The 44,123-nt window shown below is 73.1% G+C and carries 23 protein-coding genes, 1 tRNA gene and 4 pseudogenes; 19 read left to right on the top strand and 9 right to left on the bottom strand.

Going from position 1 to position 44,123, the window contains the following annotated elements:
- Positions 1 to 26: 26 nt before the first annotated feature.
- The 4 genes and pseudogenes from tmk to ACWD4B_RS22810 form a co-directional block, all read left to right on the top strand.
- Positions 27 to 2,537 (top strand): annotated as a pseudogene (gene tmk, locus ACWD4B_RS22825) (dTMP kinase); the annotation flags it as partial.
- Between the two features lie 83 nt (positions 2,538 to 2,620).
- Positions 2,621 to 3,829, top strand: a complete 1,209-nt coding sequence (locus ACWD4B_RS22820; protein ID WP_414170743.1) for a DNA polymerase III subunit delta' — start codon at positions 2,621 to 2,623, stop codon at positions 3,827 to 3,829.
- A gap of 214 nt (positions 3,830 to 4,043) precedes the next feature.
- Entirely contained in the window at positions 4,044 to 5,684 is a 1,641-nt protein-coding gene (locus ACWD4B_RS22815) for an alpha/beta hydrolase (RefSeq protein ID WP_451422462.1), read from the top strand.
- A gap of 97 nt (positions 5,685 to 5,781) precedes the next feature.
- Positions 5,782 to 5,855, top strand: a tRNA-Thr gene (locus ACWD4B_RS22810).
- 333 nt (positions 5,856 to 6,188) lie between these two features.
- Here ACWD4B_RS22810 and ACWD4B_RS22805 read toward each other — a convergent pair.
- Positions 6,189 to 6,699, bottom strand: a pseudogene (locus ACWD4B_RS22805) (site-specific integrase); the annotation flags it as partial.
- Positions 6,700 to 7,057: 358 nt separating this feature from the next.
- On the opposite strand from ACWD4B_RS22805, the gene ACWD4B_RS22800 reads away from it, so the two are divergent.
- The 4 genes from ACWD4B_RS22800 (at position 7,058) to ACWD4B_RS22785 (ending at position 9,627) form a co-directional block, all read left to right on the top strand.
- Entirely contained in the window at positions 7,058 to 7,363 is a 306-nt protein-coding gene (locus tag ACWD4B_RS22800; RefSeq protein ID WP_451422461.1) for a hypothetical protein, read from the top strand.
- Positions 7,364 to 7,442: 79 nt separating this feature from the next.
- Positions 7,443 to 8,102 (top strand): hypothetical protein, encoded by a 660-nt coding sequence (locus ACWD4B_RS22795; protein ID WP_451422460.1) that lies wholly within the window; start codon positions 7,443 to 7,445, stop codon positions 8,100 to 8,102.
- A 3-nt stretch (positions 8,103 to 8,105) separates the two neighbouring features.
- Positions 8,106 to 8,438: a hypothetical protein gene (locus ACWD4B_RS22790; protein WP_451422459.1), complete on the top strand. Its 333-nt coding sequence runs from the start codon at positions 8,106 to 8,108 to the stop codon at positions 8,436 to 8,438.
- 229 nt (positions 8,439 to 8,667) lie between these two features.
- Positions 8,668 to 9,627: a LysR family transcriptional regulator gene (locus tag ACWD4B_RS22785; RefSeq protein ID WP_451422458.1), complete on the top strand. Its 960-nt coding sequence runs from the start codon at positions 8,668 to 8,670 to the stop codon at positions 9,625 to 9,627.
- 130 nt (positions 9,628 to 9,757) lie between these two features.
- Here ACWD4B_RS22785 and ACWD4B_RS22780 read toward each other — a convergent pair whose 3' ends face one another.
- From ACWD4B_RS22780 to ACWD4B_RS22770, 3 genes and pseudogenes are all read right to left on the bottom strand, one after another.
- Positions 9,758 to 11,146, bottom strand: a complete 1,389-nt coding sequence (locus ACWD4B_RS22780) for an aminotransferase class V-fold PLP-dependent enzyme (protein WP_451422457.1) — start codon at positions 11,144 to 11,146, stop codon at positions 9,758 to 9,760.
- Positions 11,147 to 11,200: 54 nt separating this feature from the next.
- Positions 11,201 to 11,503: a MoaD/ThiS family protein gene (locus ACWD4B_RS22775; protein ID WP_451422456.1), complete on the bottom strand. Its 303-nt coding sequence runs from the start codon at positions 11,501 to 11,503 to the stop codon at positions 11,201 to 11,203.
- 88 nt (positions 11,504 to 11,591) lie between these two features.
- A pseudogene (locus tag ACWD4B_RS22770) lies at positions 11,592 to 11,796 on the bottom strand (hypothetical protein); the annotation flags it as partial.
- Positions 11,797 to 11,845: 49 nt separating this feature from the next.
- Between ACWD4B_RS22770 and ACWD4B_RS22765 the strand changes: the two are divergent.
- Positions 11,846 to 12,178, top strand: a pseudogene (locus ACWD4B_RS22765) (transcriptional regulator CynR); the annotation flags it as partial.
- Between the two features lie 64 nt (positions 12,179 to 12,242).
- On the opposite strand, the gene ACWD4B_RS22760 reads toward ACWD4B_RS22765, so the two are convergent.
- The 5 genes from ACWD4B_RS22760 to ACWD4B_RS22740 all read right to left on the bottom strand — a co-directional run bounded on the left by ACWD4B_RS22760 (position 12,243) and on the right by ACWD4B_RS22740 (position 16,639).
- Positions 12,243 to 13,091 carry a hypothetical protein gene (locus tag ACWD4B_RS22760; protein ID WP_451422455.1) on the bottom strand — a complete coding sequence of 283 codons (849 nt, stop codon included), beginning with the start codon at positions 13,089 to 13,091 and terminating at the stop codon, positions 12,243 to 12,245.
- Position 13,092: 1 nt separating this feature from the next.
- Positions 13,093 to 13,359: a MoaD/ThiS family protein gene (locus ACWD4B_RS22755; RefSeq protein ID WP_451422454.1), complete on the bottom strand. Its 267-nt coding sequence runs from the start codon at positions 13,357 to 13,359 to the stop codon at positions 13,093 to 13,095.
- Positions 13,356 to 14,492 carry an acyl-CoA dehydrogenase family protein gene (locus ACWD4B_RS22750; protein ID WP_451422453.1) on the bottom strand — a complete coding sequence of 379 codons (1,137 nt, stop codon included), beginning with the start codon at positions 14,490 to 14,492 and terminating at the stop codon, positions 13,356 to 13,358. The genes ACWD4B_RS22755 and ACWD4B_RS22750 overlap by 4 nt, the downstream gene beginning before the upstream one ends.
- Positions 14,493 to 14,702: 210 nt before the next feature.
- A complete protein-coding gene (locus ACWD4B_RS22745) occupies positions 14,703 to 15,368 on the bottom strand; it encodes a LuxR C-terminal-related transcriptional regulator (RefSeq protein ID WP_451422452.1) in 666 nt (221 codons plus the stop codon).
- Positions 15,356 to 16,639, bottom strand: a complete 1,284-nt coding sequence (locus ACWD4B_RS22740) for a sensor histidine kinase (protein ID WP_451422451.1) — start codon at positions 16,637 to 16,639, stop codon at positions 15,356 to 15,358. Before ACWD4B_RS22740 ends, ACWD4B_RS22745 begins: the two co-directional genes overlap by 13 nt.
- Positions 16,640 to 16,780: 141 nt before the next feature.
- Between ACWD4B_RS22740 and ACWD4B_RS22735 the strand changes: the two genes are divergently transcribed.
- The 10 genes from ACWD4B_RS22735 to ACWD4B_RS22690 all read left to right on the top strand — a co-directional run.
- A complete protein-coding gene (locus tag ACWD4B_RS22735) occupies positions 16,781 to 18,076 on the top strand; it encodes a glycosyltransferase 87 family protein (RefSeq protein WP_451422450.1) in 1,296 nt (431 codons plus the stop codon).
- Between the two features lie 298 nt (positions 18,077 to 18,374).
- Positions 18,375 to 19,547 (top strand): glycosyltransferase family 4 protein, encoded by a 1,173-nt coding sequence (locus ACWD4B_RS22730; RefSeq protein ID WP_451422449.1) that lies wholly within the window; start codon positions 18,375 to 18,377, stop codon positions 19,545 to 19,547.
- Positions 19,548 to 19,603: 56 nt separating this feature from the next.
- Entirely contained in the window at positions 19,604 to 20,350 is a 747-nt protein-coding gene (locus tag ACWD4B_RS22725) for an ABC transporter ATP-binding protein (RefSeq protein WP_451422448.1), read from the top strand.
- Positions 20,351 to 20,355: 5 nt separating this feature from the next.
- Complete coding sequence (locus tag ACWD4B_RS22720; protein WP_451422463.1) at positions 20,356 to 22,356, top strand: FtsX-like permease family protein; 2,001 nt, start codon at positions 20,356 to 20,358, stop codon at positions 22,354 to 22,356.
- Positions 22,357 to 22,474: 118 nt separating this feature from the next.
- Positions 22,475 to 23,122, top strand: a complete 648-nt coding sequence (locus tag ACWD4B_RS22715; protein WP_451422447.1) for a response regulator transcription factor — start codon at positions 22,475 to 22,477, stop codon at positions 23,120 to 23,122.
- 3 nt (positions 23,123 to 23,125) lie between these two features.
- Positions 23,126 to 24,550, top strand: a complete 1,425-nt coding sequence (locus ACWD4B_RS22710; RefSeq protein ID WP_451422446.1) for a sensor histidine kinase — start codon at positions 23,126 to 23,128, stop codon at positions 24,548 to 24,550.
- 317 nt (positions 24,551 to 24,867) lie between these two features.
- Entirely contained in the window at positions 24,868 to 26,211 is a 1,344-nt protein-coding gene (locus tag ACWD4B_RS22705; RefSeq protein ID WP_451422445.1) for a serine hydrolase domain-containing protein, read from the top strand.
- 140 nt (positions 26,212 to 26,351) lie between these two features.
- The gene (locus ACWD4B_RS22700; protein ID WP_451422444.1) at positions 26,352 to 36,557 is read left to right on the top strand and encodes an amino acid adenylation domain-containing protein; all 10,206 of its coding nucleotides are present in this window, start codon (positions 26,352 to 26,354) and stop codon (positions 36,555 to 36,557) included.
- Between the two features lie 75 nt (positions 36,558 to 36,632).
- The gene (locus ACWD4B_RS22695; RefSeq protein ID WP_451422443.1) at positions 36,633 to 36,833 is read left to right on the top strand and encodes an MbtH family protein; all 201 of its coding nucleotides are present in this window, start codon (positions 36,633 to 36,635) and stop codon (positions 36,831 to 36,833) included.
- Between the two features lie 244 nt (positions 36,834 to 37,077).
- The coding region (locus ACWD4B_RS22690; protein ID WP_451422442.1) for an amino acid adenylation domain-containing protein at positions 37,078 to 44,123 on the top strand (7,046 nt) is incomplete at its 3' end.

Below are 44,123 nucleotides of genomic sequence, written 5' to 3'. Positions count from 1 at the left end.
TATGGTGCTGCCGCGCCCCGTAAGGGGCAGGCGCGGCCGCGGCCGTCGGCGTCGCCGCGCTCCAGGCGGCCGACCTCGGCGGCGGCCCGGTGGGCTTCGGGCTGCTCGTCCTCGCGCTCAGCGGCGGGCCCGTCCTCGGGATCCGCTCCGCACGGCGCATCCTGCCCGGCTTCTCCCGGCGCAGGCTGCTGGTGCTCGCGCTGGCCCTGATGGGCGTGGCGCTGCTGGCGGCCGGCCTGGTGCCGGACCCGACGACCGTGCTGCTGCTCCTGCTGTTCGCGGGGTTCTGCGCGGGCATCGTCGCGAGCACCGGGCACGCCCAGCTCGACCAGGAGACCGAGGAGGACCGCAGGGCCCGGACGACCGAGCACCTGCACGCGGTCGTCCGCGTCGCCGTCGCCGTGGGCGCCGTCGCGGCGCCGCTGCTGGCCGCCGTCATCGGGCCGCACCGCATCGAGCGCGGCAGCTTCGTCTTCGCGCACGGCGGCGCGGCGTTCACGCTGATGCTCGTGGGCGCCCTGCTGCTGCCGGTCGCCGCCGTCGTCCTCGGCAAGACCGACGACCGGCACGGCGTACCGTTCCGGCGCGACCTGATGGAGGTGCTGCGGGGCGGCGACCCCGAGCAGGCTCCGGCGAGCACCGGTTTCTTCATCGCCTTCGAGGGCGGTGACGGCGCGGGCAAGTCCACCCAGGTCCAGGCCATCGCCGACTGGATCCGTGCCAAGGGCCACGAGGTCGTCGTCACGCGCGAGCCGGGTGCGACGGCCGTCGGCAAGCGGCTGCGGGCGATCCTGCTCGACGTCGCGTCGGCCGGTCTGTCCGACCGGGCCGAGGCCCTGCTGTACGCAGCCGACCGCGCCGAGCACGTCGCCTCCGTCGTCCGTCCGGCGCTGGAGCGCGGCGCGGTCGTCATCTCCGACCGCTACATCGACTCGTCGGTGGCGTACCAGGGCGCCGGGCGCGACCTCGCGCCCACCGAGATCGCCCGGATCTCGCGCTGGGCCACGGACGGCCTCGTCCCGAACCTGACGGTGCTGCTCGACGTCTCGCCCGAGACCGCGCGCGAACGTTTCACCGAGGCGCCCGACCGGCTGGAGTCCGAGCCGGCGGAGTTCCACCGGCGCGTCCGGACCGGGTTCCTGACCCTGGCCGCCGCCGACCCCGCGCGCTACCTCGTCGTGGACGCGGGCCAGGAGCCGGAGTCCGTCACCACGGTCGTGCGGCACCGGCTCGACCGGCTGCTCCCGCTCTCCGAAGCCGAGGTCAAGGCCCAGGAGGAGGCGCGGAAGGCGGCCGAGGAGGAGGCACGGCGCAAGGCCGAGGAGGAGGCCCGGCGCAAGGCGGAGGAAGCCGCCCGCAAGGCCGAGGAGGAGCGGCTGGAGCGCGAGCGCCAGGAGCAGCTCGCGAAGCAGCGCGCCGAGGCGGAGGAGCGGCTGCGCCGCGAGCGCGAGGAGGCGGAGCGGCGCGAGGCCGAGCGCCTGGCCGCGGAGGCCGCCCGCAAGGCGGAGGAGGAGCGCAAGCGCCGCGAGGCGGAGGAGCGCGCCCATGCCGCGGAGCAGGAGCGCCTGCGCAAGCAGGCGGCGGAGGAGGCCAGGCTGCGCGCCGAGGCCGAGGAGCGTCGCCTGGAGAAGCAGCGCAGGGCCGAGGAGGCGCTGCTGCGCGCGGAGCGCGCGCGGCTGGCGGAGGAGGCCGGGGCGGTCGCCGACACGGACGCGCCTGTGGGCGACGTGCCGTCCCTGCAGAAGCCCGCGGCCCCCGCGGCCCCCGCGGCCCCCGCGGCCCCCGTGGCCGTTGATGCGCCGACCGTCGAGACGCCGGTGCCTGGTGCGAGTGAGGTGCGCGATGCGGACGAGACGCGGCAGCTGCGCGTGCCGTCCGGGGACGCGGTGACGGTGGAGACGCCGGCGCCGGGCGGTGCCGTCGACGCGCCCACCGTGGAGACCCGGACCGCCGCTCCCGACGCGGACGAGACCCGGGTGCTCCCCACGGCGGGTGACGCACCGACGGGTGATGCGCCGACCGTCGAGACGCCCGCCCCGTCCGGGCCGCGTGACGCCGAGACCGTCCAGGCGCCCGTCGTGCACAAGCACGACCCGCACACCGCGCTCTCCGCCGCCGAGGACGAGACCGCCGTTTTGCCGCCGGTGCCCCCCGTGGTGGCCCCGCCGGTGCAGCAGCAGCGCGTCACCTGGGGCATGCAGCAGACGCCCGAGACCCCTGCCGAGGCGCCCGCCCCCCGGAAGATGCCCGAGCGGCCGGAGGACCCGGCCGATCGCGTGCCGTCCTGGCTGTTCCGGCCGGAGGACGAGGAGCGGCGCGAGCCCGCCGCCCCGGCCATGGACCCGGACGGCGAGCGCACGCGCGAGCTGCCGCCGGTCGATGCCGACGGGCAGCAGTCCGGCCGGCCGTCGCGCCGTCGGCCGGAGTGGGCGGACGGCCGTTCCCTTGCGGACGACCTGCTCGGCCCGCGGGACGGGAAGCGGGACAAGAAGCGGGACGAGAAGGACGACGACGGGCGTCGCCGCGGCCGTCGCTGACGCTCCGTGACGGCCGGCGACCCCGCGTTGTCAGTGCCGTGTCCCACAATGGGAAGCCGCAGGACGACAGCGCGGAGGAAGCCATGGCGGTGTGGGACGACCTGGTCGGCCAGGACCGGGTGACGGAGCAGCTCGCCGCTGCCGCGCGCGATGCGGACGCGCTGGTCACGGCGGTGGAGGGGGCGCCCTCTCCGGCCGCCTCGAAGATGACGCACGCGTGGCTGTTCACGGGCCCGCCCGGTTCCGGGCGGGCCACCGCCGCCCGCGCGTTCGCGGCCGCGCTGCAGTGCGTCAGCCCGGATCGCGCGCTGGGCGGCGCGCCGGGCTGCGGCTTCTGCGAGGGCTGCCACACCACCCTCGTGGGGACGCACGCCGATGTCGAGATCGTCCGTACGGACCTGCTGTCCATCGGCGTGAAGGAGACGCGCGACCTCGTGCGCCGCGCCCAGCTGTCGCCCGCCGGCGGCCGCTGGCAGGTGATCGTGCTGGAGGACGCCGACCGGCTCACCGAGGGCGCGGGCAACGTCCTGCTGAAGGCCGTGGAGGAGCCCGCCCCGCGGACGGTCTGGCTGCTGTGCGCGCCGTCCCTGGAGGACGTGCTGCCGACGATCCGCTCCCGCTGCCGCTCCCTCACGCTGCGCACGCCGCCCGTGGCGGCGGTCGCCGACCTGCTGGCCCGCCGCGACGGCATCGACCCCGCGCTCGCCGCCCAGGCGGCCCGCGCCACGCAGGGGCACATCGGCCGGGCCCGCCGCCTGGCCACCGACGAGCGCGCCCGCGCCCGCCGCGAGGCCGTTCTCCGGCTGCCGCTCCGCGTCGACGACATGGGCGGCTGCCTCAAGGCGGCGCAGGAGCTGATCGACGCGGCGGCCGAGGACGCCAAGCAGGTGGCCGAGGAGGTCGACACGAAGGAGACCGAGGAGCTGCGCGCCGCGCTGGGTGCCGCGGCCGGCACCGGCGGCCGTCTTCCGCGCGGCACCGCGGGCGCGATGAAGGAGCTGCAGGACCGTCAGAAGCGCCGCGCGACGCGCACCCAGCGCGACAGCCTGGACCTCGCCCTCACCGACCTGACCGGGTTCTACCGCGACGTCCTTGCGATACAGCTGGGTTCGCGGACGGAGCTCGCCAACGCCGAGGCGCGCGATTCCCTGGAGCGGATCGCCCGCGCCTCGGGCCCGGAGGGGACGTTGCGCCGCATCGAGGCGATCCTGGACTGCCGCCGCGCGCTCGACCGGAACGTGGCCCCGCTGCTGGCGGTCGAGGCGATGACGGTGGCGCTGCGGGCCGGTTGACCCCGGTGCCCGAGGGGCGGGTGAGTAGTACGAGGAGGAGTGGGCACACCGCAGGTTGGGTGATTCCTCACTCGTACGAGGCCGTGTGAGCTTCAAGGCTGGCCAAGTCCGGTATCCGTCCGGATACGCTCCGTATGCGCGCGTAGTCCTACGCATGTCCGCATGTCCTACATATGCCTTACGCCCACCTGTCTCCACACAGAGGGACCAGCCGATGGACACCAGCCGTCTCCTCCGCACCTCCGGCACCCTGATCGCGGCCGCGGCCCTGCTGCTCTCCGGCGTCGCGGCCCAGGCCACGGTGAGACCGCAGGGCGAGGGCGACGGCCGCTCCGCGGGCCTGCCGCCGGACCCCGCCGCGGGGGCGCAGCGCCCCGTCCTCTCGGGCATCCCCGCGGCCGCGCCCCTGCTGGCCCCGCTGCCCGCGCGGGTGCCCGCGGCCCTGCGGCGCTATTACGGACAGAAGCCCTCCTGGCACGCCTGCACCGGCGCCAAGGGTGCGGGCTTCGAATGCGCCACCCTCAAGGCCCCGCTGGACTACGGCAGGGCGCGCTCCGGCGGCGACGTCCGCCTCGCGGTTGCCCGCAAGCGGGCCACCGGGCCCGGCCAGCGCCTCGGCTCGCTGATGGTCAACCCCGGGGGCCCCGGCGGCTCGGCCGTCGGCTTCCTCCAGCAGTACGCGGGCGGCGGCTACCCCGCCGCCGTCCGCGCCCGGTACGACATCGTCGCCATGGACCCGCGCGGCGTGGCCGGCAGCGAGCCCGTCTCCTGCCTCACCGACGCGGAGATGGACGCCTACGCCCAGGTCGACCAGACCCCGGACAACGACACCGAGGTCCGGCAACTGGTCGCGTCCTACAAGAAGTTCTCCCACGGCTGCGCGGCCCGTTCGGCCCGGATCCTCCCGCACGTCTCGACCATCGACGCCGCCCGCGACATGGACATCTTCCGCGCCGCCCTCGGCGACGAGAAGGTGCACTACATCGGCGCCTCCTACGGCACCTTCCTCGGTGCCACCTACGCCGGGCTCTACCCGTCCCGCGTCGGCCGGCTCGTGCTCGACGGGGCGCTCGACCCCTCCCTCGACGCCGAGCAGGTCAACCGCGACCAGACAACCGGCTTCCAGACCGCCTTCGCCTCCTTCGCGAAGGACTGCTCCGCCCACGAGGAGTGCCCGCTCGGCTCCGACAACGTCACCGACGCGGGCAACACCCTCAAACGCTTCTTCCGTGACCTCGATCACCACCCCCTCGCCACCGGCACCTCCCGGCAGCTCACCGAGAGCCTCGCCACCACCGGCGTGATCGCCGCCATGTACGACGAGGCCGCCTGGCCGGTGCTGCGCAAGGCCCTGCGGGACGCCCAGACCGGCGACGGGGCCCTGCTGCTCAAGCTGTCGGACATCTACTACGAGCGCGACCAGCACGGCCACTACGCCAACCTCATGGCGGCGAACTCGGCCGTGAACTGCCTCGACCTGCCCCCGGCCTACCGCAGCCCCTCGGCCGTCCGCCGCGCCCTCCCGGAGTTCGAGAAGGCCTCCCCGGCCTTCGGCGAGAGCTTCGCCTGGGGCTCCCTGAGCTGCGCCTACTGGCCCGTCCACTCGACCGGCACCCCCCACCGCATCCCGGCCCGGGGCGCCGCCCCCATCCTCGTCATCGGCACCACCCGCGACCCGGCCACCCCCTACCCCTGGGCCCGCTCCCTGGCGTCCCAGCTGTCCTCGGGCCGCCTGCTGACCTACGACGGCGACGGCCACACCGCCTACACCCGCGGCAGCACCTGCATCGACACCGCGGTGAACGACTACCTCCTCACCACCACCCCGCCGCCCGCCTCCCGGCGCTGCTCCTGACCGGCCAACCCCCTCCGGACCACCGTGGTCGGAGCACCCCCGGAGACTGTGTAGACTTGGGCGCGTTGCTGATGACGACCTCTGGTTGCGTCAGCTTGCCGCCTTAGCTCAGTTGGCCAGAGCAACGCACTCGTAATGCGTAGGTCTCGGGTTCGAATCCCGAAGGCGGCTCCGAGAAACCCCAGGTCAGATAGCCGCTGACCTGGGGTTTTGTGTTGCTCGGGGCATGGCGCGTCACACGGTCGGGGTTCCGTGGATGGCTTGCGTGAGCGATGCGTGAGCGGAGCGGCTCGGTGCCCTGCTTCTCGGACTTCTTCCGCTTGGCCTTCTCCTGGGCCTGGGCTTTCGCTTTGTCCTTCGCCTTCCTGGCGGCCTTGCATGCCTTCTTCGCCTCGGACTTGCGCTGGAGGGGAACGAAGAGGTCGGTCACCTTGCCGGGATGCAGCCAGGAGCCGTCCTCCTGGGTGAAGACGAGGCCTGTGGCAACGGCTTCTCGCCCGTCTGCGAGGCCCGCAGAGTCGCCTTGATGTGCAGGCGTGTGGCGGGGCCGGTGACGCGGCGGGCGGCATCGCATCGATCGCTGCCTTCATCGCCTTGCGGAGGCTGCGGTTTCCCTGCCTCCTCCAAGGGGCGGTCGCCAACTCGGCGATCACGGCCCGCCGTTGGGCACTCTGCTCCAGGAGTCGAAGTGCGCGCCGGAGATGGCCGTGCGCATGCGCCTGCCCGCGTGCCACTGATCGAGCCATTCGCCGACGGTGAGCCTCCTGATGAGATCCTGGCCGGACTCGAGGCGGCGCCTCATCTCTTCGGCGTCCGGCAACGGAGCCTTCTCGATGCCGACTTGCGTCAGCATCGCGGCAATCGGCTCCGTACCCTCGGGGCCGTCGGTGTCGGCGAGCCCAAGGAGGGCGCGTATGTGGTCGAGGTCGGCCTGGGCCACCTTGAGGCTGGTGTACCCGCCGCGCGAGAAGGGCTGCCTGCCGCCGCCCTCACGGGGCCGCAGCTCTTGGCGCATGGAGTACGTGCAGTGGTTCCAGGCGGCGGTGGAGCGGGCCGGGATCGCCCCCGGCGAGGTGGGCCGCGCGCGTGTGTGGCGTACGGCAGGGGGCGACGCATGCGCACCGGGCGCCGATTCGTACCCGTCCGGTAATTAATCCATCCTGTTCCGGTCTTTTACTGCGCCCGAGAGCCCGACCTAGAGTCGTGGCATCGGGAATGACGGCCAACTATGCACGGTGCTGCGATAAATCGGCCCGCAATTGGTCTTTCTCTTCCGGCGTGCGGCGCGATTATCGTCGATTCGTCGATTCGGCTTGGTGCTTTCCGCAGTCCGTAGGGAGAGCATCCGCCACATGGAATACCTGGGAGCATTCGTGACGACCAAGCAGGAAGATCAGCAGATCTCGCGGCATCGTGCGGAACCGGCCCGCCCGACACCGCCCGGGCGCCCGCCGCGCTGGAAGCAGACCATACTCACCTTCGTCGGCATCTACCCGATGCTGACGATCTTCCAGCTGGCCTTCGGGAAGTACCTGGCCGCCCTTGCCCTCCCGGTCCGCGTCCTGATCATCGTCGCGGTCATCGCGCCGCTCGCCACCTATGTCGTCTTCCCGGCCCTGACCAGGCTGGCCGGACCGCTGATGAAGCCGGCGGCGCCGCGATCGGGGCCCATCAGCTGAATCAACACCGAAACGGGGGAATTTCCGCATGTCTCAACTCCTGCCCGAAAACGATCGGGCCGGGGGTGCCCTCCTTGCTATGGAGGGCACCCGTACGCGTACGGTGCTCATGGATTTACGCGCGCTGGATAAATTCCTGGAGCTGTGCACCGAGGAATATCTGAGCTGCACTCCGCAGGATCCGCCGGGCTTTTTCGCCGTACTCGTCGGTTCATTGTTCGGCGATATCGCTCATATCAACCGGCTTGAGTTCGCGCGGAACGTAAGGGCGTCCGACCTTGCCGCGGAGGCGGAATTCGCGGCCAATATCGTGCCCTGCTTCGGCGCCGCGTACCGCAACAAGCGTCGCGGCTACTGGTGCGATGCGCGGGACCTCCTGCGCATCGACCGGGAGGCGCAGCGTGACGGTCTGGACATCGTCGGCTCCGTCCATCTGCACCCCGACTGGCACCGGATCGGCCCCGAAAACGAGCGTGGGCTGCGGATCAGTGAGCAGCCGACGCCGATGGACCGCCACATGTTCGCCAACACCGGCTGGCCGATCAACATGATCTGCTACCTGGAGAGCCGGGAGTCGGTCGTGCAGCCGACCCTCGGCGCCTGGGCACCGCCGCCCGGCGTCCCCGGCGAGGGCGTACCGGGCGCCTGCGCGCCGCTCGCACTGCGGTTGCGCGACGGCGCGGGAGAACTCCTGGAAGGGGACTCGCTGCGGCTTCCCCCGATCGAAAGGGTGAGGTGAACCATGCACCTCGTCATCGCCTGGTGGGATCTGGCCGAGTCGTCCCAGACCATCGATTCGCTGCGCGCCTATCTTCGCGACGAGGCCGTGAACGCCTTCGCAGAGGTACCGGGGCTGCGTCTGAAGACCTGGCTCTCCGACAGGGCCGCCAACCGTTGGGGGGCGATGCTCCTGTGGGAGTCGCGGGAGGCCGCGGCCCAGCCGCTGCCCGGCCGCGCGCCGGCGCTGATCGGCTTTCCGCCCACCGCCTATTGGGCGTTCGACGTGGAGGCGACGGTCGAGGGCCGGTATGCCCAGGAGGCGCTTGCCGGGCTGGGGCTCGCCTTCGAGCGGTGAGCGCCGCGTAGACGGCCCTTCCGGACCCTCCGGTCCGTCGAGCAACGTCCTTTCTGTACTGCAAAGTTCAACCATTGCCTGATTTCAGGGGTGGTTTACAGTGTGGGCGTCGCTTGAGCTGTAGGGGGATCTGGTGGCAACGAATCTTTCCACCTGGAAAAAGGGACTGCTGAAGTCGGCCGCCCGTCCCTGGGCGGCCGACCTTCCCTTCCTCACCTGTGGTGGACCCATGAACATCGAACTGCGTCACTTCCGTTATGCCATAGCCGTCGCCGAAGAGCTCAGTTTCACCCGCGCCGCCCAGCGCCTGCACGTCGCCCAGTCGGCGCTCTCGGCCCGGATCAAGGAGATGGAGGCGGAGCTCGGCGTCGCGCTCTTCCACCGGACCACTCGACGCGTGGAGCTGACGGAGGCCGGCAAGAGATTCGTCGCAGAGGCCGAACACGCCCTGCGCCACCACGAAGAGGCGTTGCGCCAGGCCCGTGAGGCCGCGAGCAGCATAAGAGCCAGACTCAAGGTCGGGTTCCAGGGTGTGGGGGCGTTGGAGCTGACGCCCCTGATACTTGAGGTGTTCGAGGGTCGATGTCCCGGCGTGGAAGTCGAAATGTGCCGCTATGACTGGGACGACCCCTCAGCCGGCGTCAACACCCAAGAGGTCGATGCGGCGTTCGTACGCCCGCCGTTCCAGGCCCGCGACCTGAACATGGAGCCGCTGTTCGCGGAGCCCCGGGTCGCGGCGCTGCCGCATCGCCACCGTTTCGCGACCCGGCCGCACGTCCATATCGCCGAACTGCTCGACGAGCCCTTCGTCCTGCGTCGCAGTCCCGACCGGATCTGGGCGGACTACTGGATGTGTGCCGAGTACCGGCGGCGGCTGGACATGCCGCGGCTGGTCGAGGTCTCCAGTGCGGACGACGAGTTGCAGGCGGTCGCGGCCGGCCGGGCCATCAGCATCACACCGGCCGCCGCCGCCCGCTTCTACCCGCGCTCCGGCATCGTCTACGTACCGGTGGAGGGCGTGAGCCCCAGCACCGTCGCGCTCGCCTGGCCGCAAAATGCCATGAATCCGGCAGTGGTGGCCTTCGCCAAGGCGGTCCGGCAGGTCTGCCGCGCCAAGCCCCACGTCCTGCGCACGATCACCGACCCGATGGGCACGTTCACCCAGGGCCTGAAGGGGCGCGCGGGATAACCGTCCCCGGCACGGCAGGCGGGCGGGCCAGCCGACCGCGGAGGGCGAGCACGGTGCCGGGCGCGGCATGCCTCCCGGCCGCCGGCCCGCCCGGCCCCCCCCTCTTACGTGGCTGCCCGCCGCCTGTCTCTCAGCCGCCGCAGCCCGCCCCGACGGGGACGCGAGGCGCCTCCGCCCGCCGTTCCACGGCCCGCAGCCGCACCTGCGCACCGTGGTTCAGCGTCGGCATCGGCCGGGGGTCGGGGTCCGGCACGAACCGCTCCCCGTCCGCCCGGTAGGTCCATGCGGGGCCGCGTTCGACGAGACGGGCCAGCGCCCAGGCGAAATCGCTGATGCTCTGCTCGGTGATCCCGGCACCGATACTGGCCCGGAGCGCGCTGCCGCTGCCATGGCTGTTGCCCAGAAGGTGCTTGACCAGCGGGTGGGCGCAAAAACGCCCGGTGCGTACGGCGATGCCGTATTCCGCGGACAGTGCCGCCGACAACAGGCCGGGCTCCCACCCCTGCACACTGAACGTCACGGTACCGACCTTCGGATGCCGTTCGTCCCACATGCGGTAGAGGTGCAGGCCGGGAATGCGGGCGAGCTCCCGCTCCAGCAGAGCGGTGAGCCGCTGCTCCTCTTCGACGAGACCGGAGCGGAGCGGGTCGTACAGCAGCTCGCACGCCGTCGCCAGCGCGTAGTTGCCCAGGAAGTTCGGCGATCCGGCCTCGTGCCGCTGGGGGGAAGGCGCCCAGGCCACCGTCGGCAGATCGACGTGCCGGGTGGCCCCGCCGCCCGCGAGGTAGGGAGCCGCGCTGTCCAACCAGTCGGAGCGGCCGACCAGCACGCCGGCGCCGTATGGGGCATAGAGCTTGTGCCCGGAGAAGGCCACATAGTCGACGTCCCAGCCGGACATGTCCACTGGCCGGTGCGGCGCAAGCTGTGCGGCGTCCACCACGGTCCGTGCGCCGTATCGGCGTGCCACACGGGCGAGTTCGGCGACCGGCCACAGCTCACCGGTCACGTTGGAGGCCCCGGCGATGGCCACCAGGCGGGAGCCGCCGGCCCGGCCGCCGCTCCGCGTCGCTGCGGCCAGCGCCGCGTCCAGGAGCGCCAGGGCATGCTCCGGGCTGTCGGGTACCGGCAGCCGGTGCACGGTGCGCCGCTCCCACGGCAGGAGATTGGCGTGGTGCTCGGTGGCGAAACCGAACACCTCGCACTCCTCCGGCAGGGCGTGGGCCAGCAGGTTGAGCGAGTCGGTGGTGTTGCGGGTGAAGATCACCGTGTCATCGGGCCGGGCGCCGGTGAAGGCGCGCACCGATTCCCGGCAGGCTTCCTGCAGTTCCGTACAGACAGTGGAGGGGAAGCCGTCCCCCCGGTGCACACTGCCGTACCAGGGCAGTATTTCGTCCACCGCAGCGCGCACACGCGTGGCGCACGGCGCGGTCGCAGCGTAGTCCAGATCGAGTCGGCGGACTTCTCCGCCGGTCACCAGGGGCACCCATTGCCGGTCCCCCACCATTGCCAGCTTTCCCATCGATTCAGCCCCCGTCATGTTTCCCCCGATATCCCCCGATGCCCTACGCACCGTTCACCGACACGGCAGCAGCGCGGTCTCCTGGCCCCCGGCCACAGCCGGGATGACCGACATGACCGCCCCTGCCGCGACATCGGTACGGACACCGTCGGCGAAGCGGATGTCCTCGTCGCCCACGTAGACGTTGACGAACCGACGGATCTCGCCGGCCTCGTCGGTGACCCGGTCGCGGATCCCCGGGAATCGGTCTTCCAGGGACGTGAGGACCTCCGCCACGGTGGTGCCGGACGCAGTCACCTCGACTGCGCCTGCCGTGTAGCTGCGCAGGATGGTCGGTATACGCACGGTTACGGACATGGTTATCCGTTCTCCCCTCGGTCCAGTGTGGTGTCGACCGTACGGCGGGGGAGCAGAGCAGGGGAAAGTCCATTGCGGGCGTGATTTATCACCCCGTCGGCCACAATTGCCGCGCGTCGGCCAGCGCTTCTCTGCGGCGGTCTCGGGCGGCCATGTCGGCGACCAGTTCCCGGACGGCGGATGTCCTGGGCCGCGCAGCTCCCGGCGATGCGCAGAGCCTGGTAGCCCTCGGCGAGGCGGCCCTGTCGGCTGTAGGCGCGGGCGGATTCACCCCACAGGGCGGCACGGCGCTCGGCCTCGGCCATGGCCCGGCCGACCGCGAGCCATGCGTTGCCGTGATCGCTCGGCATCGCCTTCACCGGGACCCACCTTCCCGGCATCACACCGGCCCCGCTGTTCACCGAGACCCTCGGCCTCGTCACCGGCACCCACCACTCCCGGACACGACCGGAACCCCTACCGGTGCGGGCTCTCAAGGACGAGCAACTGGCCCTGCTCAGCGGAGACTTCGCGACCCGCGGCCACATCGACGCCCCCGTCCCCCTCGAACCGCCCCTGCCAACCCGCACCGTCACCCTCCTGCACCGTGAAGGCGCCTACCAAAGCTCCGCCTCCCGCGCCTTCGCCCGGCTCACCCACGACCTTGTCCGCACCCGCGGATACACCCCCGCCCCTGTGAACCGCCGGCCCGGCGCCGACCTGCACGGACAGGCGCCGGGCCGGCGGTGCGTGCCCCGCCTCACCCCGCGTCGAGCAGTTCCCACACCCGCAGAGTGGCCGCCGCCGTCCGGGACGGGTCCGCGTGGGCGATGTCGTGCCGGAAGACGGTCCTGCCCGGCTGGGGTGTGTGGTGGGTGTGGGTGACGGTGCGGCAGGTGTCGAAGACGAACATGGGGCGCCGGAAGAAGGCGACGAGGCTGCGGATCGGGGCGCGGACGGCGGGGAGCACGGTGGGGCCGGGGGTGGTGAAGAGGCGTTCGCGGGCGGTCGTCGCGAGTTCGATCATCTCGATGAACGACCACTGGTCGGCCACTTCGCACTGGCTGCGCAGGAGGGTGGTCTCCCATTCCCGCGGGGCGAGGAGCTCCGGGCCGAGGGCGAACGGCTGCCGGGTGCGGGCCTGTTCGCGGAAGGTGTGCGGTGACAGGCGCTCGGCCGCGGTGAATCCCGCGAGGAGGTCCGGGGGGAGAGCGCCGGGCTCGGCGGACAGGGTCCCGGGTTCGGCGACGCCGAGCACGCGCAGGACGAGGCGGACCCGGGCGGCGGTGCGGCCCCCGGCCTCGTAGTCCATGGTCAGTACGAGCCACTCGCCCGGGCCGTCGGTGGCCAGCCGGGCCCGGACGTCGAGCCAGGGGGTGTCCGCGAACCGCAGGTCGGGGGTGGTGTAGTCGAGGCGGGCGGTGCGGACGACGACCGCGGTGCGGTGTTTGTGCACGAGGTGCGGGAACGGCGTGAGGTGTTCGGCGAACCAGCGGGCGAGGCCGTTGGCGGCCAGGTCGAAGAGGGCCCGCGGCCGGAGTTGGAGCGGGCTGAACCGGGTGGGGTACAGGGGTTCGCGGAAGGTGGTGTCGCGGGCGTCGGCGGTCACGTCAGCCTCCCGCGATGGCGGTGAGGAACTCCACCTGGTCGGCCTCCGCCAGCGGCATGCCGAGATCCGGGGCGGCGACCCGTTCGCCGTTGAGGAAGAGCTGGTGGCTCCGGCGGATCTGCCCGTTCGCGTCGCGCAGGACCTGGCGTAACTGCGGGTGCCGTCCTTCGAGTTGGTCCAGGGCCGCGCCGAGGGTGCCGGCCTCGACCTGTACGGTGCGCTCGTAGTTCACCAGGCGCAGCATGATGCCGCTGAATCGGATGATCATGTGGGGTTCCTGCCTTTCTGCTCAGCACACATGCCGAGGTTGATTTCCAGGAGGTCCTGGGTGCCCGCGCCCGCGAGCAGTCCGTGGACCTCGCGCAGGAACATGCCGTAGCGGGGGTCCCCGAAATAGGCGTGCCCGCCCAGGACTCTGAACGCCTCGTTCACGGCGGCCAGCGCCTGTTCGGTGACGTGGTGCTTGGCGGCGGAGATCACCGGGTCGAAGACGGGGTCAGCGTCCCCCGCATCGAGCCGGGCGAGGGCCCGGTGGACGATGGCGCGGGAGGCCTCGACGGCGATGTACATCCGGCCGACGGCCGCCTGCACGTTGGGCAGGTCCATGAGCGTCTGCCCGTAGCGGACGCTCTCCCGGAGCCGGGCCGCCGTGTCCTCCAGCAGTCTCCGTATCTGGCCGGTCGTGAACGACGCGATGACGATGCGGCGGGCGTTGAGGTACTGCTGCGCATGGCTCAGCCCGTCGGCCGGGGCGAGGACGTGACCGGTCGGGATCCGTACGTCCTTGAACGTCACCGACGCCGCGCCCGCCGTCCGGAAGCCGGTGGCGTGGGCCGGTTCGACCTCGACGCCGTCGGCGTCCGCCGCCACCAGGCAGGCTGCCAAGTCGCCGTGTCCGGTGGCGGCGTAGGTGAGGAAGACGTCCGCGAGCAGCCCGCCGGTGATGAAGCCCTTCCTGCCGGAGAGCCGGAAGTCCGGCCCGTCCGGGGTGAGTTCCGTGCGCAGGGAGAGCAGGTCGGTGCCCTCGGAGAAGGCCAGTGCGGGCAGGCACTCCCCGCGGCTGATCGGCACCGCGTAGGCGTCGACGAGGTACTCGTCCCCCGTTGCGCACAGCAGACTTGCGATGGCCGCGTGGATGCTGACCACGGTCGGGAATGCCGGGTCGGCGCACAGGTACCCGATCTCCTCCAGCGCCCGCCCCCAGGTCACCGCGTCGGCGCCCTCGCCGGACACGGCGGCGGGCAGCGGGAAGGCCTGTAACCCCAGGGCGCCGGCGGCGGCGAAGGCCTGTCTGGGGACGGGGACGCCCTCGGCGTACCGGTCGGCCGCCCCGGCGCCGATCTCCGCCAGGAGGTCCCCCCACCGCGACCGGACCAGTCCGGCGACTTCACCCTCGCTCATCCGCATGGCGGACTCATCTCCCCGTGCACACACGCCCGTTGGCGCGAACTGCTGGCCTACGGCTTTCAGTGTGTATTCGTGTCACGGGTGTGCACAGGGCGAACGGCCGGGCGCCCGAGGTGCCGGTGTGGGAGCGGTCGGGCTCGTGCGCCGAGAGCGCATCAGGGGGGCGCGCGGTGACGTGTGGGCGCTTCCGGGGACGGGGACCCCTTACGAAGAAGCCCCCTCCCGGAGGTGGGCGAGGACGGCGAGGACGCGGCGGTTGCCGTCGGTGGGGCCGAGGCCGAGCTTGGCGAAGATGTTGCTGGCGTGCTTGACCACCGCGGCCTCGGTGACGACGAGCCGCTGTGCGATCGCCTGGTTGTTGAGGCCCTCGGCCATGAGCGCGAGGACCTCCCGCTCGCGGGGGGTCAGCCGCTGCAGGGGCCGGTCCGCCGTCTGCCGGCTGAGCAGGACCCGGACCACCTCCGGGTCGATGACGGTCTCGCCGGCCGCCACGCGGCGCAGCCCGGTGAGGAACTCGGACACCTCGCCGACCCGGTCCTTGAGGAGGTAGCCGAGCCCGGCCGTGCCCGAACCGCTGCTGCCGAGCAGCTGGGTGGCGTAGGCGGTGGCGACGTACTGGGAGAGGACGAGCACGGCCAGCCCGGGGTACCGGGCACGCAGCTCCAGGGCGGCTTCGAGGCCCTCGTTGGCGAAGCCGGGGGGCATCCGGACGTCGGTGACGACGATGTCGGGGCAGTCGTCCTCCACGGCGCGGGCCAGGGCCTCGGCGTCACCGACGGCGGCGATGACGTCGTGCCCGCCGCGGGTGAGCAGCTCGACCAGGCCGGCGCGCAGCAGGACGGAGTCCTCGGCCAGGACTATGCGGAGCACGGGACCTCCACGCGGAGCTGGGTCGGGCCACCGACGGGGCTGGACAGCACGAGCCTGCCTTTCAGAATCGCTACGCGGTCCGCCAATCCTTGCAGACCGGTGCCGCCCTCGGGGTCGGCGCCCCCGTGCCCGTCGTCGGTGACGAGCAGGGTGAGCCTGTCGTTCGCGTAGGTGCCGACGACGGCGATGCGCGAAGCGCCGCTGTACTTCGCGGCGTTGGTGAGCGCCTCGGTGACGGTGAAGTACGCCATCGTCTCCACGGCGGAGGGCAGCCGGTGCGGCAGGTCGATGTCGACGGTGACGGGAACGGGGTGGTGCAGGGCGAGTTCGTCGACCGCGGCGGCGAGGCCGTGGTCGGTCAGCACCTGCGGGTGGATGCCGCGGACGAGGTCCCGCAGCTGGTCGAGCGCCCGGCGGGCCTCGCCGCGGGCCCGGCGGACCAGTTCGGCCGCCGCGGAGTCGCCGTCCTGCAGCTCCATTTCGGCCAGGCCCAGCGTCATGGTGAGGGCGACCAGCTGCTGTTGGGCGCCGTCGTGCAGGTCCCGCTCGATGCGGCGCCGCTCGGCCTGGAAGGCGTCCACCAACCGGGCCCGGGAGCGGGTGAGTTCGACGACCCGGCTGCCGAGGTCCTCGTCGCGGGCCGCCAGCAGGAACCACGCCGTCCGTGCCTGCACGCCGGCCAGCAGGGCTCCCGCGTACGCGCACACGGCCAGCCCCAGGAGGCCGGCGGCCGCGCCCGGCAGGGCGGCGACCGGGCCGGACAGCGCCTGCCCCGGGACGAGCATCACCGTGTCGGGGGCCACCGCCCACACGATCACGGGCGCGGCGAGCAGCAGACCCGACAGGCCGAGCAGCATGGCGAAGCAGATGCCGGTGCCGGTGAAGACGACGGCGAAGGCGGCGGCGTAGCCCAGTTCGCGCCAGGTCGCGCGCTCGCGCAGGCGGGTGCGCAGCCAGAACCAGGGGCCGGACCGGGTGAGCGTGCCGTGCGGGTCGGGCACGTGGTCCGGCCCGATCAGCCGCAGCCGGCGGCGCTCCACGGCGGCGACGGGGATGCCGAGGACCGCGGCCGCCGCCAGGACGGGCAGGCCGATGCCGACGACCGACAGCCCCACTCCGGCGACGACCAGCACGGCCAGGACGAGCAGGGTGAGCACGCCGAGCACCGCGCCGCTGAGCAGATATGCCCAGCAGCGCCAGGGCCAGGCCGAGACGAGAAAGCGCAGGGGGCGGCGTCTGACCGCGTCCCACACGGCGATACGCGGGTCCACGCCACGACCCTAACCCGTGCTCAGAAGGCCGGGGAGGTAGGGAAAACCCGACCCCGGATCTTCGATACAAGGCCAGTGACCTGCGGTGTTGCCAACAGATGGAATACCGGGGTGAGCGCATTTCGAGTGAGGGACCGAGTCGTGGAACTCCCGGCCGCCGTCTCGTCGGCCGCCGGCCGCCGCCGGTGGAACCGGCGCGCGGTCCTGGCCCTGGGCTGGCTGGTCGCCGCCGTCTGGGCGGGGGCCTTCCCGGTCGTGTCCACGCTCCCCACGCACCGCACGTGGGGACTGTGCGCCGCGGTCGGCTACGTCCTCGCGGCGCTGGCCGCGTGGTGGCTCCCGGGCCGCCGGGCGGGCTCGGTCTCGGCGGCGCTCGCCCTGACCGGTGCCGTCGCGGTGCCGCTGCTGTTCCTGCTCCACAGCGGGGCGCAGCAGGCCGAGGTCGGCGTCATCGAGCGGTCGACGGCCCAGCTGCTGGGGACGGGCAGCCCCTACTCCCCGGACCCGCAGAGCGTCGCCGACTACAACCCCTACCTGCCCGGGATGGCCCTGCTCGGCCTGCCCCGGGCGGTGCTGGGCGACGGCTCCCCGGTCGCCCAGGCCCTCGGGGACGCCCGGCTGTGGTGCGCGGTGGCCTTCCTGGGCTGCCTCGCCGCCGGGCGCGCAGTGCTCCGTCCCGCCGGTGGCCCCCGCGCCGGCGGGACGGACGGGGTGTCGTACGGGACCGCGGTGACCTGGCTCGTCGCCTCGCCGGTCGTCGCGCTGCCGCTGTGCGTCAGCGGCGTGGACCTGCCGCTCACCGGGGTCTGCTGCCTGGCGCTGGCGCTCGCGGTGCGCGGCCGGGCCGTCGGGGCGGGCGTGGCGCTCGCGCTGGCCTGCTCGTTCAAGTGGACGGCCTGGCCCGCCCTGCCCGTGGCGCTGGCGGCGCTGGTCTGTCTGTACGGCGGCCGGGCCGCGGTGCGCTGCCTGGTGGTGGCCGGGGCCGGTGCGGCCGCGCTGATCGTGCCGAGCGCCCTGCTCACCCCCGGTGCGATGGCCGAGCATGTGCTGGCCTTCCCCACGGGCCGGGGTGCGGTGCCGACGCCGGCGGGCAGCCCGCTCCCGGGGCACCTGCTCGCCGGACTGGGCACGGCAGGCTGGCTGGCCGCGGTGGTCCTGCTGGGCGGCGCGGCGGTGGCCGTGGCGGTCTCGCTCGTCGTCCGGCCCCCGGCCGGGGTGGCGGCCTGCGCGGACCGGCTGGCGCTCGGGCTGACGGCGGCGTTCCTGCTGGCGCCCGCGGGGCGGTTCGGGTACCTGGCCCTGCCCGTCGTGCTGGTGGTGTGGACGCGGCTGGCCTCCGGACCGCGTCCCCGGGCGGCGTACGGCTCGCGGACCGTTGCGCGGAGCGTGCCGCTGCAGCGCGGCGCCGGGCGGGTGTTGTCGGCGGCCGGACGATGACCGTCCGTCACGAACGCTGCCCCCGTGCAGCGGTGAAAAGGCGGTGTAGCACCATAGGGGCCAAGGTCACCACCACCCTCGCCGGTGGTGGAGGGGATCCTGCCGCGGCTCTGGCCGGCACGCGGCCCGCCCCGCGGCACTGCCCGCCCGCCTGTTCGCCGGCCCGCCGATCTCGGCTCTTCCCCCATGGCCGGCGCACCTCCCGCCGGGTGCGCACCGCTGCCGTCGCCTCCTTCCGTACCGCAGGTTTCCGACGCGTGGCCCGGCCGCGCCGACCGAAAGGCACATGAGGCCAGTCATGGGATCCACTCTCGTCATCACCAACGACTTTCCGCCCCGGCAGGGCGGGATAGAGACCTTCGTCCATGCGATGGCCACGCGGATGCCCGAGGACGAGGTGGTCGTCTACACCTCGGACGAGCCGGGCGCGCAGGCGTACGACGCGACGCTCCGGTTCCCCGTCGTCCGGGACGGCTCCCGCACCCTGCTGCCCACCCGGCGGACCGCCCGGCGGGCCGTCGAGATCGCGCGGGCGCACGGCTGCGACCGGGTGTGGTTCGGGGCGGCGGCGCCGCTCGGCCTGATGGCGCCCGCGCTGCGGCGCGCCGGGGTGCGGCGGATGGTCGCGACCACCCACGGCCACGAGATCTGGTGGGCCAGGACGCCCGGTGCACGGCAGCTCATGCGGCGGATCGGCGCGGGCGTCGACGTGGTGACGTACCTGGGGGAGTACACCCGCTCCCGCATCGAGCCCGCTCTCGGCCCGCGGGCGCGGACGAGCCGGCTGGTGCCGGGCGTCGACGCCGCCGCCTTCGCGCCCGGCGGTGCGGACGGGCAGGCGGTGCGGGACCGGTTCGGGCTGCACGGCAAGCGCGTGCTCGTGTGCGTCTCCCGCCTGGTGCAGCGCAAGGGCCAGGACACCCTGATCAGGGCGCTGCCGCTGATCAGGCGTCAGGTGCCCGAGGCGGCACTGCTCATCGTCGGCCAGGGGCCGGACGAGCGGCGGCTGCGCGGGCTCGCCCGGCAGTGCGGCGTCGAGGGGTCGGTGCACTTCGCGGGCGGGGTCTCGCACGCCGACACCCCGGCCTACTACGCGGCGGCGGACGTCTTCGCGATGCCCTGCCGCACCCGCAAGAAGGGCCTGGAGGCCGAGGGCCTCGGCATCGTCTTCCTGGAGGCCGCCGCGAGCGGCCTGCCGGTCGTCGTGGGCGACTCCGGCGGTGCCCCGGACACCGTCCTGGACGGGCGCACGGGCCGCGTCGTGGACGGCTGCGACCCGACGGCCGTCGCCGGGGCGCTGACGGAGACCCTGCTCGACCCCGGGCGCGCCGCGGAGATGGGCGGTGCCGGACGCCGCTGGGTGGCGCAGGAGTGGTCCTGGGACGGCTCGGCCCGGCACCTCATGGAGCTCCTGGAGCCCGAGGGCGCCCACGGCTCCCGGCCGCCCCGCCCGCTGTCCGCCCGCCCCTGACGCCCCGCAGTCACGCCGCCCGCCGCCCTGACGCTCCGACAAGGAACCGCCGCCCGATGGCAATCTTCACCGAAATCCGTATCCCGGCCACCCAGTTGGTCGCCGTGTCCAAGACCTACGCATCCGCCTCGGGGCCGGTGCCGGTGCTGCGCGACGTCACGCTCGGCTTTCCGCAGGGCGCCATGACCGCGGTCATGGGCCCCTCGGGGTCCGGCAAGACGACGCTGCTGCACTGCGCCGCCGGGCTCGACCGGCCGACCAGCGGCCAGGTGCTGCTGGGCGAGACCGATCTGGGCGCCTGCGACGAGCGGCAGCTGACGCGCATCCGGCGGGACCGGGTCGGGTTCGTCTTCCAGCAGTTCAACCTGCTGCCGATGCTCACCGCCTACGAGAACGTCGCGCTGCCGCTGCGGCTGAACGGCCGTGCCCCCAAGCGCGCCGTCGTGCTGGAGGCGCTGCGCCGGGTGGGCCTGGAGGGCAAGGAGCGCCGCCGCCCGGCGGAGCTGTCCGGGGGCCAGCAGCAGCGGGTGGCGATCGCCCGCACCCTGGTCGCCGAGCCCGAGATCGTCTTCGCCGACGAGCCGACCGGTGCGCTCGACACGGCGACCGGCCGTCAGGTCATGGGCCTGCTGCGCGAGGTCGTGGACCGGGCCGGCCGGACGGTGGTGATGGTCACCCACGACCCGGCGGCCGCCGCCTGGGCGGACCGCGTGGTCTTCCTCGTCGACGGGCAGGTCATCGGCAAGATCGACGACCCGACGGCCGAGCAGGTCGCCGCCCACCTCGCCCGCTGGGAGCGGTGACCGCGATGTGGCAGCTCTCCCTGCGCTCCGTACGCCATCACTGGGCGCTGTTCGCCGGCACGTTCGTCGCGCTGGCGCTGGGCGTGGCCCTGATCGGGGTGACCGCGACGGCCATGGCCGCCACCTGGGCCGCGGAGCCGTCCGGTGACGGCGGCCCCGCCGTCACGCTGAAGGACGGTACGGGCGCGAGCCACACGCTCCACGGCGGCGACGTGGACATGGGCGGGGTGCAGAGCGTCCTGGCCATGGCCGGGGTCGTCTCCGCGTTCGTGACGGTCTTCGTGATCGCCGGGACCTTCGCGTTCAGCGTCGCGCTGCGCCGCCGGGACATGGGCCTGCTGCGCCTGGTCGGGGCCGGCGGCCCGCAGGTGCGCCGCATGGTGCTGGGCGAGGCCCTGGCGGTGGCGGTGCCCGCGGCCGCCGTGGGATGCGTGGTGGCCGCCCTGGCCGCGCCGTGGGCGGTGCACGCGCTGAACGGGACGGGACTGTCGCCGGTCGTGCTGCACCCGGGACCGGCGGGCGGGCCGCTGCTGTTCGCCGCGGGCAGCGGGCTGGTCATCGCCGTGCTGGGCGCGCTGGCCGCCTCCCGGCGGGCCGCCCGGGTGGGGCCCACGGAGTCGCTGCGCGAGGCCGACCTGGACTCCCAGGCCATGACGGCCGGGCGGTGGACGACGGGGAGCCTGCTGCTCGTCGCCGGTGCGGTGATGGTCGCGCTGGCCCCGAACGCGGGGGCCGAGGCGGCGACGCCGCTGGCGCTCTTCGGGTCGATGGCGCTGACGCTCGCCGCCTCGTCGCTGGGGCCGGTGTACCTGCCGCGCCTGGTGCGGATGCTGATGGCGCCGCTGAAGTGGTCGGGTTCGGTGTCCGGGCGGCTGGCGGCGGAGGCGGTGAGCACCGCCAGGCGCCGGACGGCCGCGCTGGTGGGGCCCGTTCTGGCCATCGTCGCCGTCGTGGGCGTCTTCACCTCGGTGATGGCGACGACCGGTGCGGCCGCGGACGCGGACGAGCGGGCCCGCACGCTGGGGCAGTTGGTGGTCGAGCCCGCTGACCCTGACGGGACGTCCCGCGGGCTGGGCGAGGGCGCGCTGGCCGCGCTGCGCAAGGACCCGCGGGTGCGGGCCGTGTCGGCACCCGCGCCCGTCGAACTCGCCGTGGCGGGCCCGGACTCGGTGTGGCGCGACCAGGCCGCGGTGGCCGACCTCCCGGCGCTGGCCCGCACCCACCGGATCACCGCGGTCGAGGGGGACCTCAAGGCACTGGCACCGCAAACCGTGGCGGTCTCCAAGGAGTTCGCCGACTGGTACGGGTACCACGAGGGCAGCCGCGTCACCTACGGGTACTTCGGCGGCCGTCCGGTCACCGCGCGCGTCGCGGCGGTGCTCGACGGCGGGGCGGCCGTGCCGCACCTGCTGCTGCCGGAGTCGGAGCGCGGCCGGGCCTCGGCCCCCGAGCGGGCGACGGTGCTGCTGGCGGACTCCGACGCCGCACCCTCCGCCCTGGACGCCGCTGCCGAGGAGCTCTCCCGCGCTGTCGGCGGCGAGCGCGTCACGGTGACACCGGCCGCCCGGTGGTACGAAAGTTCCGCCACCGACCAGGACCGGCTCAACACGCTGGTGCTGCTGGTGCTGACCGCCCCCGCGTCCGCCTATGCGCTGATCGCCATCGCAAACACTCTGGTGATGTCCTACAGCAGGCGCGGCCGGGAGGTCGCGTCGATGCGGATGCTCGGCGTCAGCCCGGGGCAGGTCCGCCGGATGGCGCTCTGGGAGACGCTCGCGACCACCCTCGTCGGCGTGGGGCTCTCGGCGTCGGTCGTCGCCCTCGGGCTCTGGGCCTACCGCGCTGCGCTGCGCATATCCTATGGAGCGGCTCCGCTCAGCGTGCCGTGGGGACCGCTTCTCGCCCTCGTCTGCGCCTGTCTGGCCGTGGCCGTGTCCGTGGGGCTGTTTGCCACGCGTCGCTTGCTGCGGCAAAGTTCCGTCGCGGCTGTCACGGCCCGTCAGTAGCCGGGGCCGGCGGCCGGATATGTATGTCTTTGCGTCCGGCCGCCGCCTATGCTGAGCAACCCTGATGACAAAGGCGTTGTCTTGAGAACGGGAACTTCACTGACAGGCAGGGGTCGCCGTGCGCGTCGCAATCGCTGAGGATTCTGCGCTCCTGCGCATGGGGATGGAGCGGCTGCTGGCCGACGAGGGCATCGACGTGGTGGCTTCGCTCAGCGACGCCGAAAACATATGCGCGGTCGTCCGGGAGTCGACGCCACAAGTAGTGATCATGGACGTGCGGATGCCGCCGACCTTCACCGACGAAGGAATCCGGGCGGCCCGCCGTATCCAGGAGAACAACCCCGACACCGCGGTCCTCGTCCTGTCCCAGTACGTCGAGCAGACCTATGCCGAGGAGTTGGTCCGGTACGCCCGGGGCGGAGTCGGCTACCTGCTCAAGCAGCGGGTCTCGGATTTCGACGAATTCCTCTCCGCGCTGCAGCGGGTGTCCCGCGGGGAGACCGTCCTGGACTCCGACATCTTCAAGCAGTTCGTGGGCCGGCCGCGGGAACAGCGCGCCACGGATCTGCTCACCGCACGCGAGCGACAGGTTCTCGAACTCATCGCCACCGGCCTGACGAATTCCGGGATATCGAGCCGGCTCGACATCTCGCAGCGTGCGGTGGAAAAGCATGTGACGTCCATTCTGGGCAAGTTGAGGATTCCCAGCTCCGGTGAGGACCACCGGCGCGTGCTGGCGGTCCTCGACTATCTGCGCGGCCGTTGAGCCGTGGACGTCAGTGAAGAACGGGCGGCCGATCCGGTGCGGCGCGAACCCGACCGCCTGCCGACCGCGTTCCGGATCGCCGCAGGGCTCATCTATCTGTCCGTCGGCAGCCTGGTCGGCCTGCTGCTCGTCCCGCTCGTCGTCGTCTCCGTGGCGCTGCGGGCGGTGACGCTCTTCCTGCTCACCGGTGTACCGCTGCTGGTGACGCTCGGCGTGCACGCCACCACCTCGGTGGTGCGGCGGGCCCTGCACTGCGTCGCGCACGGCGCCGAACGGCCGCCGCCGGAACCGGGGTCGGGCGTGCGCCCGACGGCGCGCGAGGCGTGGAAGCGGGTGGCCGACCCGAGGGCGTGGTTCGTGCCCAGTCTTCCGCTGCTGCGCGCGGTCGCCGACCTCGAACGGCTGCTGGCCGCCTCCGTGGTGCAGGAGCCGGTGTCCGCGCCGTGGCGGCCGCGCCGCGGGGACGAGGGGGCCGCCCGGGACGTGGGCGACACGGGCTGGGACGACCTCGGCTATCTCGGCCTGCTGCTGCTCGGGACCGTCTGGCTGGTCCCGCTCTTCGCACTCGTGATTCCCACCGCCGCGTTCGTGGTGAGCCTGCCGTTCGGCCGGCCCGAGCAACTGGCGTTCGGCCCCGGCATCACCTTCGTCGTCCAAGGGGCCTGGCTGCGCACGCTGGTGGCCGTGGGCTCCGTGGTGGTCTTCGTCCTGCTGGTCGCGCTGCTCTTCTGGCTGGGCAAGGCGCGCGCCCGGCTCGTGCGCAGGGTGCTGAGCCGGTTCGACGAGGCCGACCGGCGCAGAGAACGGGAGCTGGCCGAGCGGCGGCGCTCGGCCGCGCTGCGGGTCAACGACGCCGACTACCGGCGGCTGGAACGCGATCTGCACGACGGGGCACAGGCCCGGCTGGCCGTTCTGCTGATGCGGCTCTCGTACGCGAAACGCCGGACGGCCGACGATCCTCAGGCATTTCACCGGCTGCTCGACGACACCCACCAGGAAATCAGCAAGGCGCTCGACGAACTCCGTGATCTGGTCCGGGGGATCCAGCCGCCGATTCTCAGCGATCGCGGTCTCGACGCCGCCGTCACCGTGCTGACCGAGAAATTCCATGTCCCGGTCACCGTGCACAGCGAATTGCCGGGACGGCCGGCCGCCAGTGTGGAATCGGCGGCCTACTACATCATTGCCGAGTCGCTGACGAACGCGGTCAAGCATGCCTCGGCGACCGAAATGCGCGTGGAAATGCAGCGGGTGGCCGGCTGTCTGGACGTCGCCGTCACGGACAACGGCTCCGGCGGCGCCACCGCGACGGCGGGATCCGGCCTGCGCGGGCTCATGGACCGCGCGACCGCGCTCAACGGGGAGCTCTCCTTCACCAGTCCGCCCGGTGGCCCGACCACCGTCCGGGCCGTGCTGCCCTGGGCCTGACGGGATCGCCCGCACTCTCCCGGTGCATCTTCCAGAAACCGCCTCTGACCTGCTGTTTTTCGTCAGGGCGAAACTCCTTGCCCCGCGAGAGTGCTTGATCAACAATGGCGGGGTACGGGTAGCCGCACCCCCCGGGGTACGGCTACCCGTACCAGCGGGAGGTCCGGCCGGACCCAGGCGTCGTCGAGCCCCTGGCCGTATCTTCCGGGCCGCACGGCCGAACGGTACGCCGAGGGTCCGCCGATCCGTCCTGGCCAGAGGACGGGCCGGCGGACCGGCGGCGGACAGGGTCTGATCCAGCACGCTCGGGGGAGGGCATGGAAGTGCAGCACGTGGGGGACCGGTTGCGGGAACTCGCCGCGGAATCGGGAGTTCCGGGGGCTCAACTCGCCGTGTACGCCGAGGGGGAAATCCTTTCGGTCGCCACCGGAGTCCGGCGCGCGGACACGGCCGAAACCGTGGACACCGGCACCGCATTCGCCTACGGATCGGTGAGCAAGGCATTCACCGCGACCGTGGTCATGCAACTCGTGTCCGACGGCGATGTGGAACTCGACGAACCGCTGGGCGAGCACCTTCCGGAATTCCGGAGCGCCGCCGACGCGGAAATGGTCGCGATCACCCCGCGGCAGCTGCTGAGCCACACCGGCGGCCTGCTCGCCGATCACGAACCGGATCTCCCCGACGAGTCCTCCCTGCGCCGCTACGCGGCGAGTGCCGCGGCCACCGCGCTGCTGCACCGGCCCGGCCGGGTCTTCTCGTACTCGAACACCGGCTACAACGTCCTGGGCCGGCTCATCGAGGCCGTCACCGACATGAAGTGGCAGGCGGCGGTGGAGAGTTTCCTGCTGCGGCCGCTGGGCATCGACCCGCTGTTCCTGCACGGGGCGGACGCCTCCGGGCGCAGCACGGCCGTCGGACACGCCGTCCGCCTCGACGGGCGCAGCGCCCGCCCCGTCGACCTGTTCCTGCCGCCCACCTGGGCGCCGGCCAGCGGTCTGGGAGGCAGCGCCGAGGACCTGATCGCCTTCGCACGCCTGCACTTCGGCGACGACCCCGGGTCCGCCGGGCTCCTGGACGAGGAGGCCCGCGCCGAGATGCACACACCGGTGCCGGCCGCCGACGCCTTCGGCATGGCGGACGGCTGGGCCCTGGGCCTGGCCCGGTACGGCGGCCCGGACGGCGGCTGGCTCGGCCACGACGGAACGGTCGACGGCGGAACCTGCCACCTGCGCCTCCACCCCGGGGCCCGGCTGGCCGTGGCCCTGACGACCAACGCCACCACCGGCACCTACCTGTGGCCCCGCATCGTCGCCGAGCTGCGGGAGGCCGGCATCGGCGTGGCGGACCACGAACCCGCCGTGCCCCCGGCCGAGTCCGCCGCGGGCCACGATCCGGAGCGGTTCACCGGTGATTACTTCAACGGCGACACCCGCTTCCGCGTCGAGCGCCACCAGGGCGGGCTGCGGCTGAGCGACCGCACCGGGCTCGTCGCCGACATGACCCTGCGCGGCCCCGACGGGCTGGTCTTCACCGCCCGCCGCGTCGACGCCGACGAGGCGCCCTACACCGGGCGGTTCGTCCTGGACGGCGGCACGGGCCGAGCCGTCCTCATGCAGCTCGGCGGCCGCTCGGCCCGGCGCGACTGTCCGGCGGCCTAACCGCCTTCCCTCCCCGCACCCGCCCCAACTCTTCTTACGCATCACGGCTTTCCCGCCCTTTTCGCCCCCGCCGACGGCCGACGCCCGGCCGCAGGCGGTGTCCGGGCTGCCCGGAAGCCGCCCAATCCTGGAGGTACAACGTGGCTCGCGCCAACGCGTCGACCGACCGAGAGTCCCACCGCCAAGTGGAGTTCTGGCGAGGCCGGTTGGCCGGGATCGCCCCCCTGGAGCTGCCGGCCGACCGGCCGCGCCCGGTGGTGCGGTCGGCGGAGACCGCGTCGTACGCGTACGCCGTCCCGGCCGGCACCGTCGCCGGCCTGCGCGAGCTGGCGCGGCGCCACGACGCCACGCTGCCGGAGGTCCTGACCGCGGCCGCGCAGGCGCTGTTCGCCCGCTACTCCGGCCAGGAGGACATCGCGGTCGGCACCGTCTCCGGGCGGAGCGGCAACACCGTGGTGCTGCGGACAGAGGTCGACGTGCGCGAGCCCTTCGCCGCGCTGCTGGGCCGGGCCAAGGAGACCGTGCGCGAGGCGCTCGACCACGACGGCGTCCCGCTCGCCGAACTGGTCGAGGCGCTGCGGCCGGAGCGCGACACCAGCACCACCCCGTTCGTGCAGGCCATGGTCGCCCTGCACCGCGACGCCGACGCGGTGATCGATCCGCTGGACCTCTCCCTGGAGTTCACCGAGGCGGGCGAGGAGCTGGCGGCCCGCATCGGCTACAGCACCGCGCTGTTCGACGAGGCGACGGTCGCCCGGCTGGCCGGGCACGTGAACGTGCTGCTCGCGGGTGCGGCGGCCGACCCCGAGCGGGCGGTGTCGGCGCTGCCGATGCTGACGGACGGCGAGTTCGATCAGGTCGTCCGCGAGTGGAACGCCACGGACACCGACGTCCCGACCGGGACCTTCCCCGAGCTGTTCGCCGCCCGGGCCGCCGAACTCCCGGACGCCGTCGCGGTCCTGGACGAGCACGGTTCGCTCACCTACCGCGAGCTGGACGAGCGCGCCAACCGCCTCGCCCACCACCTGCGCGATCTGGGTGCCGGGCGCGATGCGCTGGTCGGCCTGTGCGTGGAGCGCAGCAGCGAGATGGTCGTCGGCCTGCTCGGCATCATGAAGGCGGGCGCGGCCTACCTGCCGCTGGACCCCTCCTATCCCGCCGACCGCCTGGCCTACATGCTCCAGGACTCCGGCGCCCGCCTGATCGTCACCCAGGACCGCCTGCGCGACGGACTCCCGCAGACCGACGCGGTGTTCGTCGACCTCGTGGCGGACCGGGAGCGGATCGCGGAGCGGCCCGGCACCGCACCCGAGGTGCAGGCCTCCCCGCAGGACCTGGCGTACGTCATCTACACCTCCGGCTCCACCGGCCGCCCCAAGGGCGTCCTCGTCTCGCACGCGGGCATCGGCAACCTCGCCGCCGTGCAGATCGAGCACTTCGACGTCACGCCCGGCAGCCGCGTCCTGCAGTTCGCCTCCGCCAGCTTCGACGCGGCGTTCTGGGAGATCTGCATGGGCATCCTCACCGGCGCCGCGCTGGTGATGGGCGCCAAGGACACCATGCTGCCCGGCGAGCCGCTGGCCGCCTACGCCGCCGAACACGGCGTCACCCACGCCACGTTGACACCCGCCACCGTCGCCGTCCTCCCCGAGGGCCGGGGCCTGCCGGAGGCGGCCACGCTCGTCGTCGCCGGCGAGGCCAGCACGGGCGACCTGGTGGCGCGCTGGTCCGCGGGCCGCCGCATGATCAACGCGTACGGCCCGACCGAGAGCACCGTGTGCGCCACGATGAGCGCCCCGCTCAGCGGTGCCGCCGTGCCGCCGATCGGCACCCCGATCGCCAACACCCGCATCCACATCCTCGACGACGCGCTCCAGCCGGTCCCGGCAGGCGTGCGCGGCGAGCTCTACATCGCCGGCGCCGGACTGGCCCGCGGCTACCACGGCCGTCCCGGGCTGACCGCCGAGCGCTTCGTCGCCAACCCCTTCGGCGCGCCGGGGGAGCGGATGTACCGCTCGGGCGACGTGGCCCGCTGGCGTGCGGACGGCACGCTGGAGTACCTGGGCCGTGCCGACGACCAGGTCAAGATCCGCGGCTTCCGCATCGAACTCGGCGAGATCGAGGAGGCGCTCACCCGCCACCCCGGCGTCGCCCAGGCCGTGGTGATCACCCACAACACCAACCTGCTCGCGTACGCCGCGGCCGCCGGGCAGCGCCCCACCGCCGAGGAGCTCAAGGCCCACCTCGCCGGGAGCCTGCCGGAGTACATGGTCCCGGCCGCCGTCGTCGTCCTGGACGCCCTCCCGCTGACCCCCAACGGCAAGGTCGACCGCCGGGCGCTCCCCGAGCCGGGCGCCGCCCCGGAGCAGGGCGCCGACGACGCCTTCGCCGCGCCCCGCAACGCCGTCGAGGAGACCCTGGCCGGCGTGTGGGCCGACGTCCTGGGCGTCGCCCGCGTCGGCATCCACGACAACTTCTTCGACACGCTCGGCGGCAACTCCATCCTCTCCGTCCGCGCCGTCTCCCGGATGCGGCAGGCGCTGGGCATCCAGCTCTCCCCCCGGGTGCTCTTCGACGCGCCGACGGTCGCGGAGCTCGCGGCGCGGGTCGCGCCGGAGGAGTCCGTCGAGGACGCCCCGATCCCGTCCGTACCGCGCACCGGCCCGCTGCCGATGTCCTTCGGCCAGCAACGCCTGTGGTTCCTGGAGGACTTCGACCCCGGCAGCGCGGAGTACCACACCGCCCTGGGCCTGCGCCTGACCGGTGAGCTCCGGGCGGACGCGCTGCGCGCCGCCGTGGGCGACCTGGTGGCCCGGCACGAGTCGCTGCGCACGACCTTCGGCGTCGTCGAGGGCAAGGGCGTCCAGGTCGTGCACGGGGAACTGGCGCCCGAGTGGTCCACGGCCGACGTCTCCGGCGTCGCGGCGGACCTGCGCGAGGAGCGGCTGCGCGAGCTGGTGCGCGCGGAGGTGGCGCGCCCGTACGACCTCCAGGCGGGCCCGCTGGTGCGGGTGCTGCTGGTGCGGGTCTCCGGGAACGAGCACGTGTGCGTGCTGGGGATGCACCACATCGTCACCGACGGCTGGTCGACGGGCGTGGTCTCCGCGGAGCTGGGCGCGTTCTACGCGGCCCGGGTCCAGGGGCGGGACGCGGACCTGCCCGAAGTCACCGTCCAGTACCCGGACTTCGCCGCCTGGCAGCGCGGCCGCCTGGAGGGCGGCGGGCTGCTGGACAAGCAGCTGGAGTGGTGGCGCGAGCGGCTGGCGGGCATCGCCCCGCTGGAGCTGCCCACCGACCGGCCGCGTCCCGCGGTCCGTTCGACGGCCGGTGCCGTGTACGCGTTCGAGGTGCCCGCGGCGACCGTCGCAGGCGTCCGGAACCTGGCCAGGGGCCGGGGCGCCACGCTCTTCATGGCGCTGACCGCGGCCGTCAAGACGGTCTTCGCCCGCTACACGGGCCAGGAGGACATCGCGGTCGGCACGGCCTCCTCCGGGCGCGGCCACAAGGACCTGGAGCAGCTCGTCGGCTTCCTGGTGAACACCGTCGTGCTGCGCTCGCATGTCGACCCGCAGGCGTCGTTCGGCGAGCTGCTGGGCCAGGTCAAGGAGACCGTCCTGGAGGCCTTCGCGCACGAGGAGGTCCCGTTCGAGCGCCTCGTCGAGGCGCTGCAGACCGAGCGCGACACCAGCCGCACCCCGCTGATCCAGGCCATGGTCGTCCTCCAGAACGCCCCCGACGGGGGCGTGACGTTCCCCGGCATCGAGGTCGCCGACCACCCGGTGCACCGCGACGCGGCCCCCTTCGACCTCACCGTCGAGTTCTTCGAAGCGGGCGAGGCGCTGCAGGCGCGCATCGGCTACAGCACCGCCCTGTTCGACGAGGCGACGGTCGCCCGGCTGGCCGGGCACGTGAACGTGCTGCTCGCGTCCGCCGCGGCCGACCCGGAGCGGGCGGTGTCGGCGCTGCCGATGCTGACGGACGGAGAGTTCGAGCAGGTCGTCCGCGAGTGGAACGAGGCCGCGCAGGAGCCGCTGCCGGGCACGTTCCCCGAACTGTTCGCCGCGCAGGCGGCGGCCCGGCCCGACGCGCCGGCCGTCGAGGACGAGCACGGCTCGCTCACCTACCGCGAGCTGGACGAGCGCGCCAACCGCCTCGCCCACCACCTCCGCGACCTGGGTGCCGGGCGCGACGCGCTCGTCGGTCTGTGCGTGGAGCGCAGCACCGAGATGGTCGTCGGGCTGCTCGGCATCATGAAGGCCGGCGCGGCCTACCTGCCGCTGGACCCCAACTACCCCGCCGACCGGCTGGCCTTCATGCTCCAGGACGCGGGCGCCCGCCTGGTCGTCACCCAGGAGCACCTGCGCGACGGACTCCCGGAGACCGGCGCGGTGCTCGTCGACCTCGTGCAGGACCGCGAGGCGATAGCGGCCCGCCCGGCCACCGCCCCGGAGACCGGCCTCACCGCGGACGACCTCGCGTACGTCATCTACACCTCGGGCTCGACCGGCACGCCCAAGGGCGTCCTCGTCCCGCACGCCGGCATCGGCAACCTGGCGGCCGCCGAGATCGACCGCCTCGCCGTCACCCCGGACAGCCGCGTCCTGCAGTTCGCCTCCTCCAGCTTCGACGGCGCCGTCATGGAGGTGCTGATGGCGCTGCCCGCGGGGGCCACGCTCGTCCTGCCGCCGCACGGCCCCGTCGTCGGCGAGGCCCTCCAGCACTTCCTGCAGGAGCGGCGGATCACCCACACCTTGCTGGCCCCCTCCGCGGTGGCCACCCTCGACCCCCAGGGCCTGGAGGGGCTGCGCACGCTCGTCGTGGGCGGCGAGGCGAGCACGGGCGACCTGGTGGCGCGCTGGTCCGCGGGCCGCCGCATGATCAACGCGTACGGGCCCACCGAGGCCACCGTGTGCACCACGATGAGCGCCCCGCTCAGCGGTGCCACCGTGCCGCCGATCGGCACCCCGCTCGCCAACACCCGGGTGTACCTGCTGGACGGCGCGCTGCGACCGGTCCCGGTCGGCGTCCCCGGCGAGCTCTACATCGCCGGCCCCCACCTGGCCCGCGGCTACCACGGCCGGGCCGGCCTGACCGCCGAGCGCTTCGTCGCCGACCCCTTCGGCGAGCCGGGCAGCCGGATGTACCGCTCGGGTGACGTGGCCCGCTGGCGTGCGGACGGCACGCTGGAGTATCTGGGCCGTGCCGACGACCAGGTCAAGATCCGCGGCTTCCGCATCGAACTCGGCGAGATCGAGACCGCGTTGTCCACGCACCCGGACGTGCAGGACGCCGTGGTGGTCGCCCACCAGGGCACCGACGGACGCCGCCGCCTGGTCGCCTACCTGGTCTGCGGCCGCGAGCCGTCCACCGGCGAACTCCGGTCCCACCTGGGCGGATCGCTGCCGGACTACATGGTCCCGGCGGTGTTCGTCCCGCTGGAGAAGCTGCCGCTGACCCCGAGCGGCAAGGTCGACCGCCGCAACCTGCCCGAGCCCGAGGTCCAGGCGGACCAGCTCGGCAGCGAGTACGTGGCGCCGCGCACCGAGGTCGAAGAGGTCCTGGCGGGCGTGTGGGCCGAGGTGCTGGGCGTGGAGAAGGTCGGCGTCCACGACAACTTCTTCGATCTGGGCGGCGATTCGATCCTGTCCATCCAGGTCGTCTCCCGCGCCCGGCAGGCCGGGCTGCGGCTCACCTCCAAGCTGATGTTCGTGCACCAGAGCGTCGCGGCGCTCGCCCCGGCGGTGACCCCGGTCGCCGACGGCACGGGAGCGCAGGCCGCCGCCGAGGTGTCCGGCGAGGTCCGCCTCACCCCGATCCAGAGCTGGTTCTTCGCCGAGCACACCGTCGACCCGGACCACTACGCCATGTCCGTCCAGGTCGAGTTGGCCCCCGACACGGACACCGCCGTTCTCAAGCGCGCCCTGTCGGCCGTCGTCGCCCACCACGACGCGCTGCGCATGCGCTACCGCCACGAGGACGGGCAGTGGGTCCAGGAGTACGGCACAGACCCCGAGGGCCTGCTGACCGTGCGCGACCTGTCGGCGCTGGACGCCCAGGACGCCGAGGCGCGCCGGACCGCCCTGGCGGAGGCCGCGTCGGCCGCCCAGCGGGCGCTGAACCTGACCCGCGGCACCCTGGTCAAGGGCGTCTTCCTGCGCCTCGGCGCGGGCCGGCCGCCGCGCCTGTTCCTCGCCGTGCACCACCTGGTGATGGACGGGGTGTCGTGGCGGGTGGTCCTGGAGGACCTGGCCACCGCCTATGGGCAGTTGGCCGAGGGCCGTCCGGCGGACCTGGGCGCGAAGACCTCCAGCTACCAGCTGTGGGCCGAGCGCCTCTCCGACCACGTCCGCAACGGTGGCCTCGACGACGAACTCGCCTACTGGCAGGGCGTGGACGGCACCCGCGAGATCCCGGTCGACGGCACCGCACCGAACACCTTCGGCAGCGCCGAGGTGGCGTCGGTGCGGCTGGGCCGCGAGGAGACCGAGGCCCTGCTGCAGAAGGTGCCCGCCGCCTACCGCACCCAGATCAACGATGTGCTGCTGGCGGCGCTGGGCCGGGTGCTGGGCGACTGGGCCGGGCACCCCGCCACCATCGCCCTGGAGGGGCACGGCCGTGAGGAGCTGTTCGAGGACGTCGATCTGTCCCGCACGGTCGGCTGGTTCACCACCATCTACCCGGTGACGCTGGACGTCCCCGAGGGCGAGTGGGGCGCCGCGCTGAAGTCCGTCAAGGAGAGCCTGCGGGCCGTCCCGGGCCGTGGTCTGGGCTACGGCGCGCTGCGTCACCTCTCCGCGCCGGACGGTGCGGGCCGGGTGCTGGGCGGGCAGGAGCAGCCGCGGATCAGCTTCAACTACCTGGGTCAGTGGGACGGCACCACCAGCCGCGACGGTCTCGTCCGTGGCCGGCTGGACGGGCTCGGCAGTGACCAGGCGCCCGGTCAGGACCGTCCGCACCTGATCGACATCGTGGCGGCGGTCAGCGAGGGCGAACTGCGGATCGAGTGGATCCACTCGCCCGGCAACCACACCACCGCCACCGTCGAACGCTTGGCGGGTCAACTCCTCGACGCCCTGCGGGAGATCGTGGCGCATTGCCTGTCCGAGGGCAGTGGTGGTGCGACGCCGTCGGACTTCCCGCTGGCGGGTCTGGACCAGGCCGGTGTGGACCGGGTCGTCGGTGACGGCCGTGGTGTGGAGGACGTGTATCCGCTGACGCCGATGCAGTCCGGCATGCTCTTCCACTCCCTCGCCGAGCCCGAATCCCCCGCCTACTTCGAGCAGATGACCTTCGTCCTCGACGGGGTCGCCGACCCCGAGGTGCTGGCACAGGCGTGGCAGCGGGTCGTGGACCACCTGGAGATCCTGCGCGGTTCGGTGGTGTGGGAGGGCGTGGACCGCCCGCTGCTGGTGGTCGGCCGCCACGTCGAACTGCCCGTGCGGCAGCTGGACTGGCGGGACCTGGCGGAGGAGGAACAGCGCGCGGCGCTTGCGGAGTTCCTGTCCGAGGACCGGGCGCAGGGCCTGGACCTGTCGGCCGCGCCGCTGATGCGGCTCGTCCTCATCCGCGTCTCCGACAGCGCCGTACGGCTGGTCTGCTCCTTCCACCACCTGCTGCTGGACGGCTGGAGCACCTTCGACGTCCTGTCCCAGACCTTCACCGCCTACGCGGCGCTGGTGGCCGGCCGGGAGCCCGCCCTGCCCGTGCGACGCCCCTTCGGCGCGTACGTCGAGTGGCTGGAGGGCCAGGACCTGGCGTCCGCGGAGGCGTACTGGCGTGAGCTGCTGGCGGGCCTCGACACCCCCAACGCGCTGCCCTACGACCGCCGTCCGGCCGCCTCCCACAAGGCGCACTCCACCAGCCGGCTGGTCACTCGTCTCTCCGCCGAGGCGAGCCGGGAGCTGACCGACTTCGCCCGCCGGCACCGGCTGACGGTGAATGCTGTCGTGCAGGGTGTGTGGTCGCTGCTGCTGTCCCGCTACTCGGGTCAGTCGGATGTGGTCTTCGGTGCGACGGTTTCGGGTCGTCCGGCTGATCTGCCGGGTGTGGACTCGATGGTCGGCATGCTGATCAACACCCTTCCGGTGCGGGTCCGGATCGACCCCGAGGCCGAAGTGGCCGAGTGGCTGGGCCGGTTGCAGCAGGCTCAGGTGGAGGCGCGGCAGTTCGAGTACGTGCCGCTGCCGCAGATCCAGTCCTGGAGCGACGCGGACCGGGGCACCAACCTCTTCGACAGCCTCGTCGTCTTCGAGAACTATCCGGTCGACGGCCGGGCGGCGGCCGAAGGCGGCCTGACCGTCAGCGAGGTCGAGGGCGCGGACGTCACCAACTACCCGCTGAACCTCATCGCCTACGCGGGCGAGGAGCTGGCCTACGCCCTGGCCTACGACGCCGGACTCTTCGACCCGGCCACCGTCGAGCGGATCGCAGCCCACTTCGGCACCCTGCTCGCCGGGGCCGTCGCCGGCCCGCAGCACACGCTCGCGGCGCTGCCCATGCTCGGCGAGGGCGAGTTCGAGACCGTCGTGCGCGACTGGAACGACACCGCCCGCCCGCTCCCGGACGCCTCTCTGCCCGAGCTGTTCGCACAGCGCGCGGCCGAGCAGCCGGACGCCGTGGCGCTCTCCTACGAGGGCGAGCACCTCACCTACCGGGAGCTGGACGAGCGCGCCAACCGGCTGGCCCACCACCTGGCCGCCCTCGGCGCCGGGCCGGAGGCCAGGGTCGGGCTGTGCGCGGAGCGCGGCGCCCAGGCGGTCATCGCGCTGCTGGGCATCGTCAAGGCGGGTGCGGCCTATGTCCCGCTGGACCCGGAGTACCCGGCCGAGCGGCTGGCGTTCATGCTCCAGGACTCCGGCATCGGCCTGCTGGTCACCCAGAAGCACCTGCGCGACCGGCTCCCGGAGACCGCGGCGGCCGTCGTCGACCTCGACGGCGACTCCGCCGACATCGCCCAACGCCCGGCTGCTGCACCGCAGGTGGCGGTCTCCGGCGACAACCTCGCCTACGTCATCTACACCTCCGGTTCGACCGGCACCCCCAAGGGCGTGCTGACCCCGCACCGGGCCGTGGTCCGCCTGGTCCACGAGGCCGGGTACACCGACATCTCACCGGGCGACACGGTCGCGCAGTTCGCCTCGCTGTCCTTCGACGCCTCCACCTTCGAGGTGTGGGGCGGCCTGCTGGGCGGCGCCCGCCTGGCCGTGCACCCGCCGACCCTGCCCACCGCGGCGGAGCTCGGCAGGTTCCTCCAGGAGCAGGAGGTGACGCACCTCTGGCTGACCGCAGGCCTGTTCCACCAGGTCGTCGACGACGGGATCGGCGCGTTCGGCGGGCTCAAGCAGCTCATCGCGGGCGGTGACAAGCTCTCCCCGGAGCACTGCGCCCGGGTGCTGGCCGCCCACCCCGCGCTGCGGCTGACCAACGGCTACGGCCCCACCGAGGCCACGACCTTCACCGCCACCCACGAGCTGGGCGCGGACACCGACGGCACGGCGCCGGTGCCGCTGGGCCGCCCGATCGGCAACACCCGGGTGTACGTCCTCACCGACACCCTCCGGCCCGCCCCCGTCGGCGTGCCCGGAGAGCTGTACATCGCCGGTGCCGGTCTGGCCCGCGGCTACCTCAACCGGCCCGGGGCGACCGCCGAACGGTTCGTCGCCGACCCCTTCGGCGCGCCGGGGGAGCGCATGTACCGCTCCGGCGACCTCGCCGCGTGGCGGGCGGACGGCACCCTGGAGTTCCTGGGCCGCGCCGACGGCCAGGTCAAGATCCGCGGCTTCCGGATCGAGACCGGCGAGATCGAAGCCGCCCTGACCGCCCACCCGGACATCACCGACGCCGTCGTGGTCCCCCACGAGGAGGACGGCCGCAAGGTCCTGGTCGCCTACCTGGTGGCACCGGCCTGGACCGAGCCCAACACGGCCGTGCTACGTGACCACTTGGCGGCGACGCTGCCCGGCCACATGCTGCCCTCGGCGTTCCTCGTCCTGCCCAGGCTGCCGCTGACCGCCAACGGCAAGGTCGACCGGCGGGGCCTCCCGGAGCCCGGACAGCGCGTGGAGACCGGCACCGCCTACGAGGCGCCCGGCACCGTCACCGAGGAGTTCCTCGCGGAGGTCTGGCAAGAGCTGCTGGGCGCCGAACGGGTCGGCATCCACGACGACTTCTTCGCACTGGGCGGCGACTCGCTGCTGGCCCTGCGGACGGTGTCGCGGATCAACGCCGCGTTCGGCACCGAGCTCTCGCCGCGGGTCCTCTTCGACCGGCCGACCGTCGCGCAGACCGCGTACGAGGTCGAGGAGCAGATCCTCGCCGAACTGGAGCAGACCGCCGGCGACCGGTGACGGGACCGGGGGCGGGCAACCGCCCGCCCCCGCCCCCCGCTTCCGCACCACCCGACAACCCCGAAAGGCAAGACCGTGTCCAACCCGTTCGAGCAGTCCGACCGTTCCTACCGCGTGCTGGTCAACTCCGAGGGCCAGCACTCCCTGTGGCCCGCCACCAACGAGGTGCCCGCCGGCTGGACGACCGCCCTGGAGGCCGCTCCGCGCGAGGAGTGCCTGGCCTACGTGGAGACCCACTGGACCGACATGCGGCCCCAGAGCCTGGCCGGCCACTAGGGCGTGTCCGGTAGATCTTCGCGCCCCGAAGGGGCGCGGGGAACTGCGCGGCCAGCCACGATGCGCCCGCAGCCGAGGTTCTCGGGGCTGCGCCCCGGACCCCAGAGGCAGTGCGTCGGCTGCAGGCCGGTGGGGGCTGGTCGCGCCCACGCGGCGGAGCCGCATATGTCAACAGCCCCGCGCCCCTGACGGGGCGCACCCGCAACCCACCACCCGTATTCCGCAGCCCGTAGGGGGACCCTCCATGAACACGCCGTCATCCCGCGCGGACCGGATCGCCGCGCTGCCCGAGCACCTGCGGTCGGCGCTCGCCAAGCGCCTGGCCGGTCAGGCCGCCGCCACGCTGTCGATCCCGTCCGTGCCGCGCGACGGCGCGCTGCCGATGTCGTACGGCCAGCAGCGGCTCTGGTTCCTGGAGGACTTTGAGCCGGAGAGCACCGACTACCACTCGGCGCTTCCCCTGCGGCTGAAGGGCGAGGTGGACACCCACGCGCTGCGGGGCGCGCTGGACGGTCTGGTGGCCCGGCACGAGGCGCTGCGCACCACCTTCGGCACGGTGGACGGCAAGGGTGTGCAGACCGTCCACCCGGAGCTCGCGCCCGAGTGGACCGAGGCCGACGTGTCCGGTGCGCCGGCCGGGGAGCGCGAGGAGCGGGCCCGCGAGCTGGTGCGGGCCGAGATGGCGCGCCCGTACGACCTGAAGGTCGGCCCGCTGGTGCGGGTGCTGCTGGTCCGGGTGGCGGACGACGAATACGTCTGCGTGCTCGGGATGCACCACATCGTCACCGACGGCTGGTCGATGGGCATCGTCGCCCGCGAGCTCGGCGCCCTGTACGCGGCCCGGGTCGAGGGCCTGGACGCGGGCCTGCCCGAAGTCGCCGTCCAGTACCCGGACTTCGCGGCCTGGCAGCGCGGCCGCCTGGAGGACGGCGGGCTGCTGGAGAAGCAGGTCCAGTGGTGGCGCGAGCGGCTGGCGGGCATCGCCCCGCTGGAGCTGCCCACCGACCGGCCGCGCCCCGCGGTGCGCTCCAGCGCGGGTGCGGTGTACGGCTTCGAGGTGCCCGCGGAGACCGTCGCGGCCGTCAAGGACCTGGCCCGCCGGCAGGGCGCCACCCTGTTCATGACGCTGACGGCCGCCGTCCAGACGGTCCTCGCCCGCTACTCCGGCCAGGAGGACATCGCGGTCGGCACCTCCTCCTCCGGTCGCGGCGGCAAGGACCTGGAGCAGCTGGTCGGCTTCCTGGTCAACACCGTCGTGCTGCGCTCGCGGATCGACCCGCAGGTGTCCTTCACGGAGCTGCTGGGCCAGGTCAAGGAGACCGTCCTGGAGGCCTTCGCCCACGAGGACGTGCCCTTCGACAAGCTCGTCGAGGCGCTGGCGCCCGAGCGCGACACCAGCCGCACCCCGCTGGTGCAGGCCATGGTCGTGCTGCAGAACGCCCCGGCCGGGCCCGCCAAGTTCCCCGGCGTGGAGACCTCCCCGTACCCGCTGGAGCGGGACGCCGCCCTCTTCGACATCACCGTCGAGTTCGAGGAGCGCGACGGCACGCTGCTGGGCCTGATCGAGTACAGCACCGAACTGTTCGACGAGGCGACCGTCGCCCGTCTGGCCGGCCACCTCGACGTCCTGCTGGCCGCCGCGGCCCGCACCCCCGACGTGCCGCTGTCGGCCCTGCCGATGCTCACCGGCGGCGAGCTGGAGCAGCTCGTCCGCACCTGGAACGCCACCGGCACCGCCGGGGCCGGGACCGGTCTGATCCACGAGCGGCTGGCCGAGCAGGCCGCCCGCACCCCCGACGCCGTCGCCGTGGTCGCCGAGGACGAGACCCTCACCTACCGCCAGCTGGAGGAGCGCGCCAACCGGCTCGCCCACCACCTGCGCGAACTGGGCGCGGGCGCCGACACGTTGACCGGCCTGTGCGTGGAGCGCGGCGCCGAGATGGTCGTCGGCCTGCTCGGCATCATCAAGGCGGGCGCCGCCTACGTGCCGCTCGACCCCGCCTTCCCCGCCGACCGCCTGGCGTACATGCTCCAGGACTCCGGGGCCCGCCTGATCGTCACCCAGGGCCGGGTGCGCGACCGCCTGCCGCAGACCGCCGCCACCGTGGTGGACCTCGACGCCGACCGCGCCGCCATCGCGGCCCGCCCGGCGACCGCCCCCGACGCGGCCGTCGCCCCCGACCACCTCGCCTACGTCATCTACACCTCCGGCTCGACCGGCAACCCCAAGGGCGTCGCCATCGAGCACCGCAACCTGCGGCACATCTGCGCCGCCTGGGACGAGCGGTACGGCCTGGCCGACCTGAAGCTGCGCTTCCTGTCCGTCTCCAGCCTCTCCGTCGACCTGTTCTTCGCCGACCTGATCCGCTCCCTGCCGTTCGGCGGCGCCCTGATCGTCGCCTCCAAGGACGTCACCACCGAGCCCGCCGCCCTCCTGGACCTGATCGACAGGACCGGCGCCACCGGCATCGAGATCGTGCCGTCCCTGATGAACGCCGTCCTCCAGGAGACCGAGCGGCGCGGCGCGGGCTTCCCGCCGCTCAGGCTGATCTCGGTGGGCTCCGAGGGCTGGCGCGTGGAGGACTGCCGGGCGCTGCTGCGCCAGGTCCAGGACGGCACCGTGGTCGTCAACGCCTACGGCGGCACCGAGGCCACCGTCGACTCCACCGTCTTCGTCCCCACCGACGAGGCCCTGGACCGCAGTGTCTTCGTGCCCATCGGCAGCCCGCTGCCCGGCACCCGCGTGTACGTCCTGGACCCGGCCATGCAGGTCGTGCCGGTGGGCGTGCCCGGCGAGATCTACATCGGCGGCGACGGCATCGGCCGCGGCTACCACGGCCGCCCGGACCTGACCGCCGAGCGCTTCCTGACCAGCCCCTTCGACGCCGCCGACCGCCTCTACCGGACCGGCGACCGGGCCCGCCGGCTGCCCGGCGGCGAGCTGGAGTTCCTGGGCCGCGCCGACGACCAGGTCAAGATCCGCGGCTTCCGCATCGAACTCGGCGAGGTGGAGAGCGCCGTCCTGGCCCACCCGGACGTCGAGAACGCGGCCGTGGTCGCCCACCAGGGCGCCGACGGGCGCCGCCGCCTGGTCGCCTACCTCGTCACCGGCCGCGAACTCCCCACCACCGAACTGCGCACCTACCTGTCCGGGGCGCTGCCGGACTACATGGTCCCGGCGGTCTTCGTCCCGCTGGAGAAGCTGCCGCTGACCCCGAGCGGCAAGGTGGACCGCCGCAACCTGCCCGAGCCGGAGGTCCGGACGGACCACCTCGGCAGCGAGTACGTCGCCCCGCGCACCCCGGCCGAGGAAGCCCTCGCCGCCGTGTGGGCCGACGTGCTGGGCGTCGAACGGGTGGGCATCCACGACAACTTCTTCGACCTGGGCGGCGATTCGATCCTGTCCATCCAGGTCGTCTCCCGGGCCCGGCAGGCCGGACTCCGCCTCACCTCCAAGCTGCTCTTCACCCACCAGACGGTCGCCGGTCTCGCGGCCGTGGCGGGCGAGATCTCCGCGGAGCCCGCCGTCACCGTGCCCGACACCGTCTCGGGCGAGGTCGAACTGACCCCCATCCAGGCCTGGTTCCTGGCCGAGCACACCGTCGACCCGCACCACTACGCCATGTCCGTCCAGGTCGAACTGGCACCGGGAACGGACGCCGGGCTGCTGGAGCGCGCCCTGTCGGCGGTCGTGGCCCACCACGACGCGCTGCGCATGCGCTACCGCCGCGAGGACGGGCAGTGGGTGCAGGAGTACGGCGACGCGCCCGCAGGACTGCTGGCCGTGCGGCCGGCGGACGAGGCGGACGACGCGGCGCTGGAGGCCCAGCGGGCGCTGAACCTGACCTCGGGCGAACTGGTCAAGGCCGTCTTCCTCCCCGCGGAGGGAGAAAAGGCGGAGGCACCGCGCCTCTTCCTGGCCGTGCACCACATCGTCATGGACGGTGTGTCGTGGCGGGTGGTCCTGGAGGACCTGGCCACGGCGTACGGGCAGCTGGCCGAGGGCCGTCCGGCGGACCTGGGTGCCAAGACCTCCAGCTACCAGCTGTGGGCCGAGCGCCTCTCCGGTCACGTCCGCTCCGGCGGCCTGGACGACGAGATCGCGCACTGGAAGGCCGTCGACCCGAACAACGCCCCCCAACTCCCCACCGACAAGGCCGGGGAGAACGTCACCGCGCACGAGCGGACCGTGACCGTCCGCCTCGGCGGCGAGGAGACCGAGGCCCTGCTGCACCAGGTCCCTGCCGTCTACCGCACCCAGATCAACGACGTCCTGCTCAGCGCGCTGGGCCGCACTCTGTCCCGGTGGGTGGGCCGGGAGCGCGTGGTGCTCGGCCTGGAGGGCCACGGCCGTGAGGAGCTGTTCGAGGACGTCGACCTGTCCCGCACGGTCGGCTGGTTCACCACGCACTTCCCGATCGCCCTCACGCTGCCCGGCGAGTCCGGGTGGGGTGCGACCCTGAAGTCGGTCAAGGAGCAGCTGCGGGCCGTCCCGGGCCGCGGCCTGGGCTACGACGCCCTGCGCTTCCTGTCGGAGCCCGGCACTCCGGGCCACGCGCTGCACGCCGACCGCCTGCCGCAGATCAGCTTCAACTACCTGGGTCAGTGGGACGGCACCACCAGCCGCGACGGCCTCGTCCGCGACCGGCTCCCGGCCCTGGGCCTGGACCACGCGCCGGACGAGCCCCGCCCCTACCTCCTCGACGTCGTCGGCATGGTCGAGGGCGGCGCCCTCGGCTTCACCTGGATCTACTCCGGCGAGGTCTTCGACGACACCACGATCGAGCGTCTGGCCGGTCAACTGCTGGATGCCCTGCGGGAGATCGTGGCGCATTGCCTGTCGGAGGGCAGTGGTGGTGCGACGCCGTCGGACTTCCCGCTGGCGGGTCTGGACCAGGCCGGTGTGGACCGGGTCGTCGGTGACGGGCGGGGCGTGGAGGACGTGTATCCGCTGACGCCGATGCAGTCCGGCATGCTCTTCCACACGCTCGCCGAGCCCGAATCCCCGGCGTACTTCGAGCAGATGACCTTCGTCGTGGACGGGGTCGGTGATCCGGAGCTGCTGGCGTCGGCGTGGCAGCGCGTGGTGGATCACCTGGAGATCCTGCGCGGTTCGGTGGTGTGGGAGGGCGTGGACCGCCCGCTGCTGGTGATCAACCGGCAGGTCGAGATCCCCGTGCGGCACCTGGACTGGCGGGACCGGTCGGAGAGGGAGCAGCAGGAGGCGCTTGCGGAGTTCCTGTCCGAGGACCGGGCGCAGGGTCTGGACCTGTCGGCCGCGCCCCTGATGCGGCTCGCCCTCATCCGTGTCTCCGACAGCACGGTGCGGGTCGTCCGGACCTCGCACCACGTCCTGCTGGACGGCTGGAGCACCTCCCAGATGCTCGACGAACTCACCACCGCCTACGACGCGCTGGCGGCCGGCCGGGAACCCGTACTGCCCGTGCGACGCCCCTTCGGCGCGTACGTCGAGTGGCTGCAGAGCCAGGACCTGGCATCCGCGGAGGCGTACTGGCGTGAGCTGCTGGCAGGCTTCGACACCCCCAACGCGCTGCCTTTCGACCGTCGTCCGGACACTTCCCACAAGGCGCAGTCGGCCAGCCGGCTCGTCTCGTACCTGACGCCGGAACTGTCGGAGCGGATCTACGCGTTCGCCCGCCGGCACCGGCTGACGGTGAACGCCGTGATGCAGGGCGTGTGGTCGCTGCTGCTGTCCCGCTACTCGGGTCAGTCGGATGTGGTCTTCGGTGCGACGGTTTCGGGTCGTCCGGCCGATCTGCCGGGTGTGGACTCGGTGGTCGGCATGCTGATCAACACCCTTCCGGTGCGGGTCCGGGTGGACCAGGAGGCCCCTGTGGCCGAGTGGCTGGGCCAGGTGCAGCAGGCTCAGGTGGAGGCGCGGCAGTTCGAGTACGTGCCGCTGCCGCAGATCCAGTCCTGGAGCGACGCGGAGCGGGGCACCAACCTCTTCGACAGCCTCGTCGTCTTCGAGAACTTCCCGATGGACGAGCAGGGTCCGGCCGACGGCGACGGCGGCGCGCACCTGCACGGCCTCGAAGGCGCCGACGTCACCAACTACCCGCTCAACTTCATCGCCTACGCGGGCGAGGAGCTGGCCTACGCCCTCTCCTACGACGCCGAACTCTTCGACGCGGCCACGGTCGAGCGGATGGCCGGTCACGTGCGGACGGTGCTGGAGGGCATGGTCGCCTGCCCGCAGGGCGCCGTGGCGGAGCTTCCGATGCTGACGGATGCGGAATTGGGGCTGGTTGTCGATGAGTGGAATGCGACGGGTGGTGTGGCGGCTCCGGCGGGCTGCATCCATGAGCGGGTGGCTGACCGGGCGGCGTTGACGCCGGATGCGGTGGCGGTCTGCTACGGAGACGAGTCGCTGACCTACCGGGAGCTGGACGAGCGGGCCAATCAGCTCGCCCACCGCCTGATCGCCGGGGGTGCCGGTCCGGATGCTCTGGTCGGTCTGTCGGTGGAGCGCAGTACCGAGATGGTGGTCGGGCTGCTGGGCATCATGAAGGCGGGTGCGGCGTACGTTCCGCTGGACCCGGCCTACCCCGCCGACCGTCTCGCCTACATGCTGGAGGACTCGGGCGCGCGGCTGCTGGTCACCCACCGGGGTCTGCAGGACGGGCTGCCTGCCGAGGGCGTGACCGTCGTCGACCTGGACCGTGAGCGGTCTGCCATAGCCGAACTCCCGGTCTACGCACCGCAGGTGACGGTGTCCGGCGACAACCTCGCCTACGTCATCTACACCTCCGGTTCGACCGGCCGCCCCAAGGGCGTGGCCGTCGAGCACCACACCGTGCTCAACCTCCTCGCCAACTGTCAGCCCGCGTACGGCTTCGGGCCGGACGATGTCTGGACGGTGTTCCACTCCTACGCCTTCGACTTCTCCGTGTGGGAGCTGTGGGGCTGCCTCATCGCGGGCGGCCGCACGGTCGTCGTGCCGCACGACGTGGCGCGCAACCCCGAGGCGATGTGGGAGCTGCTGCGGGCGGAGCAGGTCACGGTGCTCAACCAGACGCCGTCGATGTTCCGCGAACTGGTCGAGCAGGCGGCGGCCTCCGGTGCGCCGGTGCTGCCGGAGCTGTGTTGGGTGATCTTCGGCGGCGAGGCGCTGGAGCCGAAGCACCTGCGCACCTGGTTCCACCAGTACGACACGGGCGACACCCGCCTGATCAACATGTACGGCATCACCGAGACGACGGTCCACGTGACCTTCCAGGAGGTCTCGGCCGAGCACGTGGCCTCGGGCCGGGTGCCCGCGGGCCGCCC

The organism is Streptomyces sp. NPDC002536, from assembly GCF_053594995.1.
The sequence above is the reverse complement of the archived record's forward strand: the minus strand, read 5'-3'. Positions and strand labels throughout refer to the sequence as shown.

Coding starts and splice junctions, on each gene's coding strand:
- ACWD4B_RS22785 (WP_451422458.1), top strand. CDS start 8,668: ATGAACATCGAACTGCGTCACTTCCGTTATGCCATAGCCGTCGCCGAA.
- ACWD4B_RS22725 (WP_451422448.1), top strand. CDS start 19,604: ATGGCAATCTTCACCGAAATCCGTATCCCGGCCACCCAGTTGGTCGCC.
- ACWD4B_RS22795 (WP_451422460.1), top strand. CDS start 7,443: ATGGAGGGCACCCGTACGCGTACGGTGCTCATGGATTTACGCGCGCTG.
- ACWD4B_RS22820 (WP_414170743.1), top strand. CDS start 2,621: ATGGCGGTGTGGGACGACCTGGTCGGCCAGGACCGGGTGACGGAGCAG.
- ACWD4B_RS22750 (WP_451422453.1), bottom strand. CDS start 14,492: ATGAGCGAGGGTGAAGTCGCCGGACTGGTCCGGTCGCGGTGGGGGGAC.
- ACWD4B_RS22780 (WP_451422457.1), bottom strand. CDS start 11,146: ATGGGAAAGCTGGCAATGGTGGGGGACCGGCAATGGGTGCCCCTGGTG.
- ACWD4B_RS22730 (WP_451422449.1), top strand. CDS start 18,375: ATGGGATCCACTCTCGTCATCACCAACGACTTTCCGCCCCGGCAGGGC.
- ACWD4B_RS22755 (WP_451422454.1), bottom strand. CDS start 13,359: ATGATCATCCGATTCAGCGGCATCATGCTGCGCCTGGTGAACTACGAG.
- ACWD4B_RS22705 (WP_451422445.1), top strand. CDS start 24,868: ATGGAAGTGCAGCACGTGGGGGACCGGTTGCGGGAACTCGCCGCGGAA.
- ACWD4B_RS22720 (WP_451422463.1), top strand. CDS start 20,356: ATGTGGCAGCTCTCCCTGCGCTCCGTACGCCATCACTGGGCGCTGTTC.
- ACWD4B_RS22815 (WP_451422462.1), top strand. CDS start 4,044: ATGGACACCAGCCGTCTCCTCCGCACCTCCGGCACCCTGATCGCGGCC.
- ACWD4B_RS22775 (WP_451422456.1), bottom strand. CDS start 11,503: ATGTCCGTAACCGTGCGTATACCGACCATCCTGCGCAGCTACACGGCA.
- ACWD4B_RS22790 (WP_451422459.1), top strand. CDS start 8,106: ATGCACCTCGTCATCGCCTGGTGGGATCTGGCCGAGTCGTCCCAGACC.